We start from the raw sequence: 50,360 nt of genomic DNA on the forward strand, positions 1-50,360 counted from the left end.
CCGTTTCGGCGTCACCGCCGTCCCCGTCGAGCAGGTCCGCGAGACATTCGACAACGCGCACACCGTTGACTTTCGCATTGAGCGTGATCGCGGCGACGGCGTACGGGTCCACGTCATTTGCGGTCACCGCGGCCGCACCGGCCTTTCCTGCCGCAATGGCGACCAACCCCGAACCGGCGGCCAGATCCAGGACCCGCCGGCCGGCCACTACCGCCGGATGGTCCAGGACATATCGGGCGACCGCCTTGCCCCCGGCCCACGCCGAAGACCAGAACGGAGGCGGTAGCTTCACGCCGGCCTGCGCTTCCATCCTGGCCCACCACACGATGGCGTCCTCGGCCAGATAGAGCCGCACTTCGGGCACCAGGGGCACCTCGACAAGGTGGAGCCGGTCCAGGCCGACGCCCGGCGTCGTCACCTCATGGCGTAGCTCGGCCAACGCCTGCCCAACCCGACTCATCACTGATGAAGCATGACGGATGAACCGGCCGGCTCCCGGTCATCCGCCCATTGTTGACCAGCCACGTCACCCTGCGGGTTTCTGTCGTTGCCAACTGGGTACGTGTTGCCACACCAACGTTGGGTCGGGTCGACCACTGTTCAGGAGGAAAGCGTGACAAGCGGTACCGTGAAATGGTTCAACTCGGAAAAGGGCTTCGGCTTCATCCAGCAGGACAACGGAGGCCCTGACGTCTTCGTGCACTACTCGGCCATCGCGAGCGGTGGCTACCGCGAGCTCAACGAGGGCCAGAAAGTTGAGTTCGATGTGACGCAGGGCCAGAAGGGGCCCCAAGCGGAGAACGTTCGAGCCGTTTGACCCCATCGCCCCGCCGACGCAGTTGCTGATATCGCCGCGCGGGCGGCTCGCAGGGTGCGACCGTGGACGCTGTGATGACGCGTGAGGTGCAGTTCGGTGACGGGACGTCGGGGGTCGTTTCGCTCAACACGCCTGTCCTGCGGTACCCGAAAAATCCGGTTCTGACTGCTCACCAGGTGAACTCCGTGTGGCAGGAGCCGCACCTGCAGGTGATGACGGTGCACAACGCCGGCGCGGTGGCGTTGGCGGACCGGACCGTGCTGCTGTTCCGGTCGCATCTGCGGTGCGGGGTCAGCGTCCTCGGCCTGGCCACGAGCGCCGACGGCGTCTCCGGGTGGGAGGTCCGTCCGCGGCCGGTGCTGTCCCCCGCGACCAAGGGTGACCAGTACGCGGCCGGCCTCGACTGGCAGGACATCGCGGAGATCGAGTCCGGCGGCGTCGAGGACGCCCGGATCAACCCCGTCGGGGACACGTTCGCCGTCACCTACAGCGCCTACCACGCCGGCATCCGCAACCGGGTGCGCGTGTCCCTCGCACTCACCGACGACCTCATCGCGTTCACCCGGCACGGGCCGATGCTCGACCGCGACATGCGCAACGTGGTGCTGTTCCCGGAGCGGATCGACGGGAGGTACGTCGGGCTGTTCCGGCCCAACGACATCACCGCCGGCGACACGGGCGGCGCGTACACCCAGATCCGCATCGGATACGCGGAGGACTTCCGGACCGGCCCGTGGGAGATCGCCGACGAGCCGATCATGCGGACCGGTGCGGGCCCGAGCGCCTTCTCCGACAAGATCGGGCCGGGCGCGCCGCCGGTGCGCACCCGGCACGGCTGGCTCAACGTGTTCCACGGTGTGCGCACGACGATGGACGGCAACCCGTACGTGCTCGGCGTGGCCCTGCACGACCTCGACGATCCCCGCATCGTGCGCATGTCCAGCATCCCGCTGCTGTTCCCGTCGCGGGCCGACTGCCGCGTCGCCGACACCGACTACGTGCACGTGCCGAACGTCGTCTTCTCCTGCGGCCTCGCGCGCCGCCCGGACGGCACGATCGTGATCTACTACGCCGGCAACGACACGGTCATGAACGTCGGGCTCGCACACGAGGACGTGCTCGCGGAGCTGTGCCAGCGGTACGGGCAGGATCCGCTGACCGGCAGGCTTCTGTACGACCTGTAGCCGGGCCCGCTCGTCGGCCGGGTCGAGGCGGACGGTGTGGAGCCGTGGGCCTTGGCTAAGACGAGGACCCTCGTCCAGAATCGGTCTCGTTCAGGGCGTCGTCCAGCGGCACCAGGCGTTGTTGGAGGCCGAAGATGGCGGCCTGGGTTCGGTCGGCCAGCTGCAGTTTGGCCAGAATGCTCGACACGTGTGCCTTCACGGTCTCTTCGCTGATGGCGAGCGTGCGGGCGATCTCCCGGTTGGACCGGCCGCGGGCGAGCACGCCGAGCACCTCCACCTCGCGGGGCGAGAGCTGGTCGAGCGGGCCGTGCCGCGTGGCACCCTCGCGTATCTCGCGGACCAGCCGGACGGCGATCCTTGGTTCGAGGAGGCTCTCGCCGCGGGCGGCCGCGCGGACCGAGGCGACGACCTGATCGACGCCTGCGGTCTTGGGCAGGTACGCGAGCGCGCCCGCCCGTATCGCGGCCAGAATGTGCTCGTCGGCGTTCGACGAGGTGAGCATGAGCACCTCGGTCGCCGGCCGGTCGCGCTTGATCTGCGTGAGCACGCTGAGCCCGTTCTCGCCCGGAGCAGGGCCGGGCATGAACAGGTCGAGCAGGACAACGGTCGGCTCGAGGCTGCGCACGGCCCGCAGTGCGGTGGCACCGTCGGCGCACTCGCCGACCACCTCGATGTCGTCCTCCTGTTCGAGCAGGTAGCGCAGTCCCTGCCGTACCACTTTATGATCATCGACGATCAGCACCCGGATCATGTCGGCCATCCTCGCGGGAGCAGGACCCGGATCGTGGTGCCGGTGCCTGGCGTGGACTCGAGGTAGAGGATTCCGCCGAGCTCGGCGACCCGCTCGCGCATGAGGTCGAGGCCCATGCCGTGCCGGCTCGCCGCGTGGACGGGGTCGAAGCCGCTGCCGTCATCGCTGACGGACACCTCGACCTGCAGGTCGTCGGTGCGTACGCGCAGCGCGATGCGGTTGGGGTGGGCGTGCTTGACCGCGTTTGCCAGGGCCTCCTGGATCACCCGTAGGACGGCGTGCTCGACCGCGGGCTGCAGGTCGACCGGCTCCAGGTCGGCGTCGACGGCGACGCCGATCCGGTCCCGGTACGCCTGGCACAACTCCTCCAGGGCCGGGATGAGCCCGGCGTCCCGCAGGGCGATCGGGCGCAGCTCCAGCAGCAGGGCCTGCATCTCGTGCATCGTGCTGGTCGCGGTGTGCTCCATCGCCTCGACGCGCGGGTACAGCGGCGAGTCCGCGGGCAGGGTCCGGCGCAGCCCGCCGGCGAGCAGCCGCAGCGAGAACAGGTCCTGCGAGATCGAGTCGTGCAGCTCGCGGGCGATGCGGGCGCGCTCGCCGGCGCTGGCCAGCTGCCGCTCGGCGGCAATCGCCTCGGCGAGCCGGGCCGCCATCCGGTTGAAGTTGGTCTCCAGCTGGGCCACCTCGTCGGAGCCGGACACCAGGACGCGGTGCTGGTAGTCGCCGTCGGCGACGGCCACGGTGCTGGCCGCGAGCCGCCGGAGCCGGCCGATGAGCCGCCGGGTCGAGTACAGGCCGAAGACCGCGCCGACCGGCAGCGCGCCGAGCAGGACCAGCAGCCCGACGCCGAACTGCGCAGCGACGCTGTTCCAGACGCCGGAGCGCCCGTCGGGAGACTTGATGAGCGTCGGCAGCGTAGGGCCGTCCGGCACCTGCACGTACAGCAGGCCGATCGCGTCGGTCGACGGAGGCTTGTCACCGATCTTGACGGTCGACGGCTTCGCCGCGCTGGTGATCGGTATGGCGGCCCAGAGGATGGTGCCGCCGGCGGTCTTGGCCTCGTCAGAGCCGCTCTTGCCGAGGGTCAGGAGCTTGGCGATCGTGTCAGCCGGCAGCTCGGCGCCGCCGGCGCTGCCGTAGGATTGGCCGACCGGGTAGCGCGCGGGGTAGGAGCTGCCCACGATCCGCCGGTCGGTGTCGAGCAGCAGCGCGAGCGACATCGGGTGCGCGTCGTCCTGGGCATTCGGCGTGTACGGGATCCGCACGCCACTGCGGTCGGGGGTGACCATCGCCTCGCCGGGTGCCAGCCGCAGCCCCTCCTCGCCGAGTTGCAGCTCGTCGGGCGCGGGCAGGCGGCCCAGCCGTTGCACCGCCTCGCCGACCCGGCTGGCGTAGTCCTTCGCGGTGACGAACACGATCACCGACCGGTCGCCGGCCGAGTCGCCGGCCAGCAGCCCGGGCATCACGAGAACAAGCACGACGATCTCCACGACCGCGACGGCGGCGGCGGTCACCAGCACGTACGACGCGGCCATCTTGGCCCGGAGCCCGAGGTGTGTCATCGCAGGTCCACGTTACGTGCTGCGCAGCGCGTCGGTCGGTGCGAGGCGGGCGGCGCGCAGGGCCGGGTAGAGTCCGGCGAGCGCGCCGATGACGACCGCGCCGGCGAGCCCGAGGCCCATCGCTTCCGGCGGGATCAACGGTTGCCAGCCCCGCTGGTACGCGAGGCCGCGCGTGATCGCCGCGCCGGCGAGCAGGCCGAGCAGCCCACCGGCGGCGCCGAGCAGCACCGACTCGATGAGGAACTGCACGGCGACGTGCGTCCGGGTCGCCCCCAGGGCTCGGCGCAGGCCGATCTCGCCGCGCCGTTCGAGCACCGAGATCACCATGACGTTGGCGATGCCGATGCCGCCGACGAACAGCGCGACCGCTCCGAGGCCGAGGAACAGCGCGGTACCGGCGTCGGCCGCGGCCAGCCGGGCGGTGAGCGTCTCCGACGGGCGGCTGACATTCACCTGTTCCGGCGCCGTCGGGCTGGTCGCTCGTGCGAGCAGGCCACGTACCTCGAGGGTCCGGTCGGTCTGCGCCCGTACGTAGATCCGCGTCGGGTGCCCGTCGTAGTCGAACTGGGCCGCGGCCACCGGGAAGCCGATCAGGACGGAGCCGTCGATCTCCGGCGCCAGCTCGAAGTGCTCGAGGATGCCGACGACGGTGTACATGTGCCCATTGATCGCGATGCGCGGGTCGCCGGCGAGGTCGGCGATGCCGAGCGTCTCCGCGGCCTTGTAGCCGAGCACGGCGGTCGGGTACTGCATCGTCGCCTCGTTGAGGAAGACACCGCCGGCCAGGTGACCGTCGAGCGTGGGCAGCAGCGTCGGGTCGGTGGCGCGGACCGCCGCACTGCCGCCGCGTTGCGGCTGGATCAGGTCCGAGCGGGTGGCGGTGACGCCCGGCAGGGCCGCGGTGGGCGCGGTGCCGAGGACCCCGTCGACCCGCGCGATGGTGGCCGCCGCGGTCTGCGGCAGCGGTACCTCCTGCCCGCCGCCGAAGCTGCGGCCGTTGGCGACGGTGAGCAGGTTGGTGCCGAGCCGGTCGATCCGGGCGAGCAGGTCGGCCTGGCTCGACCGGGTGATGCCGAGCACCGCTACGACCGCGGAGATGCCGATGGCGACGCCGAGCATCGACAGTGCGGCGCGGACCCGCCGGCTGCGCAGCCCGACGGTGCCGACCGGGAGCAGGTCGCCGGCGCGCAGGCGGGACCGTTGCGCCACGTCAGTCATGAGTCGCCTCCGGTGTCGTGGACGACCACGCCGTCGCGCAGCTCGATGCGCCGGTGGGTGGCCGCGGCCACCTCGGGGTCGTGGGTGATGACGACGATCGTGGTGCCGTCGGCGTTCAGCTCGCGCAGCAGCGCGAGGATGCCGGCGCCGGTCGCGCTGTCGAGGTTCCCGGTCGGCTCGTCGGCGAGTACCACCGCCGGGCGGCCGACCAGGGCCCGGGCGATCGCCACCCGTTGACGCTCCCCACCGGACAGCTGCCGGGCGCGGTGCCCGGCTCGGTGGCTCAGCCCGACGCGTTCCAGCGCCGTGCCGGCCGCCCGGCGTCGCTCGGCGGCCGGCACCCCCCGATAGAGCAGCCCGGCGGCCACGTTGTCCAGTGCGGTGAAGTGTTCCAGCAGGAAGAACTGCTGGAACACCACGCCCAGGCGGTGCGCCCGCAGCCCTGACACCTGACGGTCCGACAGGCCCTCGATGGCCTGCCCGGCGATGCGTACCGAGCCGGAGCTGGGCCGGTCGAGGCCCGCCGCGAGGTTCAGCAGGGTCGTCTTGCCCGACCCGGACGGGCCGACCACGGACACCAGCTCTCCACTGTGGACGGTGAGCGTGATGCCGGCGACGGACGCGACCGGCGGGGTACCCGGGTACAGCTTGTGCACCGCGTCGAGCTCCAGCGCGGCGGTCACGAGACCGGCACCTGCACGAGCTGGCCGACGGTGAGATTGCCGGTGACCTCGATCTTGCCGGTGACCTCGTCGAACAGTCCCGGCTTCACCTCCACGAACGTGCCGTCCGGCAGCCGCACCTGGTACCCGCCGCCGGTGCGGGGCAGCAGGGCCACCACCGGCACCTGCAGCACGTTCGGCTTGCTGGCGGCGGTGATCAGCACCGCGACCGGGGCCTGGTCGAGGTCCGCTGTGGTGGCGGGCAGGCTGACCTGGATAGTGATCGTCACGGTCGGCGGGCCGTTCTGGCCGCCCTGCTGCTGTTGCTGGTTGGGCTGCTGGTCGGTGGCGGTGCGGCCGATCCGCACGACGGTCCCGGTCGTCGGCCCGGTGAGCCCGGTCACGGTGACCTGCACCTGGTCACCGACGTGCACCTGCGACTGCCGCACGATCGGGATTTCCGAGGTGACCACCCGGTTGGTGGACGTCGCGGAGAGCACCGGCTGGCCCGGTGCCGCCGCGGCACCCACCGGCGCCTGGACCTGCGCGATGCGCAGCAGACCCGACGCGAACACTACCGACCCCTGCGGCAGCCGGCCGGTACGCTGCGCCGCCGGCAGCCCCCAGCTCGCCTGCCACCGCCGGATCGCCGCCGCGGTCGCCGCCGTGAACTTCTCGTCGACCACGATCTGCTTGCCCGGGTCCATGCCGAGCGCGACGAGGTTCTCCTCCAGCTGCTTGACGTCGGGGCCGTTGGTCACCCCGGCGGCCAGGTCGCGGTACGCCGGCACCACCCCGTAGAGCAGCCGGACCGGGTGATTCGCGACCGCGTACACGACGCCACCGCGGGCGACCGTCGTGCCGGCCTCGGTCATCGCCGTCACAATCCCGGGCTCGCCCTGGTGCGCCACCTGGTACGTGCCGTCGAAGCCGAGCATGCCGCTGAACCGCGTGCGCTCGGCCACCGGACCGCGCGTCACGGCCTCGGTGTTCGTGCTCACCTGCGCCACCGGTGCCGCCGGATGCGGCCGGCCGAGCACCGCCGTGCCGGCGCCAGCGGCCGCCACGCCGAACGCGGTCACCGCCACGGCCATCCCCACCCGCCGAACTCTCCTGCGCCCGCTCATGACGACGTCCGGAAGCTGCCGCTGTAGTACTCCTGGCAGGCCTGGAAGCCGGCGATGATGCGCGGCGACTTGCCCTCGGTCGCCAGGACGCTCCCGGACGGGAACGAGCCGTCGGCATTCGGGTCAGGCCACTCCGGCACCCCGTTCTCGCGCATGCACTCGCTGAATTTGCGCAGCGCCGGCACGTCCTGCGGCCCGGGCCCGCCGACGGCCGGCTCGCTCTGCGAGCCGCCCTCTTCGAACACCGACGGTGGCAGCCGGTCGCGGATGGAGGCGCACGCGTCGATCGCCGACTCGGCGTTCTGCTTGGTCGTCTCGTCCACCGAGTTCTCGTCCGGCTGGACGATCTTGCCGTTCTCAACCCGCACGTCCGGCATACCCGGAGCACCGTTGTCGCGTATGCACTGAACCAGTTCGTTGACGACGGCCTGGATCTGCGCGTCGGTCAGGGACGGCGTCGGCGACGCCCCCGCGTTCGCCCCGCCGTTGCCGGAGCACCCGGCGAGCGCGATGACGCCGGTACACAGCACGGCCGCGAGCTGATGCTTTCGCCTCCTGGAAATCACGGTGCCGACGCTCCCAGCGCGCCCCCATGACCACATCACCGTCGAGTGGCAGCGTCGATTCCCCTTTTGGGGTACTGCCGCTACCGTCGGCGGGGCGGACGCGGCATTGGGGCAAGGTCCGACAAGGTAAGCAAGTTGCAGGGCCCGCCCCGTCGAGACGCACGGAGCGGGCCCTGTCGGACAGTCGCCGGATCGATCGTTACGCCGGCGGGTGGAACAGTACGCCGTTGCCGTTGCGCAGCACCGGCTGGTTGAGCGAGTACTGCAGCGCGACCGTGCCGGCCTGGTTCTCGATGCCGACCGTCGCCGCGCCGCCCTGCTCAAAGGTGGTCCCGTCGATGTCGGCCCAGGCGACCGCGATGTCGCCGTTCTCCGAGAACACGATCTCGAACGATGCGCGGGCGCTCGCGGCCTCGAAGAACTGCACGTTGCGCCACTCGATCACGAACTGCCGGTTGGGCGCCGTGCCGGTGAGGGCGGTGCGGACGCTCGCCGACGCGTCGACGTTCAGGTCCTCCCAGAACGGGTAGACCGCGCCGTTGGCCTTGCCGCTCGCCGCCGCCGACGGGATCGCCGTGTGGTTCCACGACGAGCCGCTGGGCTGCACGAAGCTCGCCACGCCGTTGGTGTCGACCCAGACGCTGGTGTACGTCGTGCCGTAGAACTTCACCGGGAACGGCAGCGTGACCTGCTGGTAGTTGTCGTCGCCGGTGAGGGTGAGCACGGTCTGGTCGGCCCGCACAAAGGTGCGCGCGCCGGGCGTTGCCGTGTAGCCGAACGAGTCGGTCAGGGCGATCGACAGGTTCAGCGTGGCGCCGGTCGTGCCGATCGTGGCGCTACCGCTGGCGGTCTGGCCGCCGGGCGCGGTCGCGGCGACCGTGTAGGTGCCCGCCGTCAGGCCGTCGATACGGTACGTCCCGTCGGCCGCGGTCGTCGCCGTCGCGCCGCCCGGGGTCAGCGCGATCCGCGCGCCGGCCAGGTTGGCCCCCGAGCCCGTCACCGTCACCGTGCCGGTCAGCGAGTTGCCGGTGGGCGGCGGCGGTGCGGTCGGCGGGTGGAACAGCACGCCGTTGCCGGAGCGCAGGTTCGGCTGGTTCAGCGAGTACTGCAGCGCCACGGTGCCGGCCGCGTTCTCGATGCCGACCGTGGAGTTGGCGCCCTGCTCGATCGCCAGCGCGTCAATGTTGTTCCAGGCGACCGCGATGTCGCTGTTCTCCGACAGCACGGTCTCGAAGGACACGCGCGCGGAGGCGTTGTCGAAGAACTGCACGTTGCGCCACTCGACGATGAACTGCCGGTTGGGCGCGGTGCCGGTCACCGCGGTGCGCACGCTCGCCGAGGCGTCGACGTTGAGGTCGGACCACATCGGGTACACGGCCCCGTTGGCCTTGCCGCTCGCGGCGGCCGACGGGATCGCGCCGTGGTTCCAGGCCGAGCCGCCGGGCTGGACGAAGCTCAGCACGCCGTTGGTGTCGGCCCAGGCACTGGTGTACTGCTGGCCGTAGAACGTGACCGGGAACGGCAGCGCCACCTGCTGGTAGTTGTCGTCACCGCTGAGCGAGAGCACCGTCTGGTCGGCCGGAATCCAGGTGCGGGCCCCGGCGGTGCAGGTGTAGCCGAAGGAGTCGCTGCACGTCGGCGCGCTGCCGGTGTAGGTGGCCGTGTACGTCGTCGCGGTCGCCGGCGCGGTGATGACGTGCGTCTGAGCCCCGCCGTCGGACCAGGTCGAGAACGAGTACTGGGTCGAGCCCTGCATCTGCGGCGTCGGTGCCGAGACGGAGTTCGTCGAGCCCTGGATGACGGTCAGCGTGAACGGCGTCGTCTTCGTGGTGGAACCGACGGTCAGCTGCAGCCCGGCCGGGCTGGAGTTGAACGCCAGATTCACCGTCTTGGGCTGCACCGACACGCTCGCGGTGCTGGTGAGCCCGCCCGAGTCGGTCGCGGTGAGGCGGAACTCGACGTAGGACGGATAGTCGTGGTCGGGCGCGATGATCGAGCCGCCGGCCACCCCGTTGAAGGTGTTCATCGGGTGCTCGTGGCAGTTGTCCGGCGTGATGCAGTGGTGCAGGATCACCTGCCAGCTCAGCGCCGAGGCCGGCAGGTTGCCCTGCTGCGGGTCGGTCGCGTGCCCGGTGAAGTTGATCGTGTTGCCCACCGCCCACGTCGCCGTGGCCGCCGGTGCGTCGATGATCGCGGTCGGCGCGTCATTGCCGACGGTGATCGTCGTCGTCTTCGTCCCGGTCGCGCCCGCCGTGTCCGTCACGGTGAGCTTGGCCGTATATGTGCCGGCGGCGGTGTAGGTGAAGTTCGCCGTCGGCGTCGTGGCGTCGGTGGTGCCGTCGTTGGTGAAGTCCCAGGCGTACTGCAGCAGCCCTTGGTCGGCCGGGTCGGCGTCCGAGGAGGTGCTGCCGTTGAACGAGACCGCGAGCGGCGCGGCGCCCGACGTCGGCGTGGCCGTGAACGCGGCGACCGGCGGCTGGTTGTTCGGGTAGTACCGGATGCGGCGGATCGTGCCGTTGAGGCTCGCGTAGTACAGCTCGCCACCGGGGCCCATGGCCAGGTCGACCGGGCCGCTCGCGCCGCCGTCGAACGTCTGGATGTTCGCTGGGTCGGGCAGGCCGTTGGTGCCGGGCATCATCGCCCAGATGCAGTTGCGGCTGTAGTCGGAGAAGAACAGCGCGCCGTTGTACGCCGACGGGTAGGACCCGCCGCTGGTGGGCGCGAACGCCAGGCCCGACACCGACGAGCCGCCGGACGGGCAGGACTCGTTGGCGACGACCTTCGCGCTGTGGTTGTACGTGTAGTAGGGCGCGCTCTGCCCGGAGCCCGCGTAGAGGGCCTCGCAGAGCGAGAGGTTCGCGCTGTCGTAACCGCCCTGGGGACTCGCGCCCTCGTAGCACGGCCAGCCGAAGTTGGTCAGCGCCGCGGTCGGGCTGACCACCCGGTCGATCTCCTCCCACGTGTTCCAGCCGACGTCGCCGGCCCAGACCTCGTTGGTGCCCGGGCGGATCGTCATGCGGAACGGGTTGCGCAGGCCGGTCGCGACGACGCGCCGCGCGTTGGCGTCCGATGCGGACGACAGGGGGTTGCCCGTCATGGCCGCGCCCGTGGCAGGGTCGAGGCGCAGGATCGAGCCGTTGAGGCCGGCCGGGTCGGTGCCGGTGCGCACGTCCTGCGAGCGCAGCGCGCCGCCCTCGGCGGTCGGCGGGGTCATGGCGTCGTTCGGCGGGTCGGCGCATGGGTTCTTCGGCGTGCCGAGCTGGCCGTAGTCCACGACGTTGAAGCTCGCGCCGTCGCCGCCGGAGACGTAGAGGGCACCGTCGGCGCCGAACTTCAGGTCGCCGATGGAGTGGCTGGGGAACTGCTGGCACCAGTCGGTGATGAGCACCTGCTCGGTGCCGGTCATGACGTTGCCCGACGCGGTCAGCTTGGACAGCCGCGCCGAGACCACGCACGCGCCGCCGTTGGCATCCGCGCACACGTCGTTGTAGACGGGTGCGGTACCGCCGAGGGGCGCGTCGTAGGTGTACAAGACATACACGGACGGGTCGGTCGGGAAGTTCGGCGCCAGCGCAAGGCCGAGCAGGCCGCGGTCCCACTGGTTGTGCACCGCCACGGAAAGGTCGGCGAACACGTCCGGGGTCGGGTCGGCGAGGCTGTCAAAGACCTTGATCTTGCCGCCCTTCTCGGCGACGAAGATGCGCCCGTCGGGCGAGAACTCGATGTTGGTCGGCTGGGTTAGCCCGCTGAAGACGACCTGTTCCTGGAAACCGGTCGGCAGCGCCGCGGTGGCGGCCTCGCTGCCGGCGATCGGCGTGATGACCGCGGCGACCAGGCTCGCGACCAATGCCGACCGTAACGCGCGTCGCGTCCGCGACATGCGGCCCTCCACTGTGGAGTGAGGAGTGGCGGCCAGCTCCGCCGAATGCAGGGAACGAGGACGTGGCCGCAAGGGGTGGTTGAGTAAGACTAGCCAGTAACGAGGGATGCAGATGTGTCGCATTCCTGACGCCCAATGGCCCCGCATTCTCGCCGCGATGCGAGAATGCGGGGCCTTTATCAAGTGATCAGGGTTTACGCGACGAGGATCTCCGCCGTCACTCCCAGGTCCAATGCCGCTTAACGTAAGTTGATCATGCCGCTCCGGGGGCCGGCGGGAACCCGACCGGCCACCGTCGTCGTCAGGGCAGCGAGACGAACTGCGCGAGGAAGGTGCGAGCGCTCGCGGTGTCTGTGCGGTACACCACGTTGGTGGCGTAGCAGGGCGTGTCACCGGTGATGGTCGTGCCGGCGAGGATGAACTTGCCGTTGAGCGTGACGAAGTTCGGCCCGCCCGAGTCGCCGTAGCAGGCGCCGCCGAGGCCTCGACTCTCGTTCATCCCGAGGCGTTCCCAGGTCGGGTTGATGGCGTTGAAGTCGAGCGGCGCCTTCATGCGCACGCCGCCACCGGGGTGGGTCTGACCGCCAGGGCCGTTCACGGCTTCCTCGGTGCCGTACCCCGTGACCTGCCACGGCGCGGCGTCGAGCGGACACTGTCGACATATCCTCGTAATTCAAGGGGCAGATCAGACCATTCTTCCGTTACCGGCGAAGCGCCAATGGCACCGGCACGGACCGGCATTCACATTCCCCGGGGTGCGAATACGTGGCGGGCCGACATCAACGGGTATCAGCTTTCCTGCGCCCAGGCCCGTCGTCGCGACCCGCCGTGGGCCGCCATGTACCGGCCGACCAAGGTCTCATCGATGACCTCACGGGCCGCCGGCCTGGCGCTCGCCGACGGCCTGGGCCGCCGCCCCTGCGCGGCCCAGGAACAACGCCGCCCCCACCCCAGCCAGGTACTGGGCCGGGCTGAGATCGGCCGGCAACGGCTGCGAGCCCGCACAGCCCGACATCGACATGAGCAGTTCGGCTACCCGCACCAGAAGACGGCAGGCACCGTGTTCGGGCCCCAATCCACCCGGCCGACCAGCAGGATCGACGTCGACTCCCCGGGGCGCAGACGCGAGTGCCCCGGGGTCACCTCGACCGACGCCGCCGTCTGCCGCACCGTGCCGTCCACCACCCGGTCGACCTTCTGCGTGCCGGTATAGGCGTACCGGAGCTTCCAGTCATGCAGCGTCCGCCCGCTCGTGTTGCGAACCGTGGCGGTTGCGAGGAAACCGCGTCCGAAGTCGACCACATTGCGGTACGACACCGAGCACGCCGGCGCCGGCACCGGGCCGCCGTCGCCCTGGTCGGCCAGGAACGAGGACACCCACGACAGGGTCGCGTTCCAGTTGATCGCGATCTCGTTCGTCGACCAGCCCTCGATGTCGTCGATGTAGCAGAACTGCGGTGGGCAGCCCGGCGGGATCCTCGTCGCCGCCGGGTCCTGGGCCGAGGAGTTCGGCCCGCCGGCGAGCGAGCCGGCCGGCGGGCTGGGCAGGGCCGGGTTGAGCTGGTGGGCGTACATGCGGGAGTGCTGGTTGTGTGCAGCCTGCTTGCCGAACCCGGTGACGTACGACTGGTTCAGCGCGTTGCGGCCGAGCAGGTAGTCCATGCCGCTCGCCACGCCGTCACGGAAGGCGACAGAGCCCGTCAGGTCGAACGCCGTCGCCAGCACCACCAGGTTGTTGAGCACCAGGTTGTTGGAGCCCCAATCGAACCGCCCGCTGGCGGGAGCGTACGCAAGGCCGTAGGGGTTGGCGCGCAGCGTGGCCAGGTACCTCTGCGCGCCGTCTACCACGGACTGCCGCACGCGGGCCCGGTCCGGCAGCCCGCTGGGGACGGTCGCCAGGTCGAGCCGGCCGGCGGTGGCGGTGAACTTCCAGTCGAAGCCCTGCGGCCGGAACACGTCCGCGGTATGCCACGGCGACGCCATGACTGCGTCCTGATAGGCCCTTTCGCCGGTACTGAGGTACAGCTCGGCGGCCGCCCAGTAGAACTCGTCGGACACGTCGGCGTCGTCGTACGCGCCGCCGCCGATGTGGTCGGACGACGGGGCGTAGATCGCCGGGTGGGCGGCGGCCGCGGTCCAGGCGGTACGCGCGGCGTCGAGGAGCTTGGCCGCGAACGCCTTGTCGTACGGCTGGAAGATCCGTGCGCCCTGCGCGGCGACCGCCGCGAAGTTGAGCGTCGCCGCCGTCGACGGCGGGTGCAGCTCGCGCGGCTGCGGGTCGGCCGCCGGGTCGAGCGGCAGGCCGGTCCAGTTCTGGTCGTGGACCTTGTGGTGCACCATGCCGGCGAGCGGCCGGCCGGCCGGGACCTGCATGCGGAGCATGAACTCCAGCTCCCAGCGGGCCTCGTCGAGGACGTCCGGCACCTGGTTGCCGTGCTCGGGGATCCGCAGCGAGCCGTCACCCAACCTGCCGGGTTCCACAAGAGCCAGCTTGGTCCGCTCGAACGTGCTCATGAGCTGGTAGACCGCGATGCCACCGTTGACGACGTACTTGCCGTGATCGCCCGCGTCGTACCAGCCGCCGCGCACGTCGAGCCGGTAGTCGCAGACGCCCACCTGGCAGGGCGTGTCGGTGTCGCCCCGGTTGGGCGGGACGCCGAGGTGACCGGCGGCCCGGCCGTAGCCAGGCGCGATGCTCCCAAGGATCGCGATGCCGCTGCGCTGGGTGTAGTAGAACGACAGCGCGTCGACGCGCAGCTTCTCGTAGGCGGCGTTGACCCCGATGTCGAACGGCACGCTCGTCTCGCCGTCGGCCATCAGGGTCAGGCCGGTGCCCGCCACGCGGTACCGGCCGAAGTCGACGGTGTGCACGTTCTGCCCCGACGTCGGGTCGACGCCGCGGGGCGTGGTGTTGCCCTGAGCGACCACGACGCCCGCGGCGTTGCGCAGCTGCCAGGGCAGCGACGCGGTCGCCTTGGTGACGACGGTCGCCTCCTTCGGGCCTTCGGTGAGGTAGCCGACCTGGTTGACCTGCACGCGGGGGTGGATGTCCGGGACGTTCACCGGTCGCGGCGTCCCTCCCTGCAGCGAGACGTCGTCCAGGCACACGGTCCAGACGGTGGTGCCGCCTCCGAGCTGGAAGGCGACCTGACCGGCGGTGGTGCTGGCAGCCGCCTTGAACGTGTAGCTGAACGCCTTCGGGGTCGTCGTCAGCGCTGTGGGGGCCGACAGCTCCGGGGTGTACGGAGGGTCGGCCAGCTGGACGTTTGCGCGCATCGTCGCCGGGGTTGTGGCGCTGGCGGTGAACGCGAGCCGGTAGGACTCGCCGGCCTGCAGTGTGATGGCGTTCTGCCCGATGATGGCGTTCCACGCGTTGGGTGTGCCGGCCGGGACGGTGGCGCAGAGCCGGCCGCCGACCGCGCTCGCCGGCGTGTTGCCGGTCCACCACCACGGGTCCGTGCCGCTGTCGAACGTGCCGTTGACGACCTGTTCCGGCGGATCGGCTCCGGCGGGTGTGGCGGGAGTGGCCAGCGGGACGACCAGCAATGCCCCTGCGGCACCGACGAGAAGAGAGTGTTTCACGGGACTTACTTTTGGTAGAAAACTTAGGAGCGCTCCCACTGTGACCCGGCACACGTCCGGGTGCCAACTTTTTTTGACAGCCGCGGTCACAGCTAGCGGATCGGGTAGGACGCGCAGGGCCTTCAAGGAGGTCCGATGCACACCAGGAAATCGAAGGCGCGAGTACTGCTGGCGCTGTGCTGCTTGGCGTTCAGTTTTGTGGCCGCCGGATGCGGCTTTACCGAATCGGGCAAGAACCAGCTCGTGATCAACACGTTCGGCGACTTCGGATATCGCGAGCTGTACGCCAGGTACCAGCAGAGCCACCCCCGACTCAAGATCGTCGAGCGTGTCGTCTCCTTCGACGACCATCACAAGAACCTGCAGGCGCACCTGCTCGGGGGATCAGGGACCGGCGACATCGAGGCGGTCGAAGGCGGCTACATGGCGCAGTTCAAGGCCATGGCGGACAAGTTCGTCGATTTCAGGGACTACGGCGCCGACCCGCACCAGTGGCTGCCGTGGAAGGCGCAGCAGGCGACCAGTGCCGACGGGAAGTTGATCGGTCTGGGTACCGACGTCGGAGGCCTGGCGATGTGCTACCGCAGGGATCTGTTCGCACAGGCCGGCCTGCCCACCGACCGCGATGAGGTCGCCGCGCTGTGGCCGGACTGGCGGTCCTACATCGCGACCGGCAAGCGGTTCAAGGCCAACGCGCCCAAGGACGTTGCCTGGTTCGACTCCGGTTCCAACGTCTTCAACGCCATCATCGGTCAGGCAACCGTCGGCTATACCGACTCGGACAACAAGGTGGTCGTGGCGAGCAATCCCGCCGTCAAGCAGGCGTTCGACCTCGCGGTCGAGGCAGTGCGGGCCGGCGAGTCGGCGAAGCTGACCACCTTCAGCCAGCAGTGGAACGCCGGGTTCCAGCAGGGATCGTTCGCGACCGTGGCATGCCCGGCGTGGATGACCGACACCATCAAGCAGAACGCGCCGCAGACCAGCGGCAAGTGGGACATCGCCACAATCCCCGGTGGCAGCGGCAACTGGGGGGGTTCCTTTCTGACCGTACCGAAAAAGAGCAAGCATCAGAAGGAAGCCGTTGAGCTCGCCAAGTGGCTCACCGCGCCGGAGCAGGCGAGCTGGATCTTCCGAACCCAGGGGCACCTGCCCAGCCAACCGGCGCTCTATGACGACCCGGCAATCGTCGGATACACCAACCCGTTCTTCAACAATGCGCCGACCGGCCGGATCTTCACCACGGCGGCCAAGAGGCTGCGCCCGCAGTACCAAGGTCCCAAGGATGGCGACATCGGTCCGCTGATCGGCCAGGGGATCAATCGGGTCGACAAGGGTAAGCAGCGACCCGAGCAGGCCTGGCGACAGGTTCTGAAAGACGTGGCAAACGCCACCGCGCCGTAGCCGACGAGATTGTCGCTCCCGGCCGGCGAAAGAGATTCCGAAAGGAGCCACCAGCTGATGACAGCTTCAGCACGTTCAGCGGTGGTACGTCCGCGGCGAGGTCCCCCGTGGGCCACGGCCGACCGGTGGGCCCGCCTGCATTACAAGCTCGACGTGAAGGGAATGCCGTATCTCTACATCGCGCCGTTCTTCCTGATCTTCTTCGTGTTCGGGCTGTTCCCGATCCTCTATACCGGCTGGATGGCCCTTACCCAGTGGAACCGCGTCGTGCCGGGCAGCAGCGACACCTTCGTAGGGTTCGGCAACTTCGCTCGGCTCATCCACGACGACTACTTCTGGAACGCACTGCGCAACACTTTCGCCATCGGCGTGCTGGGCACCGTGCCCCAGCTGTTGCTCGCCATGTGGATCGCCCACCTGCTGCATCGCCAGTTGCGTGCCCGCACGCTGCTCCGCGTGGGTGTCCTGGTGCCCAACGTCACCTCGGTCGCCGCCGTCGGACTGATCTTCGCCGCGCTGTTCGGGCGGGACTTCGGCCTGATCAACTGGCTGCTCAGCCTGGTCGGCCTGGGCAAGATCGACTGGCAGGCGGGCACCTGGCAATCATGGTCGGCGCTGGCCATCATGATCACCTGGCGGTGGACCGGCTACAACACCCTGATCTATCTCGCCGCGCTGCAAGCGGTGCCGGAAGACCTCTACGAGGCGGCGGAGGTCGACGGCGCCGGCGAGTTCCAGAAGTTTCGCAGCATCACCATCCCGGCGCTGCGGCCGACGATCATCTTCACCGTCATCATGTCAACGATCGGCAGTATCCAGCTGTTCACCGAGCCGCTCATGTTCAACCCGGGGCTGAGCCCGACCGGCGGCGACTCCCGCGAGTTCCAGACCTTGGCCATGTACGTCTACGAACAGTTCTGGAGCCACGGCAAGTACGGCTACGCGTCCGCGGTGTCCTGGGCCATGTTCATGATCATCATTGTCGCGGTCGGCGTGAACTACCTGCTGGTTCGACGTATTCGGAGCGCCACATGAGCGTCATACGGCTTTTCCCTGCCCACCGCAGGTCTGCAGCGCCGGGCCGCCGCCGGGCCGGAGCGTCGACCTATCTGCTGCTGGGCGCCATCGTCGCGGTGTCCGTGTTCCCGCTGTACTGGTCATTGGTCGCGTCTTCGCAGGACAACTCCGCAGTGGGGAGCTGGCCGCCCAAGCTGCTGCCCGGAACCCACCTGTTGGCCAACCTGCAGCAGGCATTCTCCCAGGGCGTCTTCGGCCTGGCGCTGCTCAACTCGACGATTGTCGCGAGCACGGTCACCGTCTCAGTGGTGCTCACCAGCACACTGGCCGGATTCGCGTTCGCGAAGCTGCGGTTCCGCGGCAGCAACGCGATGCTCACGTTCGTTGTCATGACGATGATGGTTCCGGCTCAGCTGGGCATCATCCCGCTGTACATCATGATGTCCCAATGGCTGGGCTGGACCGGCCAGCTGCAGGCGGTGATCGTCCCGGCGGCCACGTCCGCCTTCGGGGTGTTCCTGATGCGCCAGTACCTGGCCGAAGCGCTGCCCAATGAGCTGCTCGAAGCCGGCCGGGTCGACGGATGCTCGACGACCCAGCTGTACTGGCATGTCGTGCTGCCCGCGGCGCGGCCCGCTGCCGCGGTGTTGGCGCTGTTCACCTTCATGGGCGCCTGGAACGACTTCTTCTGGCCCCTTTTGGCCCTGGGCCAGAGCAACCCGACCGTCCAGGTTGCCCTGTCGACGCTGGCCGGCGGCTACTACATGAACTACTCGCTCGTGCTCGCCGGAACCCTGATCAGCACGGCGCCGATCCTGCTGGTGTTCGCCGTTCTCGGCAAGCAGATCATCGGCGGAATCATGCAGGGGGCGGTCAAGGCATGACCGGCTGCCTGCGGTCGCAGGCCTCGGGTGGCGGATCGGCCGGTTACCGTTGCCGGTGTGCGGACGGAGGCGGGCGAGACGATCAGGTTCTCGGTGCTCGGCTCGATCACGGTGGTCCGCGCCGGCGCTGAGCTGCATCTCGGCGCCCGTCAGCAGCGCCTGGTGCTCGCGTTGCTGCTGGCCCGGGCCGGTGCACCGGTCTCCTCGGCGGAGCTGGTCGACCTGCTCTGGGACGAGGAGGCTCCGGCCAGCGCCGCGAACGTCGTGCACCGGCACGTCGGGATGCTCCGGCGGCTGCTCGAGCCCGGCCTGCCCAAACGGTCGGCGGGCCGGCACATCCTGCGGGAGCCCTCGGGCTATCGGCTGTACGCCGACGAGGACTCCCTTGACCTGCTGAAGTTCCGGTCGTTGAGCCGGCTGGCGGGCCGGCATCTGCAGGATGGCGACCCGGAGTCGGCGCTGCGGCATTTTCTCGACGGGCTGCGGCTGTGGCGCGGCCGGTGTGCCGCGGGCCTGGAACCGGCCTCCCGCCAGCATCCCGCCTTCCTCGCCGTAGAGGCCGAACGCGCCAACGCCGTGCGTGAGGCCGCCGACGCCGCCGAGCGCTGCGGCCGGCTGAGCGCGGTGCTGGCGCCGTTGCGGCAGGCCGCCGAGCAGCACCCGCTCGACGAGTCGCTGCAGAGCCGGCTGCTGCTGGCGCTCGCCGCCGACGGCCGCCAAGCGGAGGCCGTCGAGCTGTACCGGGTGGTGCGCCGCCGGCTCGCCGACGACCTGGGCATCGATCCGGGTGAGGAGCTGCGGGAGGCGTACGACCGGCTGCTGCACCAGCGCACCCGGTCGGCGCGTACCACGTCGCCGCCGCCACCGCCCCGGCCCGCGCAACTGCCGCCTGACCTGCCCTTCTTCAGCGGCCGGGACGACCTCATCGCCGAGGCCCGCGCGGCGGTCGCGCGCCCGGGCGGGCCGGCTGTGCTCGCGATCGACGGCATGCCCGGGATCGGCAAGACCGCCCTCGCCGTGCATCTCGCTCACGAGTTCACCGCGGAGTACCCGGACGGGCAGTTGTATGTCGACCTGCGCGGATACGACGGGCAGGAGCCGTGGATGAGCCCGGGCGAGGCGCTGCGCGGCTTCCTCGGGTCGCTCGGGGTGCCTCAGGAGGGCATCCCCGCCGAGCTGCACGCCCAGGCGGGCATGTACCGCAGCCGCCTTGCCGGCCGGCGCCTGCTGATCGTGCTCGACAACTGCCGGGACGCCGAGCAGATCCGGCACCTGCTGCCGGGCAGCCCCGGCTGTCTGGTGATCGTCACCAGCCGCAGCCGGCTCAGCACCCTGCTGACCACGGCCGGCGCGTACCCGTTGCCGATCGGCCTGCCGAGCGTCGACGAGGCCCGAGCGGCGCTGCTGGGGCCGCTCGGCCCCGGGCGCTTCGCGGCGGACCCGGCCGCGATCGACGCCATCATCGCCGGCTGCGGGCGGCTGCCGCTCGCGCTGGCGGTGGTGGCCGCCCGCGCGGCGAGCCTGCCGCGGACGCCGACGGCGCAGATCGCCGCCGAGCTGGCCCAGGCGCCCGGGAGCCTGGACGGCTTCGACGGCAACGACCCGCAGACCGGCCTGCGGGCCGCCTTCTCCTGGTCCTACCAGGCACTCTCCGCGCCGGCCGCCCGGCTCTTCCGGCTGCTGCCGCTCCATCCGGGCCCGGACATCTCGATCGCCGCGGCGGCGGGGCTGGCCGGCGACCCACTGCGCAGCACCCGGGCAGTGCTGGGCGAGCTGAGCCGCGCGCACCTGATCAACGAGGACCTGCCGGGCCGCTACCGGACCCATGACCTGCTGCTGGCCTATGCCATGGAGCTCGGCGAGGAGAACGACAGCCCGGCCGAACGTGCCGCCGCGGAGCTTCGCTGCCTGCAGTTCTACCGGGCCACCAGCTATCACGCGCACCGGCGGCTCCTGACCTCCGAGGACCACCCGATGATCGAGCCGGGGCCGGGCGACACGCCGCTGCGCTTCGCCGATCACGGCGACGCCATGCGCTGGTTCACCGCCGAGCGGCAGGTCCTGATCGCGCTGGTCGGCCGGGCCGCCCGGCAGGGCCGGCACACCGATGCCTGGCAGCTCGCCCTGGGTATGCAGTACTTCCTCGAACGCAGCGGCCGGTGGTCGGACTGGACGGCGACCGGCGAGGTGGCCCTCGAGGCCGCCCGGGCCGGCGGCGACCTGGTCGGGCAGGCCCGGATGCACCGCAGCCTGGCCGGGGCGGCCTACTTCCGGCACGAGCACGAGACCGCGGTCGGGCATCTCGACCGGGCGGTCGAGCTGCTCGCCCGGCTCGGCCTGCACGGCGAGATGACTCGGGCAGGGATCAACCGGGCGATGATTCTGCGCGCCCAAGGCCGACACGAGGAGGTCGTCCGGACGCTGTCCGCGGCGCTCGAGCCATGGGTGGCCGGGCACGACAAACTGCTCGCGGACGTCCTGGTGATCATGGCCGCGAGCGAGGCCGAACTGGGCCGGGCGGACGAGGCCGGGCGGCACGCGGAGCAGGCGATGGCGCTGTCGCGCGGTGCGCAGTACAAGCTGGGCATCGCCGAGGCGTGGGAGGTGCTCGGCCAGGTGCATTTCGCCCGCCGGGAGCTCGGCCAGGCGGTTGACTGCTGGCGCGAGGCGGCCGTGGCCTACCGGGAGGCCTCGGCGCCGGCGCCGGCCGCGGAGGTGCTGGCGCTGCTCGGCGACGCCCTCGCCGCCGCCGGCGACCAGGACGCCGCGGTGCGGGCGTGGCAGGAGGCGCTGGACCTGCTCCCCCACGGGCAGACCCGGATGAGCCAGCGGCTGGCCGACCTGCTCGCGGCGGTCACGTCGCGTCCGTGACCGACTGCCGTCTGCGACGGCACTCGATTCGCACTTCGGCGTCAGGCCATTCGCATCCGTCGTCCCTAGGCTCGGGCCTCATTCACCGTTGCTGCTGCGTACGGGGGAGATCGTGCTGCGGGTACCCGATGGATCACCGGCCGGCAGGGCCGAGCGCATGACCGCGCTGCATGCCGACCACGCCCACGCCGTGCTGCGTCTGCTGCTCGTGCTGACCCGCGGCCAGTCGCCGACCGCCGAGGATCTGCTCCAGGAAACGATGCTGCGGGCCTGGCGGCACCTCGACGCAGTACCTGCCGAGCCCGATGCCGCCCGTCGGTGGCTCTGCACCGTCGCCCGGCGGCTCGTCATCGACAGCGTCCGGCTGCGGCGGGGCCGCCCGACCGAGGTCCATCTCGTCGACATGAGCTGGATTCCCGCTGGTGATGACACCACCGGTACTGCGCTGGCGTCGTACGCCATCCGGCATGCACTCGGCCGGCTGAGCCCGGCGCAGCGCAGTCTGCTCTCCGACGTCTACCTGGCCGGGCGGTCACCGGAAGAGGTCGCCGGCCGGTTGGGAGTGCCGATAGGAACGGTGAAGTCCCGGACCCACCATGCGCTGCGCGCCCTGCGCACCGGCCTGCGGGCGGCCTGAGCAGGTACGACGACGCCGGCCACCGAGTCGAAGCTCACATTGCCGCGGCGGCGCACCCGTTTCGCAGTGCGGGCCCTGCCATGCTGTCATCACGATGACCGGCCAGCTCTCGTTCGCCGTGCTCGGCCCGGTGCGGGCCTGGCGCGGCCGGTCCGAAATCGACCTGGGTCCTCGGCAGCAGCGGCTGATCCTGGCGTTGCTGCTCGCCCGGGCCGGCGGCGCGGTCAGCGTCGCCGAACTCGTCGACCTGCTCTGGCCGTCCGGCCCTCCACCGAGCGCGGTCAATGTGGTGCACCGGCACGTCGGGATGCTGCGGCGACGGTTCGAGCCGGGCCTGCCGACGCGGGCAGCGGGCTCGGTGCTGATCCGCGACGGCGCCGAATATCGGCTGCGGATCGACGGGGAGTCGCTCGACCTGCTGCATTTCCGGCGCCTGGTCGCCGAGGCCGGTGGCAGCAGCGACGAGCCGGCCGTCGAGCTCTACCGGGAGGCGCTGGCGCTGTGGCACGGCCGGTGCGCCGCCGGCCTGCAGGCCGGCGGCCGGGCGCATCCGGACTTCGCCGCGGTCGACGGTGAGCGGTTTGCGGCCGTGCGGGCGGCGGCCGACGCCGCGGTGCGGGCCGGGCGCGTCCACGCGGTGCTGCCCGCGATCCGGCTGGCCGCCGAGTGCGAGCCGCTGGACGAGGCATTGCAGGCGCGGCTGCTGCTCGCGCTCGCCGCGGACGGCCGGCGGGCCGAGGCGCTCGCGGCGTATGCCGACGTCGAGCAGCGGCTCGCCGATGAGCTCGGCATCCATCCGGGCGACGAACTGCGCGCGGCCCGGGACCGCCTGGTCGAGCCGCCGATGCAGTTGCCGGCCGACCACCCGTACTTCACCGGCCGTCGCGGCGTCTTGGACGCCGCGGAGGAGCTGCTGGCCACAGACCGGGGGATCACCGCGCTGCTCATCGACGGCATGCCCGGCGTCGGGAAGACCACCCTCGCGGTACACCTGGCCCACCGGCTGGCCGGCCGCTACCCCGACGGGCAGTTGCACGCAGACCTGCGTGGATTCGACGCCGGCGGCTCGGTGATGACACCGGCGGAGGCGCTGCGCGGCTTCCTGTCGTCCCTCGGGGTCGCGCCGGGCGCCATCCCGGCGGACGTGCACGCCCAGGCCGACCTCTTCCGCAGCATCCTGGCCGAGCGGCGGGTACTGATCCTGCTGGACAACTGCGGCGACTGGGACCAGATCCGGCACCTGCAGCCCGGCACCGGCGGCAGTCTCGTCATCGCCACCAGCCGCCGCCGGATCACTGGCGTGCCCGGTCCGGCGGGCGCCCACCCGCTGCACCTGCACCCGCTGACCGACGCCGAGGCCCGCGGGCTGCTCACGCGCTGGCTCGGCGACGCGGCGGCCGCCGACCCGGCCGCCTTCGATGAGATCATCGCGCGGTGCGGTGGGCTGCCGCTGGCCCTGGCGCTGGTCGCCACCCGTATCGTCGGCCGGCCCGGGCTCGGCCTGCCCGCAATCGCCGGTGAGCTGGCCGAGGCCGATGGCCGGCTGGCCGGCTTCGGGGACGCGAAGGCCGATCTGGAGGCGATCTTCTCCTGGTCGTACCGGGCCCTGACTCCCGAGGCGGCCCGGCTCTTCCGGCTGCTGCCGCTGCACCCGGCCGGGCCGCTGAGCACGGAGGCGGTGGCCGCGCTGGGTGGCTTGTCCCTGCGCGCTGCCCGCGGCCTGCTCGCCGAGCTCGAGGCGCAGCTGCTGGTCCAACCGGGCAACGGCCGGTGGCACATGCATGATCTGCTGCGCGCCTATGCCGCCGAACTCGGGGAGGAACACGATGACGGGCACCGGTGACCCGGACGCGGCGCCGGTGGGCGCCGCGTCCGGAGCCCAACCTCAGTACCGGTAGGCGCGGATGATGGTCTGCTTGACCGTGTTCCCGCCGCTGTCCGTCGCGGCGGCCCGCAGCGAGACGAAGCCGGTGCCGGCCGGGTTGCGCACCCAGGCGACCGCCTTCTCGCCGGAGCGTTGCACGGTCAGCTGTTGCCAGGTCTTGCCGTCGTCGAAGGACGCCTCGATGCGCAACGCCGTGGTCCGGCCCCGCTCCGCCCCGACCTGGCGGTCGAGGGAGACCGGGATCGCGAACAGCCGGCCGGCCGGCGCCCGGTTGTCGATGTCGAGATCCGGGGTGAACCGGATCGCCGTCATCGGGAGCTTCACCAGTCCACCGTCGCTCACGTGCGCGGACTTGAACGTCCACTCCGCGTCGACCACCGTCGACAGGGTGAACGCCGGGTCGCTGCGGAACGTCGCGGCCAACCGGTAGTCGCCCGCCTGCGCCGGTACGTCCCATGACCACGGCGCCTGGTTCGCGTCGCCGATCTTGACCCCGTTGCGGTAGAGGTTCACCTCGACGCTGCCGCCGCGAGCGAACCGGAAGCCCATGTGCCCGGTGCCGTCGCCGTGCAGGGGCCCCGGCCCGCCCATCGTGTCGCCGAAGTAGCGGGTGGCGAACTGCTGGCCGAAGTTCGGCTCCGGGAAGACCGGCCCGGCCACCGCGTTGGCCCACTTCACCGTGTACGTGCGCCCGGGCTCGAAGCTGGTCCACGCCGACTCGTAGTACGTGTACCCCCGCTGGGCCGAGGTCGACTGCCACACCGCCTGCTTGTCCTTGGTGTAGTACTCGGTGACGGTGCTCGGCACGTCGTAGGTGAAGGTCGGCGGCACGTTGCGCTCGTCGCGGTAGACCGGCGAGTTGCCGGGCGCGTGCGCGACCGCGGACCGCGAGACCGGCACGCCGGCCACGTCCGCGCTGATCTGGGAGCGGACCGTGGCGAAGTCGTCCGGGCGCAGCTTGCGGGTCAGCCCGGTCATCATCCTCTCCGGTTCGTAGAGATAGACCCGGTAGACGTACGGGCTGTTGTGCAGGCCGCCGTCCTGGTCGACCTGGCCCCACATCCCGTGGACGTAGGAGACGAAGCCGGGCGTCTTGCCGTTCCCGATCTGCGCGGTCCGCACGTGATCGAGGGGAACGTTCATGAGGACGCCGTACGGGTCGTTGCTGCCCCAGATCTGCGGCTGCTCGGTCCGGATCGTCCAGCCCGACTCCTGCCAGACCGCGGTCGCCTTCGGGTTCGGCACCGATACGGCGATCGGCTTGGCCAGGCGGGCGTCCATGGTCAGCGCCTGGTCCCTGGTCAGGTCGAGGCTCGGGCGCACCAGCGACGTGATGTCCGGGAAGAACGGATCGCCGGTCAGCAGGTAGGTCTGCACCAGGTAGCGGCCCGCCCGGAGCCGGTACTCGGTGGTTGCCGGGTCGCCGAGCACCAGTTGGGTCTGCCGGTCCAGGTCGGTCAGGATCGTCACCCAGCCCTGATCGGCTTTGGGCGCTCCGCCGTCCGGCCCGACGAGCTTCAGGTTCAGCTCGTGGCGGGCGACGTCGAGCGCGACCGGGGTCTGCACCTGCGCGCCGCCGCCGGTGGCGGTCACCTCACCGCCGAAGTAGCGGTCGGGCAGGCCGGCGCCGGCCTGCACGGTGACGGTCACGCTGGCCGTGCCGCCGGCCGGGACCGTCACCGAAGAGGCGCTGAGGCTGAACAGGCCGCTCGGCGCCGGGGCGCCGTCGGCGTCCTTGGCGTCGAGGGAGAGCGCCAGGGTGAGCGCGGAAGAGCCGCTGTTCGAGTACGTCACCGTGCTCTTCTGTGCAGTGGTGGTCCGGTCGAAGGCGACGCTGACCGGGCTGGCCGTGACGGTCTGCTGGATCGCCCGGGCGACGTTGAGGAAGCCCGCGCCCTGCTCGTAGACGCCGATGGCGGCGTTCGGCTGCGCGGCCGCCATCAGCGTGGACTTGATGCGCTCAGGCGCCCAGTCCGGGTGCTGCTGGGCCAGGATCGCCGCCGCGCCGGCCACGTGCGGCGTCGCCATCGAGGTGCCGGAGAGGCTGGCGTACTGCGGGTTCTCGCTGTCCGGCCACAGGTCGGAGGTCGAGCTGCGGGCGGCGACGATGCCGACGCCGGGCGCGGTGATGTCCGGCTTGATGCCGGCGTCGCTCGTGCGCGGACCCCGGCTCGAGAACTCGGCCAGCTCGCCCGTCTTGGTCACAGCGCCGACGGTCAACGCCTCGGCCACGTCGCCGGGCGAGTTGATCGTGGATTCGCCGCCGAGGCCGTCATTGCCCGCGGCGACGACGAAGAGCACGCCGTAGCGGTGGGTGAGGTCTTGCAGGGCCGCCTCGATCGGGTCGGTCTCCGGGCTGTCGGGGCCGCCGAGGCTCATGTTGGCGACCTTGACGCCCTGCTGCGCCGCCCAGGTCATGCCGGCCACGATCGCCGACTCCGGGCAGCCGATTTCGGTACAGACCTTGGCGCTGTAGAGGGTCGCGCCCGGCGCCATGCCCTTGTACCGGCCCTGCGACGCGGCCGCGCTGCCGGCGATGGTGGATGCGACGTGGGTACCGTGGCCGACCCGGTCGAGGGTGTCGGGGTCGGTGGTGAAGTTCTCCGCGGCGGCGACGCGGCCGGCGAGATCGGGGTGGGTCTGGTCGATGCCGGTGTCGATCACACCGACCTTCACGCCCGCTCCCGTCCAGCCGGCCTGCCAGGCCTGCGGCGCGCCGGTCATGGGGACGCTGACGTCGAGGGTGGGGTGGCGCAACCCGTCGAGCCAGATCTTGTCGAACCCGGCCCGCAGTTGCCGCTCGGTGCCACTCGCGGCGGACGTGATGGTGTTCCAGAACGACACCGCGTCCGCGCGGCTCTCCGCGACGGCGCTCGCTCCGGAGAGCTCCCGGGTGGTCCTGGCGCCGGCGAGGCCGCCGGGGGCGGCGCTGCCGTGCTGGACGATGAGCGGCAGGGTGGCCCGGGTGTCGTCGTAGCCGAAGCCGACCAGCATCGAGATGTTGAAGAGCCGCTCGTCGAGCTTGCCCCGGTTGAGCAGCCCGACGGCGTCGGCGGGGATGACCTCCACGTCCTGGCCGGCGCTGTGTTTGATGAACGGAATCCGTTCCCGTCCCTTGCCCGGCACGACGTCGACGGTCGTCTCGCCGTCCTTGGTGCTGACGTGGACGGTGTCGCCGGTGAGCAGAGTGACCGTCCGGGGCTTGGCCGCGACCGTGGGTGTGGTCGACGGCCGGGTCTGGGTCTGGGGCTGCGCCGACGCCGGCGAACCGCCCGCAGTCACCGCCGAGACGCCCAGCACCAGCAATGCCAGCGCCGATATCCTGCGAACTGATCTCATCTTTCTCCCTGGATGAACGCGAGAGCTATCCAGGCGCACCGGACGTGACCAGCGGGTGAAAGTTCATCCAGAGTGACGTAGATCACTACCCAGGGCGTGGGTGGTGCGGATGGCGGTCGTGGCCCAGGCCGCGACGAGTACCACGTAGAGCACGACCGCCAGCGCGGCGATGACGTGAGCGTGGCTGCGCGCGGCGAGGCCGGTGGCGCCGGTGACGAGGGTGCCGACCGGGAACACGAAGCTCCACCAGGCCAACGTGAAGGGCACGCCGCCGCCCGACGAGCGATGCGTCCGCAGGGTGATGGTGGCGGCCAGCGCGAGCCACAGCATGGCGAACCCGAACGCGGGCAGGCCATAGAACAGAGCGAAAACCTGCGCGCCGGTACCGTACGGGGCGGGAAGCACGCCGGCGGCGGCGCTGCCGAGCAGATGGGCCGCGGTGATCGACTGGCCGAGCGGGCCGAGGACGATCCACAGCGTCGGCACCATTCGGGCCGGGCCGACCCGGTGCCGGACGAGCCGGGCCCAGAGCTGGGTCACGATGACGACCGTCGCGAAGAGGCTGATCCCGAACAGGGCGTAGCCGGCCAGGACCAGGTCGAGGCGAAGCTGGCCGGGCGGCAGGTAGGGCACCAGCAGGGCACCGTTGGCGGCCGACACCATCGGCGGCACGACCGGCATCAGCCATCCGCCGAACGCGGCGTCCGGACCGATCTCGTGCCGGGTCATCATGAGGTACGGAATGGCGACGGCGGTGACGAGGCCGCCGACGGTACCGGCAAGCCAGAGCACGCTGGCGACGGCGACCGCCAGGTCCGTCCCGAGCCAGTCCCGGCCCAGCAGCAGCGCGCCGCCGCCGACCGTCATGGCCGCCATCGGCGGTGCGCCCCAGAACTGGGCCATGACCGGATCCGCGGCGTACCCGAGCGCCGTGGCCCGGTGCCGGCGCAGGTGCACCGCCCAGGCCGTGCTCAACGCAAGGAGCAGGGCGGCCGCCAACGCCCACACGAAGGTCGCGGCGAGCCGCAGGCCGGGCAGGTGCAGCGGCACCGTCGCGGCGGCGTTGGCAACGATGCCGGTACCCATCACCGCGGCGAACCAGTTCGGCCCGAAGTACGCGCGCACGGCCGGCGCCTCTAACACGGCGTTCATGTGACTCACTGTCCGGCGACGATCGGCCGGTCGGTAGGCGGGAACAGCCGGTGACCTCATAAGCTGCGGTTATGCCTCTGCCGCCGGTGGTGTCCGACCTGACCGGCTTCGACCTGCTGCTTTCGGTCGTCCGGCTCGGCAGCGTCGGCCGGGCAGCCGAGGCACACCACATCTCACAGCCGGCGGCGAGCGCTCGCCTGCGGCAGCTGGAGCGCCGGCTCGGCATCACGCTGCTGCACCGGACCCCGAGCGGATCCACGCTGACCGAGGCCGGCGCACTGGTCGCCGACTGGGCCCGCGCGGCGGTGGACGCCGCCGCCACGCTCGCCGCCGGGGCCGAGGCGCTGCGCGGCACCATGGACAGCCGGCTCGTGGTCGCCGCCAGCCAGACCATCGCCGAGTACCTGCTGCCCGGCTGGTTGGTGACCCTGCGCCGCGCGCACCCGGACCTCAGCGTCGCGTTGCACGCCGGCAACTCCACGCAGGTCGCCGACCAGGTCCTGACCGGCGCCGCCGGGCTCGGCTTCGTCGAAGGGCCGGACGTCCCCGGCGGACTGCAGGGCGAGACCGTCGCCGAGGACCGGCTCGTCGTCCTCGCCGCCCCCGGGCACCCCTGGACCCGCCGACGGCGCGGCATTACCCCGGCCGAGCTGGCCGCCACCGCCCTGGTCGCCCGGGAGGTCGGCTCCGGCACGCGCCGCGCCCTGGAGTCGGCGTTGCACGATCACGGTCACGGCGCCATCGCGCCGCCGATGCTCGAGCTGTCCTCCACCACCGCCATCAAGCACGCCGTTGCGGCTGGCAGCGGACCGGCCGTGCTGAGCTCCATGGCCGTCACCACGGAACTCGCCACCGCCACGCTCGTCACGGTGCCCGTCGTGGGGTTGCCGCTGCGCCGCAGCCTGCGGGTCGTGTGGCAATCCGGTCGGCAGCTCACCGGCCCCGCGCGCGACCTGTACACCATCGCCCGGCGATCACCGTGGTGAGGTCCTCGACCGCGTCGACGGTCCTCGTGCAGAGGGCGACGGTTTGGCTCACCGCCGCGCTGTCGGAGTCGGCCGCCACCAGCGGCAGGCCTGAGCGAGCGGCGAAGCTGTCGTAGGCCGACCGCAATGCGCCCGGGGTGACGGTTTCGGCTCCGGCGGCGGCCCGGGCCAGGGCGGCGAGGTGCTCGTGCAGGGGGTCGGCCAGCTCGGTGAGCTCCGGGACGGTGTCGTTCGGAGTGCGCGGCAGGTGCTCGAGCAACAGGGTGGAGCACCCGGCGACGGTGGACACCTGGCTGCTGATCTCGTCGAGCTGCCGGGTCGACCAGGGACTGAGATGGTGTGCCGGCTCGGTGTGCGACTGCCGCACGGCGGCCTGGAGTTGCTCTCTGGCCTGCCGTGTCCGTGCGCGCAGCTCGTCGATGGCGGCGGGGTCGGCAGCGCCGACGCTGGCGTAGCCGGTCACCAGTTGAGGGAGCAGCCGGTCCTGCAGCCGTAGCCATTGTGCGAGCAGGTCCGGCAGACGCCGGTTGGACCAGGTGGGCCAGGCCAGGAAGATCAGCACCGCCAGTGCGGCGCCGACCACCGTGTCGGCGGCGCGTGCCCAGGCCGTGGGACCGGGCAGCGCACCGGCGCGGTGGAGCAGGAAGACGATCCATGCGGTCAGCCAGAGGTTGAGCATCAGCTGCCCGGTGCCCCGGGTGAGAAACGCCATCGAGGCCAGCACGACCGACGCGGCCGCGAGGCCGGTGGGCGACCAGTCCGGCAGGGAAAGTGCCCAGGCGAGGAGGCCGCCGAGCAGGGCCCCTGCCGCTCGGCCCAAGCCGCGGGCGACGGTCTGCCCATACTCGGGGAAGAGCACGAGCATGGTGGCGAGCGCCACCCAGAAGCCGTGTCCGGGAATGCCCAGCCCGCCCCATCTGCCGATCGCCTGGCCGATCAGCTCGGCGATCACCACGCCCACCGCCAGTCGCACCGCATGGCGGAAGATCGGCGCTTGGGGGTGCAGCTGCGCCCGCACCCGCCGGGCCGTGCGGGCCACCGTGGGGCAGCCGGCGTACAGGCCCGGGATCTCGGCGTGCGGTTCGAGGACCCCGCCGAGTCGGCCTTCGGTGGATCGCCGGGCCAGCTGCTCGGCCTCGCGCAGCCGGGCGACCAGGTCGCGCGGGCTCCGCTCGGGCGAGGCGGCCGCCCAGGGCTCCAGCCGTGTCCACTCCGCAGTGGCAGTGCGGTGCTCACGTCCGGACGCGACCGTACGGGAGACGGCGTCCAGTACCCGCGCGGCGGCCTGCAGTCCCGCTCGATCGGCGACGACATCCGTCGCCGGCGCGGTGGCCTGCACGGTGTGCAGTGTGCGGCGGATGCGCTCGGCCTCGCCGAGCAGCCCGAACAGGGCCGCCGCGGCCGGTCGGCTGAACTGCGGCAGGAGGTCCAGGGCCTGCCGCGCCGCGATGAACGGCGCGGTCGGCGCCGCCGGGGTGGAGCCGACCGCGCCCGCAGCGACCGTGCCGGCGACTGCGGAGAGCGATCGGTACGCCTCGGCCAGAGCGCGGCGCTGGGCCGCGAATCGAGGATCGTACGGAGGGAGCAACTGCACCGCGATCGCGAGGGCCGTCCCCACGGCAATCCACCCGGCCATCAGCAGGCCGGCGTGCACGCTGGGGGACATGGAACCGGTGATCATGAGCCCCATGACCGCGAAACATGCGCGTGTGCTGGGCGCGACGCCGAGCGTTCGCAACATTCCGGCGGTGAATGCCGCCACGGCGAGTAGCGGCAGGAACAGCCAGGTGACGCCATGCACCAAGGCCCCCAGCACGGCCATGCCGCTGTAGGCGGCGGCCATGGCCAGGGCGTTGACGACGCGGTGGCGTAGCGAGCTCAGCAGCGTTGCCATCGCGCAGATGTAGGCGCCGATGCTGGCCATCGCCCCTGCGGACGGATCGTTCAGCATCAGTCCGAGGAGCGTGGCGAGCAGCACGGCCAGGACAGCCCGTGCAATCGCCCACGGAGCGGAGAAGGCGCGCTGCACGCGCAGCCCCTCCCGGGCGGCGGCGACAAGGGACCTCCACCAGTGCACGTCCCATGCTCCTTAGCCGGTACGGGCGCCACGGCGGTGACATCTGGGCGGCTACCCACGGAGCAGTTCCTCACGCCATTCCGCGAAATCTCGATCGCAGATCAGCAAGCGTGCCGGTCGGCCGCGCGCCAGCCCGCCTTCTGCCGCCTGCCGCGTACGTGTCGCCTGGTGGTCGTCAGATGCCGAGCGCCGTGAGGTACTCCTCAGCGATGACCGCGTGGCCCGGCAGGTTGGGGTGGAGGCGGTCGCCGGCCCACTCCTCGGGCGACGAGACGGCCAGCACCCGGTCGAACGCCTTCTGGGTGCGGATGTGCACGGCGTCGAACTCCTTGGCGAGCGCGCCCACGACTTCGCCGTACCGATCGCTCTCGGCGCGATGTGGGTCGGACAGGTCGGGCTCGATGAGGTACGGATCGGCAAGGATCAGCCGGCAGCCGGTGGCATCGACGGCGCGGTACAGCAGGCGGCGCAGCGTCTGCTCGTACTCGTCGATCGGCACCGCCTCGTCGAGACGGCCGGCGAAGGCGCGCCACACGTCATTGATGCCGATCATCACCGACAGCCAGTCGGGCCGCGTGGCCACGGCGTCGCGTTCCCATCGTTCGGCCAGGTTGCGTACGGTGTCGCCGGAGACACCGTGGTTGATCCACTGCAGGCGCAGCCCGGGGTTACGGGCGGTGACGAACGCACGGACCAGGCTCATGTAGCCGTCTCCGTACGGTGGGACGTTATCGCGCCTCCCCGAGTCGGTGATGCTGTCGCCGATGAACACGATCCGCTGTCCGGCCAGCAGGTGTTGGGGTACGTCTACGCTCATCTGCCCTGTCCGTCGTGATTGATGCCGGCCGGGGGTCCGCCGGCCTCGTCAACCTAACCTCCGCGAGTGCGGCGGTCGCGGCCTGGGGTGCCGAGCGCCGCCGGCTCAGCTGCCGGTCAGGGTCTCGGCGGCGACGCGGGCGGGCGCGGGGTCGGTGAGGATCGTGTAGTGGTTGCAGTCGGGGATCAGCCGGGCCGAGAGTTCCGTCGTGGCCGCCCAGTGCGCGACGACCGGCTCGGGCAGCAGGCCCGGCTCCTGGCCGAGCATGCCGCGCGGCGCGTAGAGGAGCGTGGCGGGCATCCGCAGCCCGGCGAGATCGGTACCGAACTGGCCGGCGCTGAGGATCATGTCGCGGGCGTCGGCGTAGACGGCCTCGGCGTTGACCCGCGAGCGGATCGTGCCCGGCTCTCCGGTCGCGTCGTACCGCACGTACGCGTCGAGGTCGTCGTTCCACGACTCGGCGAGTGCGGGATGGCTGCGGAAGAACGCGACGTACGCGTCCTGTGATTCGAAGGTCATCTTCAGCCGGGCGACGGCCGGGCCGACGGTCGCCTCGAGCAGCGTCTCGGGCGCGATCCCGGTCGGCACCGGCAGCGGCAGTCCGCCGTCGATGAGCACCAGCCGGCTGAACAGCTCGGGGAAGCGGGCGGCGGCGCGCAACGCCGCGTACGCGCCGAGGGACTGCCCGGTCAGCACCACCGGCGCGCCGAGGTGCTTGGCGGCGGCCGCCAGGTCATCGGCGTGCCGGTCCATGCCGAACGGCCCGGGCAGATGGTTGCTGCCACCCCGGCCGCGCAGGTCCAGGGCGACCAGGCTCCAGTCCGCCGGGAGCGCCCGGGCCACGGCGGCGAAGGACATGGCCGATGCGGTGATCCCATGTGCGGCGAGGATGAGCCGGTCGCCGTCGCCGAACCGCAGGGCGCGAAGCGCGCCGGTGCCGTCCGGTGCGGGGATGTCGATCGGGTTCATGTCAGCCTCTCTCGGTGGCGGCGGCGGGGACGCCGACGATTTGCAGGGCGAATTGGGCATACATCTGGGCGATCTGTTCCCGGCGGTAGGGTTGGTCAGGGCCGTACCAGCTGGCCACCCGCACACTCATGGCACTGATCGCCGCCCCCGCCAGCCACACGTCGGGCACGTGGAACACGCCCTTGTCGACGCCGAGCCGGATCACGCTCAGGCCCAGTTCCTGCGACTGCGCCCGCAGCGCCAGCGCCGGGGCGGCCAGTTCGGGTGACAACGCGTGCAGCTCGGCATTGGCGACGAGCGCCAACAGCGGAAAGTCGGTGTGCACATACACGTGGGCAGCCACCAGCGCACGCAGCTGGTCCGCCGGGCCCGCCGACGCTTCCAGCAGCGCCTGCTGCAGTCGCCGGTGCATGGCCTCGTGGCCGATCAGCACGAGCTCGGCGAGGACGTGCTCCTTGGACGGGTAATGCGCATACAGCGTCGCCGAGTTGATGCCGGCCGCCGCGCCCAGGTCGCGGATCGACGTGCCGTGAAACCCGACCTGTGCGAACAGCTTCAGCCCGGCGAGCAGGATGCGGCCGCGGGTACCGTCCGGCGTCACGCCTTCGGGCAGCTCCACCGCCACCGCGTTGAGCCGCCGGGGCTCCCACCGGGAATTCGTCGCCATGTGTCGCCTTCCGATGCGCGTCGGTACCGCGGGTGCCTATCCGGCCGGACGCCCAGGCTCCAACCGATCGATTGGTCAGCATAACGGCGAAGAGCCGCAGCGACCGGTGGTCCTGCCGCGCCGAGACTCAGCAGGACCGATCCGCGGCGACCTCGCCGGCCGCGTTCAGGGTTTCGGATGGGCGAGGAAGAAGTCCCACGTGATGCCGGTGGCGTCGGGGCCGGAAGGGTCGCCGTACAGGCTGCACCAGCAGCCTCCCGGATAGACGTGTCCCGCGCCGTCGATCATGTACTGCTCGATGAGTGACGCGCCGGTCGCCGACCGGTAGGTCAAATGGGTGTACGAGCGGCCGTTCGGCACCTGGCCGCGCGTGTTGTCGTCGGCGACCGCGTCGATGCCGTCGACGTACGCCCACTGCCCCGCGATCCGGTAGGCCGTGGACGGCGGCACGACGATGTCGGCGGTGCCTTGGAAGATGATCGCGGGCACGGCCCGGGCGCGGCTGCCCATCTCGGTGAGCGCGTCCCGGCCGGACTGCTGCGGTGTACGCAGCTGGAGTACGTCGCACTCGTACTCGCAGCCGGCCAGGATGCTCGTGGCGGCGAAGATGTCCGGGTACGTGACGGCCATGATGTTGGTCATGACGCCGCCCGCTGAGACCCCCGTGGTGTAAATACGCCTCGCGTCGACGGTGTACTGCGAGCGCACCTGGTTGGTGATGCCTGCGATCAGGGACGGCTCGCCCCAGCCCCGGTGCTGGTTGGTCGGCAGGAACCAGTTCCAGCATCCGGCCGGGTTGGCGAGGTTGCTCTGGTCGGGGAACACGACGATGAAGCCGCGGGCTTCCGCCTCGGCGCTCCAGCCCGACAGCACGTCGAACCCGACGTCGTTCTCCGTGCAGCCGTGCAGTGCGACCAGCAGCGGCATGGGTGTGCCGGGCCGGTAGGACGACGGGACGTAGCCGTGGTAGTCGCGAACGCCGGCGAGGTTCGCGTACACGCCGTAGAAGACCGTTCCTCCGGCGGCATGTGCGGGTGCGGGAACGGCGATCGATGCCAGCGCCGCGGAGACCGCGAGGACGAGGGCGAACATGCGCCGGCGGCGCGGGGGTCTGGCGGGACGGTCCGATGGCGGTTCGGACATTCCGCTACCTCCTCTCGACTGGGTCCAACCAATCAATTGGTTGGGACCTATGACAGGTTCTCAATATGACCTGGCATCGGTTCGATGTCAACCGATCGATTGGTCGGCTGGCGCCGAGGACGCGCCCGGCCACGGTCCGGGTTCTCCGAGACCCAGGATCCGGCGCACTGTTGTGTATCTCTCCGTGGCCTGGTTGTCTCTAAGAGTGTTGGCCGGCCGGACGGGCCGCGAGTCGACATGGCGCATCACGTGCTGACTCCGTCCGGGCCGAGGGAGGGGAGCACGGCGATGAATTCTGGCCCGTCGGTCCTGAGCACTGGCGCCGCGCCGTTCGGCAATCCGGACGGTGCGCGGGAGAATCTCGACTCGCTGCTCGAGCGTTTCGTTGATTTCGCCGGCAACGAGGCATTCGGTGCGCTGGCCACGCGCGCCGACGACATGCGCGCCCGAGTCATCGTCGGGCGGATGGGCGCCGGCAAGACGGTCTACCTGCGCAGGTTGCAGGCATCCGCAGACCACGAGGCCAGCGTGTACGCCGACACGTCCCAGGGCGACCTGCCGTCGACCGAGTCGATCGTTCGGACCTGCCAGTTCTTCGAACGACGGGACCTCGTTGAAATGTGGCAGCGGCTCTGGTCGTGCTCGATCACCCGGACCGTGGCCGCGCACATCCTGCGCCAGCGGGGACTGCGCGAACGGCTGGACGGTGAGCTGCGCGAGGAGTTGCAGCGCTACGCACACCTCATCGGGCAGGGGCGCGCCCCCGGCACCGTCTACAGCCATCTGGCGGACATCCTCTACGAGTACGACGCCAAGCACAAACTGGTGGCGTACCTGCAACGACGCGACTGGAACGACCTCACGCACTTTCTGCGCGAGGCCATCGTCGACCTGCCACCCATCGCCTTCTACATCGACGGGGTCGACGAATCCTTCGCGTACGCCCCGATGTACTGGCTGCCCTGCCAGGAGGGCCTCTTCCACGCGGTCATGCAGTGGCTGAAGGACCACCGCATCGGCGGACGGCTGCACGTCGTGGTGGCCATCCGGGACGTCGTGTTCTCCAGCGTGCTGCGCAGCGAGATGGCCAGCAAGTACCGCGGGGAGCCGCACGTGCGGGTGCTGGACTGGGACGCCGCGTCGCTGAAGTACCTGCTGTACAACAAGATCGAACGGCTGGACAAACGGTACCTGACCGAGCCGGCCGCGGAGGATCCGATGACCGCCTGGCTCGGGCACGCCGAGATCGAGAACCTGGCCCGGGGAAGCCGGGAGACCGCCATCGACTACGTACTGCGGCACACCCGCCTGATACCGCGGGATCTGGTGGAGATCGGCAACTCGCTGAGCAACGTCGCGCTGCGGGCGAAACGCGCGGGTAGCGGGCCGCCGTCGCAGCAGTCCATCCGAGATACCGTGTCGGCGGCGGCCGGAGCGTTCGGCAACGACCAGATTCAGCAGTGCGCCAACCAGATCTCCGCCGATCTGGCCCCGGCGAAATCGGGGCAGCATGGGTACGCGGACTTCTACGTCGGGCGCCACTCGTACATCCGCGACGACATCGTCGAGGCACTGCGCGAGTCCTTGCTCCTGCTCGGCACCGACCGGTTCGACGCACCGAGCCTGCTGTGTGCGCGGGATCTGCTCCGGCAGCATTTCGACGGCCAGACCGACCTCGCGACCGTGTTGTGGCAGAACGGCCTACTCGGCTTCGTCGGCAAACGCAACGGCGCGGACGGCACCTTCTTCTACTCGATGGGCGGCATGAGCGAGCTCCAGCCGCCGCTGTCCGAACGCGAATACGTCCTCCACCCGTGCCTGATCGACGCCGTCGGCATACGGTCGGTCGGCTCGCGCCCAGTACGACCGTTCGCCTGAGGTCACCGTGGCGCAGATTCGCGAGATCCGCCTGGACTCATGGTGGGAGTTCAAGCGTGACCTGGTCTCAGAGTTCATCGACGCCGGCTCGTACCGCAACGACGCGTACCTCTTCCGCGGCATGCGATCCCCCCGCTGGCAGCTCGAATCCCTCTTCGACCGGACGTTCCGGCACGTGGAGCCCGACCGCCGCACACAAGTGTTCGACGACCTGGTGGCCGCATTCCGCGAGGCCTGCCGTGACTACGGGCTTCCGGCAGAACTGTGCGACGACGACCGCCGGCTCATCGCGCTCGGGCAGCATCACGGACTGCCCACCAGGCTGCTCGACTGGACCAGCAGCCCGTACATCGCGGCATTCTTCGCGTACCAGAAGGCATTCGAAGAGGCCGACGCGGCGGACAGCCACGCCGTGCTGTGGGTGCTGCACCGGCGGTCCTCGATGTGGTCTGGCGTGCACGACGTGGAGATCGTGGCGGCGCCGTCGTACGAGAACGCGAGGGCCCGCAACCAGGCCGGCTACTACACGCTGTCCCGCAGCCCGTTCAACTGCCTGGAGGAGGTCGTCATCCGGTGCACGGACGTGACCGGCGTGGCGCTGACCCGGGTCCTGCTGCCCCTGGATGATGTCCGGACTGCGCTGGCCGACCTCGATCTGATGGGCATCAGCGCTTTTCGGCTGTTTCCGGACCTCACCGGGGCGGCGACCGCCTGCAAGATCCGCATGCTGCTGGAACAGGGGTGACGAACCTTGCAGGATCGTGATGCGGTGGACACCTCGAGCAGTTCCACAGACGCGCCGAGCGACAGCCGTCCGCTGACGCCGCTGCGACGGCGGTGGCAGGCCATCAAGCGCCGCACCGGGACCGTCGATCGCGAGGCCATCCAGTGGCTCTTCGCGACCTGCGGCGTTATCGCCTCGGGGCTCGGCGTCGCCCAGTTCGTGTGGCCGGACGGGTCGGCCGCCGTCGGCGGTTGGTGGCTGCTGGGCACGCTGGCCTTCGGTGTCATCGGCGGGCTGGTGCTGCGCGTGATGAAGCGATCGATCCGCGCGACGAGCAACACGCGTGCCTGGACGATCCAGGTCGTGCCGGGCAACGTCCTGGACCATCGCCCTTGCGTCATCACGACCGATCGCCGGCGGACGCTCTCGCCCGAGAAGGTCGCGCCGAGCAGCTTGATCGTGCAGTACCTGGACTCGCTGGACGGTGCCGGCCGGACCGAGGCCGAGCAGGCCATCGAACAGATGCAGTCGGGCCCGTTGAGCCGGCCGGGCAACGTGCAGTTCATCGAGTCGTCCAGCGCGCCCGGACCGATCCTGCTGCTCGCCTGCGGGCGCCCGACCCGCAACGGGACAGTGACCACGTGGTCGCATCTCACCCAGACGTACGACGGGCTGTGGGCCGCCATCCGGTCGCGGCACTTCGACGAGGTCTCCGTGCCGGTCATCGGCGCCGGCTACTCACGCGTGAGCCTCTCCCATTCCGCGGTCCTGCTCGCCCTCCTGCTCTCCTTCCACGCCGCCAGCACAGAACGGCCGGTCTGCCGCCTGCTGCGCGTCGTCGTGCCGCCCACCGATGCGGACCAGGAGGAGCTGGTGCTGGCCAGACGCTTCCTCAGCGCCCTCGGGTACTCGCTGGCGTAGGCTGCGTGACCGCCGGCGATTCTGCCCAGCTAACGTAGGCATCGGCACTCGCCCGCCCCCGGCCCTGCTCAGGCCGCAGGGCCGGGGCGTTACCAAGTCAGGCTTTCTTGGTGCAGGTCAGCACGATCAGTGCGTCCGTTGGCGCCTGCGTACCGGCTGGCGTCGACTGCTTGGCCACTGTCCAGTTCGCCGCGAGGATCACCACAGTGTCCCCCGGATCCTGAGACCCCAGCTGGATCTTCGTGAAGCCGAGCCGCTGGAGCTCGTCCATCGCTACCGCAGCGTTCTTCCCCACCACGTTTGGCATTGCCACCACGTTCGGCGAGGGCGAGGGAGATGTCGTCTTCGCCGGTGTTGGGCTCGCCGGTGCCGGGCTGCGCTCCGCGGCAGCAGTGGTCTGGGGCCTGGTGGCCGGCGCCGACGATACGGCCTGGGGATTCTGCTTGTTTGAAATCAGGCCGGCAACCGCGCACACGGCGCAGATGACCACGACGAGCCCACCGGCGATGAGACCAGCGATGAGACCAGGGTGGAGCTTTCGCTTCGGCTGCTGGGGTACGGGGAATGACTGCGTTGGAAATGCCACGGCCGTCAAGTGTCGATGATCAAGCTGTCATGACACATCGGCCGACGACGCCACGAAGATCAACCAATCGGCCACCTGATTCCGGCAGCCAATGACGGCGAGGTGGGCGAGGGTTACAACGAAGTCCTCTGAGTCGCAGGAGAGCCTCCGATAGAGGCCGACCGCGCACGTGAGCGCCACGCTGCCGCTGCCCGGCCACCCGTGTTGTGGCGGAGTCGGGGGGTTCGAAGGCACGACGCCAGCCCCGGTCGTGTGACAGGCAAGCCTGGTTGTGCGTGAGGCGGGGGCGGCGTTCGAAAGCGGCTGTGCGACGTGGTTGCTGTCGCCTCCGCCGCTCGGGCCCTGCCGAGTCCCGTCAGTTCGTTAACGATGCGGAGTCATCGCTGGCCGATAATCGATCTCAGCGTTCGGCCGGTCGCCGTCACGATCCAGAAGGTCCTGCCGTTCGTGCTGGGGTGCTCGCGGGTGGGGTTGAGATGCTCTACGACAGCGATTGCAGCGTTGCTGGGCGACGAGAAGGTCCGTCCGACGAGCGGCCCACTGGTGATGCGCAGCTCATGGTTGGCCTTGTTGAAGACTCCGTCAACACGTGTCTTCTTGTAGACCACATGAACTCGTACCTCGTCGTCCGCATCGAGGGATGGCGCGGTCGACGAGGGCGGCCGGACCCGGTCCTTCTCGGACACGTTCTGCAAGGTGCCCGCGTCGAGCTCGGACGAATCCACAGTGGACGGTGCGCCCTGCCATTCCGGGTGTTTACCGTCAGTCGTTCCTGGTCAGACTGCGACGCCACTCCGCGAACCGAGTACGCAGACTACCCAGCATCCGGCTGGTCGCCCCGTATTCGGCGAAGTCAGTGATCGACAACTGCTCGATCGCCCATGATGCAACGGCAGCTTTAGCACGTGCCCGTCAACCTGGCCCTCACCCTGCCGCCGCATCGGGACCGCACGGGGTCCGATCTTGGGACCGCAAAGTCGTCATCCAGGCGTTCTCAGTACTGCATGACGCAGTAGACGACCGTCGGGTGGAGGAACTGGTACCACCGGTTCCATTTGTAGTCCCGCGTGCAGTTGTTGCCGTTGGACGCGCCGGGCACGATGTCGATGACGTGCACGGTCCCTTTGGCCTTGCACGCCGGGGCGGCCACGACCCAGCCGGATCCGCTCGGGAACTTGTAGCAGTAGGTGCGTACCAGGTACAGCTCGAGGCAGAGCCGGTAGCCGTCCTCGGTGATGTAGGGCGACTCGGGGTCGGAGCAGGTGTCCCGCGAGTAGTCGACGGAGAGCACCTTGTACGTCCCCTTGGTGCCGTTGCAGCTCCCCGTCCCCAGATACGTTCCGGCCTCGTCGACGCCGATGCACTCCCCAACCCGCGCCGGCGCCGGCGGCGGCGCCTGTGTGGTAGGCACTTTGGCGGGCGGTGTGTAGGTGTCGACCGGATAGGGGTCGCGCGTCGCCGCCGAAACGGGCGCCCGGTCTTCCGCCTGCGACGTCGCCTTGTCCCGGAAGTAGGTAAGGCCCAACACGCCAGCCACGCAGACGCCGACAACCAACACGAGCACGCCACCGATCACGCCGATGATGAGCCCGGCATTGCTCTTCGGCGGCGGTGGCGGGCCCGGGGGGCCATACATCGGAGGGACAGCGCCCGGGTACATGGGATGGCCCGGGGTGCCCGGGTAGTTCGGCTGAGGGGGCAGCGTCACCCGGGGAGTCTGACATAGAACGTCGATGCGTGCGGGGACGGTTGGACCCAACAAGGCTTGCCGGGCCGTTCCCAGGTGGGCGCTTGTTGCATTGATCGCCGAGTACCGGCCCTTGGGTCACTGGCGCTGTAGGCGTGGCGCCAGGAGCGCGTAGACCCCGCCGAGCAGCAGGCCGTACATGAGATGGCCCGTCAGGCTTTGCCAGGCGGTGGCGTTGAGCATGAACATGTGCATGCCGAGCTTGGCCGGCATGAGCAGCAGTGTCCCGAGCACCCACCAGACGGCTCCGTAGCTCGTGGCGATGACGGCCGACATGACCGGGGTGGTTGCCCACCGGGCGAACAGGATCGCGTACGTGGTGCCGATGAACGCCGAGATGGCCAGGTGCACCAGCCACCCGAGGGCCACCGAGGTGCTGCCGACGAGCATGGCCACTGGCACGATCATGCCCATTTCCTGCATCAGAAGGCCGAACATGATTCCGCCGGCGAGACCGCCAGCCACCCCTGCCGCGATTCGGGCCGGCAGCGGGGCGGCCCTGGTGGGTGAACTGCCTACCGTCGTCACGGGTTCATCCCCCTTGTGCCTGGTATCTCGCCGACCGTAAAGCCGACCCGTGGGGTCAGACCCTTCGGTGACCGTGCACACGCTTCGCCAGTTCATCCCTCACGATCGGTGCCTCATCCGGTGACCGGCTCCCCCGAGCCGGGTGGAAAGCGCCCTTCGCGGCCGTCGCCGTCCGTGGGTGCCGGGGTTTGGGTGATCTCGTCCGGAGCAAACAACCGGCCCGGAGGGATGCCGAGTGGCCGGCATCCCTCCGGGCCGCTGTGCCAGCCTCAGGCGGGATTGTCGCCGTGGGTGAGCGTTTCCCAGGCCACGAAGAGGTTGTTGGTGCCGGCTGGACGCTGGTTCAGCGTCAACGTCTGGGTGTTCGTCATGCCGAAGCCGAGCCGGTTGTGCATCGCGTTGTAGGCGACCTCGGTGATCGGCCCGAGGCCGAGGGTGAGGTGGCCGCCGCACAGCCAGGACGGCACGGCCGCACCGAGTTGGTACGTGGACTGGAACCCGAGGGCCTGGCGAAGCCGCTCGCCGACCTGCGGGTAGAGGTCGTGGCCCTGGATGCGCGAGGTCTCCGCGACGTGGGAGATGGCCGAGATGCCGTACCCGGTGTGGACGAAGTCGCGGCAGGTTTCCTGGGTCAGCCCGGTGACGAAGGTGGACTGGCCCTGCCAGTACCCGATGATCTCGCTGCTGGTGTCCAGCCCGCTGCCTGGCACTGTGTAGGGCAGGGGGCCGTCAGTGCTGAGGTAGACGTAGGCCCGGACGCGGTTGAGGTAGCGCGCCACCGCCGAGTCGTAGCTGGTGCGGTCGTTGAGGAAGACGGCGATGCCCACGGCCGCCTCCATCATGCTCAGCTCCCAGTTGCCGTTGCTGTTCGAGCCGTTGATGACCACCGGCAGGTAGACCGTGCGCAGCATGGTGGCGAACCGGTTCACGTTCGGCCAGCTGCTGTAGGTGTACCGGAGGATTTCGGCGGCTCGGGGCCAGACGGACCCGGCCCAGCCGGTCTGCAGCGGCGCGTTGGAGTTGGTGTGCGAGGTGATCGCGGCCGACCAGGCGTCCATGAGGGCGATCGACTTCTGCGCGTACCGCGAGTCGCGGCCGATGTACCAGATCAGTGCGTCGGTGTACGCGGCGATGGCGTCCTCGCGCTCGTCGGTGCAGCCGTTGTTGGGGTTCGAGTACGGTCCGCATTCGACCACCGCGCGTGGGGCCGGCGTGCGCGACAGCGAGGCGTACTTGCTGGCTAGCATCTGGTTGTACGCGTTGGTCCAGGGCTGCGCGCCCGCCTGCACCTGGCGGCGGACGAAGTCGAGCTGCGCCTGGCTGACCAGGACCCCGGGGTGCACGAAGCCGGTCGGCGAGGAGGTGGTGGGCGTCGGGCTCGGGCTCGGCGCGCCGCCGCCCGGGAGTGTCCACAGCTGGTTGGCCGCTGCGGTGCACGACCAGATCTGCAGCGGCGTGCCGTCGGCGGAGCTCGGCCCGGTGGCGTCCAGGCACTTGCCCGAGTTCGAGTTGACCAGCGTGCCGTTGCTGGGCTGCCATTGCTGGGCGCCCGTGCCGTTGCAGTCGTAGATCTGCACCTTCGAGCCGTTCGTGGTCCCGGCCGCGGCGACGTCCAGGCACTTGCCCAGGGCCCGGATGGTTCCGTCGGTGTCCACGGTCCACTGTTGCGCGCTGGTGCCGTTGCAGGTGTAGAGCTGCACTTGGGTGCCGTTCGCGCTGCTGGCCGCGGCCACGTCGACGCATTTGCCGCCGTAGCCGGTGATTGCGCCGGTCGCGGCGGTGGCGGCCACGGCGTCGGCGGTGGCGGCGATGACGGTCGCGGCGATGAGGAGCGTGCCGCCGGTCAGCACCGACACCACCAGCCGGTGTGGTCGCAGCGAACGCTGCTGCGGTCTGGACATGCTGATCCTCCTCTTTGCGGTGTTGGCCGAGCCGAGGTGGGCCGCCGCTCCGCGCCCGGATCGCTCCGCTGGGGCGATGGGCTGCTGGGAGGCGAGCACGCAATTGTTAGGAAGCCTTACTGTTCCGTTTTGGCAACCGGTTGTCAAGACTTGAATCAAGATAAATATTGAGTACTGTCTCCGCATGATCGGGCTGGAATCACCCTTGAGCTGGGAGGCTCTGATGCGTCGCAGAACACTGTTGGGCGCCACGGCGGCGCTCGGTGCCGCGTCCGTGTCCGTCGGACTCGAGGCCGGCCCCGCCGCGGCGGCGCCGGCGGACCAACTGCCGAGCCGAGCCGACGTCCTGGCGGTCATGCAGCGGGTGAACGACCACTGGATCGGCGCCAACGCGAACCCGGGCGACAACCTGTGGGCTCGCGCCACGTACTTCTGCGGCAACATGGCGCACTATCGGCTCACCCGCACCAGCCGGTACCTGAACTACGCCGTGGCCTGGGCCGAGCAGAACAACTACGCGTTGGCCGGCGGCGCCGCGACGCGAAGCGCGGACAACCACTGCGCAGGGCAGACCTACCTCGACCTGTACGAGGAACTGGGCGGCCCGGCGAAGATCGCCATGCTTGAGGACAGCCTGACCCGGATGGTCAACTCGACCAAACGCGACGACTGGTGGTGGGTGGACGCGCTGCACATGGCGATGCCACCGTTCGCGCGCCTGGGCGCCCTGCGCAACGACACGTCGTACTGGCTGGCGATGTACCAGCTCTACCACTCCACCAAGCGCCTGCAACTGGACCAGCAAAATCGCGTCACCGGCCTCTACAGCGAGTCGACGCCACTGTGGTACCGCGACAACGCCTACGCCATCGATGGCCCGCAGCAGTTCAGTCCCTCAGGCAGGCCGGTGTTCTGGTCACGCGGCAACGGCTGGGCGCTGGCCGCCCACGCCAAGGTTCTCAAGGCCGTCCCGCTGAGCAACAAGCGCGGCCCGGAGTACGCCTCCACGTTGCAATCGGTTGCCAACGCCCTGCTGCCCGTCCAGCGCGCGGACGGCTTCTGGAACGTCAACCTCGCCGATCCGGCACACTTCGGCGGCCCGGAAACCACCGGAACCGCGTTCTTCGCGTTCGGCATCGCCTACGGCATCACAGCGGGCCTGCTCGACCGCACCACCTATCTCCCGGTCGTAGCGCGGGCGTGGAACGGCATGGTGGCCACGGCGGTGCAGAACGACGGCTTTCTCGGCTACTGCCAGGGAGTCGGCGCGGGCCCCGCGGCGGTCAACCCGAACCAGACCGCCGACTACGGTGTCGGTGCATTCCTCATGGCCGGCGCCGAGATAGCCAACCTCACCACGTAAGTGCTGCCCGCACGGTGCTGCACTTCATTCCCAACTCCGAGCAGGCCCGCAACGTCGAGCCGCTTGCGGAGCGGCCACATTCCTGTTGCTGGAGCGGCTGCGCGGGCGTGTTCCGGCTGGACCGCCGGCAGCCGCGACTTCCCTGCCAGGCGACCGGTCGTCGGGGCCGCCACGAAGGTCTCGAACAGGCTGTCGTCATCGGTCTTGGCGGCGCCGGCTGCTGATCCCGACAGCCCGACCAACGACTCCCCGACGATCTTCGACAATGAAGACGCCAACGTCGCACAGCAGGCAACACCACAGTCTGCGGTGCACCGACTCGGCACTTGAGGGCAAGCATTGCCTCGATCAAGATCGATCGTTACTCCATCCGTGGGGGAACCGAAGCACGCCGACCAGCTATTGACCATCGCGGAGGTCGCCGCGCGGCTTGCGACCTCCCGCAGTTCGGTTTACGACCTGTTCGCCACGGGCCGCCTTGAACGGGTCAACATCGGCACCGCCAGGAAGCCACGCCTGCGGGTCAAGGAGTCCGCGCTGATGAGGTACATCGAGCGGTCCACCCTTCTCCCGGTGCCCGCTCGCACGATGAACCGTCCCCCGGCCCTGAGGCACCATCGGCAGTACGTCAACCGGGGGACGGTCCACCAGCCCCGCGCGCCGCGCCGCGAAGGCGACGGTGCACCGGGTCGTCCTCCAGGAGTACCGGACTCGTACGAGATCCGGGAAGGTCGAGGCCAGGACCTATCTGCCCAGTAGGCGCGCTTTCACCGCCTCGGACTCGTCCGAGGAGCACCGGGGTAGCGCGGCGCTCTCCATCCGGCGCCCCTCATCGCAGTACGCGTCTCGGCGGCAAACGTTGAAGTCGCATTGGCGGCCGTTTCGAGACTCGTCGTCAAGGTCCGTATTCGGCGAAGTCAGTGATCGACAGTGCTCGATCACCCCCGCTTCAAGGGCAGCTTTAGCACGTGCCCGTCAACCCGGCCCTCACCCTGCCGCCGCATCGGGACCGCACGGGGCCCCGATCTTGGACCGCAAGGTCGTCATCCAGGCGTTCTCAGTACTGCATGACGCAGTACACGACCGTCGGGTGGAGGAACTGGTACCACCGGTTCCATTTGTAGTCCCGCGTGCAGTTGTTGCCGTTGGACGCACCGGGCACGATGTCGATGACGTGCACGGTCCCTTTGGCCTTGCACGCGGGGGCGGCCACGACCCAGCCGGGCCCGCTCGGGAACTTGTAGCAGTAGGTGCGTACCAGATACAGCTCGAGGCAGAGCCGGTAGCCGCCGACATATACCAGTGTCGACTCCCCAGTAATCGGAGCTTTGCAGCGGGTCGGTGCAGTGCCGGTACGTACCACCGCGTCGGCCCTGGTTGCGCTGGCCAGCGCCGGCTGGGCGAGCCGAAGGACGTCTGGAAGAACCTCGGTCGGGCTGCCAGACTCAGCACACGGCGAGTGGTTGGGGGCCCGGATGGACGCTTCGATCGACCGGTATCTGCATCGCGTCGACGGGGTGGCCGCGGAGATATGGGTGCCACCGAGCCGCGGTCAGTTGTTCTGGCTCCGTCACGCACCCGCGCTGTTCGCGCCGGCCGTGGAGGGTGGCAGCCGGCTGGCGCGCTGGTGGGCCATCGCCACCGTCACGCCCAGCACGAACATCACGGTGCTGAACCTGCGGTACCAGGCGTATCTCAACCTGATCTTCCACCGGACCCGGCTGGCCAAGGTCGGGCACGCGGTTTGCATGCCGCTCATCGTGGCCTCGATGCTCGCGGCGTGCTGCGCGCTGCCGCTCGGGTCGCTGCCGGTCAACGCGTCGCTGCCGGCCGCGGCCGGGCTGTCGATCTGGTGGCTGTGGTGGGCGGTCAAGGAGCGCGACCCGCTGTGGGGCGCCAGCGGCGTGCTGCTGGTCGCGGCCCTGTACGCCCTCGCCAACGCCGCCTACGAGCTACGGCCGCACGCGATCGCCGGGTCTGCGCTCCTGGCGCAGCCGCTGGCGTGGGTGGTGCTCGGTTCGCTGCTGCAGGCCGCCTCGCACGCGCTCGAGCCGCTGCCGCCGCGGGTGACCCGGTCGCCCCGCTGGGTCCCAATGAGGGAGTACCTGTTCGGCGCCGAGGGTAGGCGCAATTCGCGGACGACCGTGGCACGCCGGGTCGGCCACCTCGCCGCACAGACGGTCTTCGGTACCGTCGACGAGCTGGTCGCCTCGCCGCGGCTGCTGCCGGTACTGCTGCTGGACCTGCTCTGGCGGCTCGGGCACGACCCCGCCCGCCGGGCCGCATGGCGGGCGCAGGCGGCGCGGGCGTTCGCCAGCGGCAACCCGGGCCTCGACTTCATCGGCGTCGGCGGAGCCACGCCGCTGCGGATCCCGGCCTGAAGCACCTGATCCGGCGCCGGGCGGCCGGGTGGGCAGGTGGCCGCGACCCTACATCTGCCCCAGGATCTTCGCCTTCGCCTCGTCGTACTCGGCGGGCGTCAGCGCGTTGGCGTCGCGCAGCACCCGCAGCCGTTCGAGCCGGACTAACGGGTCCTGATCGGCCGTCGAGGTGCCGGGCGTCTGTGGCGCCTCCGGCCCGCCCCAGACCCCCGACCCGTCGTCCGACATCTGCACGACGGTGGCGTTTTGCCAGTTGACCCCCGCAGGTGGCCACGGAAGAGACGACGGCCAGGCGGCCGGGCGGTCGCCGCCGGCCGTGAACATCTGCGCGTTGAGAGTCGACGCACCTCGGGGGTTGGTCATTGTCGGTGTCGGCTCCGCCCTACCGAACCTGACGTAGCCCACGCCCAGGAAAAGCAGGCCGCCGACGATGCCGACCGGGAGCTCGAAGGCCCACCAGCCGGTCCCGGGCGGGCACTGGCGGGCTGAGACGTAGTTACCACCGGACGCGCAGCTCCCGCCCTGGATCAACCGGAACAAGGCGTACAGGGCCAGGCCGAAACAGGCAATCGCGAGAAGGGTGCCAAGCACCTTGCGGACCAGGTGCACTATGCGCATCGTGTGATCACCAGCGGACCGTACCTGCCGCTGGCCACCACCCTCCGCCACCGTCAGCTATCCGCCAGTAGGAGCGCGGCGACGAACCCGCGGTGCTCAGCCCGTACCACCTTCCGTCGTCCGTGACCGGGCAGGCGGGAAGACCGTCCGGGTCCGGGTCCGGCGGCGAACCGTTGGTTTGAGTCGGGCGGTCGTCAGCATGAACACACCGGCTGTCATAAAGAGGAAACAGGACGGTGAGCCACGCGGCGCTGGCCCGTCAGTACCTGACGCTGACGCGGCTGTAACCCACCTGGGAAATTTCTAGGTAGATTACATCGGCTCACCGGAGCCGATCTCGGCCCACCATCGTTGGTCATCCGGCGTCGCGCAGTGTTGCGTCGACCTCGGCCACGTCAGTGCCCAGGCGACGCAGTTCTCCCGCGGTGAGAGCCAACTCGTAGCCGTGGTGATGGCCGGCCCGCGAGAGCGCCCACCACAGGTACCCCACCCGGCGAGCGGTCGCCGCGTCGGCGTACCGATGGAGCAGCAACACCTGAGCCCGCCGGCTCTGGCACTCGGCGACCTCCGGCGCAACCGCCTTCCAGAACCGGTCGAGCTCCGCCTCAAGAGCGAGCCGCAGCAGCCAGGCACACGCTCGCGGCCACACCCCGCGGGCCACCCCGTGCGGTCTGGGTCAGCAGCTGCTCAGCGCTGGCGAGGTACGTCTCGGCGGTGTCATCGGAGAGCCTCGGTGAGTCGTGCGGTGTCCCCGACCAGGCGTTCGAGGTTGCCGCCATAGACCCCGTGTGCACCCTGCTGCACGCCTTGAAGGCGTCGGCAGCCCAGCGGCCGTTGCGCTGGTCGAGGTGTGGCAGTACCTTGCCGCCTTGATCGGCGCCGCCGAACAGTGCCAGCGCCGCCGTCTGGGTCGTGGTCAATGCTCTTCCTGAGTGTCGGGGATACCCTCGTCGCCGTCGCGGGTGTGGCTGATGGCGTCCATCAGGTAGCCCATGCTGATGATGCCGGCACCGTGCATGAGTCGAGACTTCCTGGGCGGCTTGTTCCAGGCTTGGGGAAAGGTCGGCTCAACCGCCGACCAGAGGTTGTACAGCAGGGTGAGCATCTCACCGGTGTTGGGCAGGGCCTGGTCGTTGCGGAACGGTACAACGCACCGTCAGACAGGCTGTTCTCGAGCATCCGCAGCATCGAGTTGTCTTTTGATGAGACCAGCGGGGTTCGTGGGTGTCTGGACAATCCGGTGCAGCGGCGAGCGCGCGGCGTCGAAATCGGTCACCGTTCGCGGGCCGGTTTGCCGAGCCGCAGTTGCGCCGGATGCGGTCACGCTGCGGCGCGCACTCGGCACTGTCACCGCGATGGCGGCACCGATGGTGTTGCGGGTCGGCCCGCGACTGCACCTGAACCGGCTCGACCGGGTGTGGGTGGATGCGCTACGACTGGCATTGGCGTTGCTGGCCGACACCGAGTACGCGGCGGAGGAGTCGGGTCGGCCGTTCGCCGATGCGGTGGAGCTTTCGATTCCAACAGATAAATTGTGGAAGTCCATCGTACATCGGGTGCTGATGCGTAGCCGGTCACGCAAGTGCTGGCTCAGGCAACTCTGCCAACTGACCTGGTCTCGGACCCGTGGGTCCGGGACCCGCCGCAGCCCAACCAGAGCCGGCCGGACATCGTGGCGTGGCAGGACCGGGCGATCTGGATCGCCGACGCGAAGGACAAATCCGTCCCGTCGCACACGCCACCGGACCGCGGCGACCAGTACCAGATGTTCGCCTACACGCACCTGCTGGCTGACCCGAACGGCACCGTCGAATGCGCCGTGCTGATCTATCCCGGCATCGGTGCGATTCGCAGTTGGCATCGCGGGCGTGATGGCGCCCGCACTCCGGTGCGCCTGGCCACGGTGCGAATCCCATTCCCGCAGCCAATCGATGCCCGCACGGCGAGTGCCTGGGACGCCTACCTCGACCAGACAGCCGCCCAGTTCCGGGACGCGGTGAAGCCGCTGCATCCGACCCCATAACGACGATCACCGGACGGTGCTGGCGGGGCCGGTCGTCGAGCCGCTCGCTGTGCAGGCGTGCTGCGTGGCTGCGGCCAACGGTCACCGCGCGCACCAGTCTCCAACGTCGGCGGCGGCCTCGTGCGTGTTCCCCCGATCGGAAGGGATATCCCCCAGGGATATTTCGGGCCTGGTTGGGGAGCCAGGACCGCCTCTTGAGCTGCTAAGACTTGCCGGCTTGGGACATTTCGCCGTCAGGGGGTGCACCTGGGGGTCTACCTGAAAGTCCGCCCGGGCTCACGCCTGCCCAACTGTCGGCCGGGACGCCAGCCGCGCGCTACAACCCGCTGGTCCAGGATCCCGGCACCGGTGGACGCACGGCAACCCACATCGCACCGGTCGCGTTTCGGTGTCGCATGGCGGTGACCGGACCCGGCGAGGGCCGCAATGCCGAACCGGGTGACCGGTCGACCGTGGTGGCCGTGCAGTCACTCCCCCGCTCACCGCCGATCGGGCA

The 50,360-nt window shown here is 70.2% G+C and carries 44 protein-coding genes (1 of these 44 only partly in view); 16 read left to right on the forward strand and 28 right to left on the reverse strand.

The annotated features are described in order from the left end of the window. Positions 1-460, reverse strand: partial view of a class I SAM-dependent methyltransferase gene (locus ABD901_RS00280; RefSeq protein WP_345121066.1) — the 5' portion only. It extends 224 nt beyond the left edge of the window; 460 of the gene's 684 nt are visible here — the first part of the coding sequence; its start codon is at positions 458-460; the stop codon falls past the left edge of the window. A gap of 153 nt (positions 461-613) precedes the next feature. Between ABD901_RS00280 and ABD901_RS00285 the strand changes: the two genes are divergently transcribed. Then, positions 614-817 carry a cold-shock protein gene (locus ABD901_RS00285; RefSeq protein ID WP_345119883.1) on the forward strand — a complete coding sequence of 68 codons (204 nt, stop codon included), beginning with the start codon at positions 614-616 and terminating at the stop codon, positions 815-817. A 62-nt stretch (positions 818-879) separates the two neighbouring features. Further along, on the forward strand, positions 880-2,001 hold the full coding sequence (locus ABD901_RS00290; protein WP_345119884.1) for a glycoside hydrolase family 130 protein: 1,122 nt from the start codon (positions 880-882) through the stop codon (positions 1,999-2,001). 55 nt (positions 2,002-2,056) lie between these two features. Here ABD901_RS00290 and ABD901_RS00295 read toward each other — a convergent pair whose 3' ends face one another. From ABD901_RS00295 to ABD901_RS00340, 10 genes are all read right to left on the reverse strand, one after another. Beyond that, complete coding sequence (locus ABD901_RS00295) at positions 2,057-2,752, reverse strand: response regulator (RefSeq protein ID WP_345119886.1); 696 nt, start codon at positions 2,750-2,752, stop codon at positions 2,057-2,059. Further along, on the reverse strand, positions 2,749-4,314 hold the full coding sequence (locus ABD901_RS00300; RefSeq protein ID WP_345119888.1) for a HAMP domain-containing sensor histidine kinase: 1,566 nt from the start codon (positions 4,312-4,314) through the stop codon (positions 2,749-2,751). The genes ABD901_RS00295 and ABD901_RS00300 overlap by 4 nt, the downstream gene beginning before the upstream one ends. A 12-nt stretch (positions 4,315-4,326) precedes the next feature. Next, complete coding sequence (locus tag ABD901_RS00305; protein WP_345119891.1) at positions 4,327-5,532, reverse strand: ABC transporter permease; 1,206 nt, start codon at positions 5,530-5,532, stop codon at positions 4,327-4,329. After that, positions 5,529-6,215: an ABC transporter ATP-binding protein gene (locus ABD901_RS00310; protein ID WP_345119893.1), complete on the reverse strand. Its 687-nt coding sequence runs from the start codon at positions 6,213-6,215 to the stop codon at positions 5,529-5,531. Before ABD901_RS00310 ends, ABD901_RS00305 begins: the two co-directional genes overlap by 4 nt. After that, the gene (locus ABD901_RS00315; protein WP_345121068.1) at positions 6,212-7,288 is read right to left on the reverse strand and encodes a peptidoglycan-binding protein; all 1,077 of its coding nucleotides are present in this window, start codon (positions 7,286-7,288) and stop codon (positions 6,212-6,214) included. The genes ABD901_RS00310 and ABD901_RS00315 overlap by 4 nt, the downstream gene beginning before the upstream one ends. A gap of 29 nt (positions 7,289-7,317) precedes the next feature. Further along, positions 7,318-7,887, reverse strand: a complete 570-nt coding sequence (locus tag ABD901_RS00320) for a hypothetical protein (protein WP_345119896.1) — start codon at positions 7,885-7,887, stop codon at positions 7,318-7,320. A 199-nt stretch (positions 7,888-8,086) separates the two neighbouring features. Continuing rightward, a complete protein-coding gene (locus ABD901_RS00325) occupies positions 8,087-11,767 on the reverse strand; it encodes a PQQ-dependent sugar dehydrogenase (protein WP_345119898.1) in 3,681 nt (1,226 codons plus the stop codon). 301 nt (positions 11,768-12,068) lie between these two features. Next, entirely contained in the window at positions 12,069-12,365 is a 297-nt protein-coding gene (locus ABD901_RS00330; RefSeq protein WP_345119900.1) for a hypothetical protein, read from the reverse strand. Positions 12,366-12,638: 273 nt separating this feature from the next. Then, positions 12,639-12,809 carry a hypothetical protein gene (locus tag ABD901_RS00335; protein WP_345119903.1) on the reverse strand — a complete coding sequence of 57 codons (171 nt, stop codon included), beginning with the start codon at positions 12,807-12,809 and terminating at the stop codon, positions 12,639-12,641. Beyond that, positions 12,800-15,349, reverse strand: a complete 2,550-nt coding sequence (locus ABD901_RS00340; RefSeq protein ID WP_425556641.1) for a glycoside hydrolase family 9 protein — start codon at positions 15,347-15,349, stop codon at positions 12,800-12,802. Before ABD901_RS00340 ends, ABD901_RS00335 begins: the two co-directional genes overlap by 10 nt. 135 nt (positions 15,350-15,484) lie before the next feature. Here ABD901_RS00340 and ABD901_RS00345 point away from each other — a divergent pair, with 135 nt between their 5' ends. The 6 genes from ABD901_RS00345 to ABD901_RS00370 all read left to right on the forward strand — a co-directional run bounded on the left by ABD901_RS00345 (position 15,485) and on the right by ABD901_RS00370 (position 24,002). Then, positions 15,485-16,750 (forward strand): ABC transporter substrate-binding protein, encoded by a 1,266-nt coding sequence (locus ABD901_RS00345; RefSeq protein WP_345119905.1) that lies wholly within the window; start codon positions 15,485-15,487, stop codon positions 16,748-16,750. Positions 16,751-16,807: 57 nt separating this feature from the next. Beyond that, entirely contained in the window at positions 16,808-17,785 is a 978-nt protein-coding gene (locus ABD901_RS00350) for a carbohydrate ABC transporter permease (RefSeq protein WP_380137237.1), read from the forward strand. Further along, positions 17,782-18,651 carry a carbohydrate ABC transporter permease gene (locus ABD901_RS00355; RefSeq protein WP_345119909.1) on the forward strand — a complete coding sequence of 290 codons (870 nt, stop codon included), beginning with the start codon at positions 17,782-17,784 and terminating at the stop codon, positions 18,649-18,651. The genes ABD901_RS00350 and ABD901_RS00355 overlap by 4 nt, the downstream gene beginning before the upstream one ends. A 57-nt stretch (positions 18,652-18,708) precedes the next feature. After that, the gene (locus tag ABD901_RS00360) at positions 18,709-21,522 is read left to right on the forward strand and encodes an AfsR/SARP family transcriptional regulator (protein WP_345119911.1); all 2,814 of its coding nucleotides are present in this window, start codon (positions 18,709-18,711) and stop codon (positions 21,520-21,522) included. A gap of 88 nt (positions 21,523-21,610) precedes the next feature. Continuing rightward, positions 21,611-22,159 (forward strand): sigma-70 family RNA polymerase sigma factor, encoded by a 549-nt coding sequence (locus ABD901_RS00365; RefSeq protein ID WP_345119913.1) that lies wholly within the window; start codon positions 21,611-21,613, stop codon positions 22,157-22,159. A 94-nt stretch (positions 22,160-22,253) separates the two neighbouring features. After that, entirely contained in the window at positions 22,254-24,002 is a 1,749-nt protein-coding gene (locus tag ABD901_RS00370) for an AfsR/SARP family transcriptional regulator (protein ID WP_345119915.1), read from the forward strand. Positions 24,003-24,044: 42 nt separating this feature from the next. Here ABD901_RS00370 and ABD901_RS00375 read toward each other — a convergent pair whose 3' ends face one another. Together ABD901_RS00375 and ABD901_RS00380 are read right to left on the reverse strand one after the other, a co-directional pair. Next, the gene (locus ABD901_RS00375) at positions 24,045-27,383 is read right to left on the reverse strand and encodes a S8 family peptidase (RefSeq protein ID WP_345119917.1); all 3,339 of its coding nucleotides are present in this window, start codon (positions 27,381-27,383) and stop codon (positions 24,045-24,047) included. 63 nt (positions 27,384-27,446) lie between these two features. Further along, on the reverse strand, positions 27,447-28,535 hold the full coding sequence (locus ABD901_RS00380; RefSeq protein ID WP_345119919.1) for a TDT family transporter: 1,089 nt from the start codon (positions 28,533-28,535) through the stop codon (positions 27,447-27,449). Between the two features lie 71 nt (positions 28,536-28,606). Here ABD901_RS00380 and ABD901_RS00385 point away from each other — a divergent pair, with 71 nt between their 5' ends. Further along, positions 28,607-29,521, forward strand: coding sequence for a LysR family transcriptional regulator (locus ABD901_RS00385; RefSeq protein WP_345119921.1), 915 nt, complete (start codon positions 28,607-28,609; stop codon positions 29,519-29,521). On the opposite strand, the gene ABD901_RS00390 is transcribed toward ABD901_RS00385, so the two are convergent. From ABD901_RS00390 to ABD901_RS00410, 5 genes are all read right to left on the reverse strand, one after another. Beyond that, positions 29,469-31,598, reverse strand: a complete 2,130-nt coding sequence (locus ABD901_RS00390) for an FUSC family protein (protein ID WP_345119923.1) — start codon at positions 31,596-31,598, stop codon at positions 29,469-29,471. The genes ABD901_RS00385 and ABD901_RS00390 overlap by 53 nt on opposite strands. Positions 31,599-31,773: 175 nt before the next feature. Further along, complete coding sequence (locus ABD901_RS00395) at positions 31,774-32,415, reverse strand: SGNH/GDSL hydrolase family protein (protein WP_345119925.1); 642 nt, start codon at positions 32,413-32,415, stop codon at positions 31,774-31,776. 105 nt (positions 32,416-32,520) lie between these two features. Further along, positions 32,521-33,384 (reverse strand): alpha/beta hydrolase, encoded by an 864-nt coding sequence (locus tag ABD901_RS00400; RefSeq protein ID WP_345119927.1) that lies wholly within the window; start codon positions 33,382-33,384, stop codon positions 32,521-32,523. Between the two features lies 1 nt (position 33,385). Further along, the gene (locus ABD901_RS00405; protein WP_345119929.1) at positions 33,386-34,051 is read right to left on the reverse strand and encodes a TetR/AcrR family transcriptional regulator; all 666 of its coding nucleotides are present in this window, start codon (positions 34,049-34,051) and stop codon (positions 33,386-33,388) included. A 165-nt stretch (positions 34,052-34,216) separates the two neighbouring features. After that, entirely contained in the window at positions 34,217-35,194 is a 978-nt protein-coding gene (locus ABD901_RS00410; protein WP_345119931.1) for an extracellular catalytic domain type 1 short-chain-length polyhydroxyalkanoate depolymerase, read from the reverse strand. A gap of 288 nt (positions 35,195-35,482) precedes the next feature. Here ABD901_RS00410 and ABD901_RS00415 point away from each other — a divergent pair, with 288 nt between their 5' ends. From ABD901_RS00415 to ABD901_RS00425, 3 genes are read left to right on the forward strand one after another with little or no spacing between them, the layout of a single operon-like run. Then, positions 35,483-37,072, forward strand: a complete 1,590-nt coding sequence (locus tag ABD901_RS00415) for a P-loop ATPase, Sll1717 family (protein ID WP_345119933.1) — start codon at positions 35,483-35,485, stop codon at positions 37,070-37,072. Positions 37,073-37,079: 7 nt separating this feature from the next. Continuing rightward, positions 37,080-37,817 carry an FRG domain-containing protein gene (locus ABD901_RS00420; RefSeq protein ID WP_345119935.1) on the forward strand — a complete coding sequence of 246 codons (738 nt, stop codon included), beginning with the start codon at positions 37,080-37,082 and terminating at the stop codon, positions 37,815-37,817. Positions 37,818-37,841: 24 nt separating this feature from the next. Continuing rightward, positions 37,842-38,717 (forward strand): macro domain-containing protein, encoded by an 876-nt coding sequence (locus tag ABD901_RS00425; RefSeq protein ID WP_345119937.1) that lies wholly within the window; start codon positions 37,842-37,844, stop codon positions 38,715-38,717. Between the two features lie 97 nt (positions 38,718-38,814). Here ABD901_RS00425 and ABD901_RS00430 read toward each other — a convergent pair whose 3' ends face one another. From ABD901_RS00430 to ABD901_RS00450, 5 genes are all read right to left on the reverse strand, one after another. Next, a complete protein-coding gene (locus tag ABD901_RS00430; protein WP_345121072.1) occupies positions 38,815-39,303 on the reverse strand; it encodes a PASTA domain-containing protein in 489 nt (162 codons plus the stop codon). 377 nt (positions 39,304-39,680) lie between these two features. Beyond that, a complete protein-coding gene (locus ABD901_RS00435; RefSeq protein ID WP_345119939.1) occupies positions 39,681-39,989 on the reverse strand; it encodes a hypothetical protein in 309 nt (102 codons plus the stop codon). 308 nt (positions 39,990-40,297) lie between these two features. Next, the gene (locus ABD901_RS00440) at positions 40,298-40,939 is read right to left on the reverse strand and encodes a hypothetical protein (protein ID WP_345119941.1); all 642 of its coding nucleotides are present in this window, start codon (positions 40,937-40,939) and stop codon (positions 40,298-40,300) included. 189 nt (positions 40,940-41,128) lie between these two features. After that, on the reverse strand, positions 41,129-41,458 hold the full coding sequence (locus ABD901_RS00445; RefSeq protein WP_345119943.1) for a hypothetical protein: 330 nt from the start codon (positions 41,456-41,458) through the stop codon (positions 41,129-41,131). 389 nt (positions 41,459-41,847) lie between these two features. Then, positions 41,848-43,479, reverse strand: coding sequence for a ricin-type beta-trefoil lectin domain protein (locus tag ABD901_RS00450; protein ID WP_345119945.1), 1,632 nt, complete (start codon positions 43,477-43,479; stop codon positions 41,848-41,850). 223 nt (positions 43,480-43,702) lie between these two features. Between ABD901_RS00450 and ABD901_RS00455 the strand changes: the two genes are divergently transcribed. Together ABD901_RS00455 and ABD901_RS00460 are read left to right on the forward strand one after the other, a co-directional pair. Further along, a complete protein-coding gene (locus ABD901_RS00455; protein ID WP_345119947.1) occupies positions 43,703-44,842 on the forward strand; it encodes a glycoside hydrolase family 88 protein in 1,140 nt (379 codons plus the stop codon). Positions 44,843-45,214: 372 nt separating this feature from the next. Further along, complete coding sequence (locus ABD901_RS00460) at positions 45,215-45,601, forward strand: helix-turn-helix domain-containing protein (protein ID WP_345119949.1); 387 nt, start codon at positions 45,215-45,217, stop codon at positions 45,599-45,601. Between the two features lie 298 nt (positions 45,602-45,899). Here ABD901_RS00460 and ABD901_RS00465 read toward each other — a convergent pair whose 3' ends face one another. Beyond that, complete coding sequence (locus ABD901_RS00465; RefSeq protein ID WP_345119951.1) at positions 45,900-46,205, reverse strand: hypothetical protein; 306 nt, start codon at positions 46,203-46,205, stop codon at positions 45,900-45,902. 112 nt (positions 46,206-46,317) lie between these two features. Here ABD901_RS00465 and ABD901_RS00470 point away from each other — a divergent pair, with 112 nt between their 5' ends. Beyond that, positions 46,318-47,223: a hypothetical protein gene (locus ABD901_RS00470; protein WP_345119953.1), complete on the forward strand. Its 906-nt coding sequence runs from the start codon at positions 46,318-46,320 to the stop codon at positions 47,221-47,223. 48 nt (positions 47,224-47,271) lie between these two features. On the opposite strand, the gene ABD901_RS00475 is transcribed toward ABD901_RS00470, so the two are convergent. The 4 genes from ABD901_RS00475 to ABD901_RS00490 all read right to left on the reverse strand — a co-directional run bounded on the left by ABD901_RS00475 (position 47,272) and on the right by ABD901_RS00490 (position 49,387). Next, positions 47,272-47,832: an SHOCT domain-containing protein gene (locus ABD901_RS00475; RefSeq protein ID WP_345119955.1), complete on the reverse strand. Its 561-nt coding sequence runs from the start codon at positions 47,830-47,832 to the stop codon at positions 47,272-47,274. Positions 47,833-48,196: 364 nt separating this feature from the next. Then, positions 48,197-48,490: a hypothetical protein gene (locus ABD901_RS00480; RefSeq protein ID WP_345119957.1), complete on the reverse strand. Its 294-nt coding sequence runs from the start codon at positions 48,488-48,490 to the stop codon at positions 48,197-48,199. A 267-nt stretch (positions 48,491-48,757) separates the two neighbouring features. After that, entirely contained in the window at positions 48,758-48,946 is a 189-nt protein-coding gene (locus ABD901_RS00485; protein ID WP_345119959.1) for a hypothetical protein, read from the reverse strand. A 51-nt stretch (positions 48,947-48,997) separates the two neighbouring features. Next, positions 48,998-49,387, reverse strand: coding sequence for a hypothetical protein (locus ABD901_RS00490; RefSeq protein WP_345119961.1), 390 nt, complete (start codon positions 49,385-49,387; stop codon positions 48,998-49,000). A 36-nt stretch (positions 49,388-49,423) separates the two neighbouring features. Here ABD901_RS00490 and ABD901_RS00495 point away from each other — a divergent pair, with 36 nt between their 5' ends. After that, entirely contained in the window at positions 49,424-49,864 is a 441-nt protein-coding gene (locus ABD901_RS00495) for a 5-methylcytosine restriction system specificity protein McrC (RefSeq protein ID WP_345119963.1), read from the forward strand. Positions 49,865-50,360 lie beyond the last annotated feature (496 nt).

This window comes from Dactylosporangium darangshiense (assembly GCF_039537565.1).
In the GTDB taxonomy this organism is placed as follows: Bacteria; Actinomycetota; Actinomycetes; order Mycobacteriales; family Micromonosporaceae; genus Dactylosporangium; species Dactylosporangium darangshiense.

Excerpts from the sequence above, each read along its gene's own strand:
- ABD901_RS00380 (WP_345119919.1), bottom strand. The coding sequence starts at position 28,535 with ATGAACGCCGTGTTAGAGGCGCCGGCCGTGCGCGCGTACTTCGGGCCG.
- ABD901_RS00355 (WP_345119909.1), top strand. The coding sequence starts at position 17,782 with ATGAGCGTCATACGGCTTTTCCCTGCCCACCGCAGGTCTGCAGCGCCG.
- ABD901_RS00485 (WP_345119959.1), bottom strand. The coding sequence starts at position 48,946 with ATGCTCACCCTGCTGTACAACCTCTGGTCGGCGGTTGAGCCGACCTTT.
- ABD901_RS00410 (WP_345119931.1), bottom strand. The coding sequence starts at position 35,194 with ATGTCCGAACCGCCATCGGACCGTCCCGCCAGACCCCCGCGCCGCCGG.
- ABD901_RS00325 (WP_345119898.1), bottom strand. The coding sequence starts at position 11,767 with ATGTCGCGGACGCGACGCGCGTTACGGTCGGCATTGGTCGCGAGCCTG.
- ABD901_RS00300 (WP_345119888.1), bottom strand. The coding sequence starts at position 4,314 with ATGACACACCTCGGGCTCCGGGCCAAGATGGCCGCGTCGTACGTGCTG.
- ABD901_RS00470 (WP_345119953.1), top strand. The coding sequence starts at position 46,318 with ATGGACGCTTCGATCGACCGGTATCTGCATCGCGTCGACGGGGTGGCC.
- ABD901_RS00415 (WP_345119933.1), top strand. The coding sequence starts at position 35,483 with ATGAATTCTGGCCCGTCGGTCCTGAGCACTGGCGCCGCGCCGTTCGGC.
- ABD901_RS00490 (WP_345119961.1), bottom strand. The coding sequence starts at position 49,387 with ATGGACTTCCACAATTTATCTGTTGGAATCGAAAGCTCCACCGCATCG.
- ABD901_RS00395 (WP_345119925.1), bottom strand. The coding sequence starts at position 32,415 with ATGAGCGTAGACGTACCCCAACACCTGCTGGCCGGACAGCGGATCGTG.
- ABD901_RS00370 (WP_345119915.1), top strand. The coding sequence starts at position 22,254 with ATGACCGGCCAGCTCTCGTTCGCCGTGCTCGGCCCGGTGCGGGCCTGG.
- ABD901_RS00400 (WP_345119927.1), bottom strand. The coding sequence starts at position 33,384 with ATGAACCCGATCGACATCCCCGCACCGGACGGCACCGGCGCGCTTCGC.
- ABD901_RS00440 (WP_345119941.1), bottom strand. The coding sequence starts at position 40,939 with ATGTATGGCCCCCCGGGCCCGCCACCGCCGCCGAAGAGCAATGCCGGG.
- ABD901_RS00350 (WP_380137237.1), top strand. The coding sequence starts at position 16,808 with ATGACAGCTTCAGCACGTTCAGCGGTGGTACGTCCGCGGCGAGGTCCC.
- ABD901_RS00385 (WP_345119921.1), top strand. The coding sequence starts at position 28,607 with ATGCCTCTGCCGCCGGTGGTGTCCGACCTGACCGGCTTCGACCTGCTG.
- ABD901_RS00345 (WP_345119905.1), top strand. The coding sequence starts at position 15,485 with ATGCACACCAGGAAATCGAAGGCGCGAGTACTGCTGGCGCTGTGCTGC.
- ABD901_RS00455 (WP_345119947.1), top strand. The coding sequence starts at position 43,703 with ATGCGTCGCAGAACACTGTTGGGCGCCACGGCGGCGCTCGGTGCCGCG.
- ABD901_RS00405 (WP_345119929.1), bottom strand. The coding sequence starts at position 34,051 with ATGGCGACGAATTCCCGGTGGGAGCCCCGGCGGCTCAACGCGGTGGCG.
- ABD901_RS00445 (WP_345119943.1), bottom strand. The coding sequence starts at position 41,458 with ATGATCGTGCCAGTGGCCATGCTCGTCGGCAGCACCTCGGTGGCCCTC.
- ABD901_RS00305 (WP_345119891.1), bottom strand. The coding sequence starts at position 5,532 with ATGACTGACGTGGCGCAACGGTCCCGCCTGCGCGCCGGCGACCTGCTC.
- ABD901_RS00315 (WP_345121068.1), bottom strand. The coding sequence starts at position 7,288 with ATGGCCGTGGCGGTGACCGCGTTCGGCGTGGCGGCCGCTGGCGCCGGC.
- ABD901_RS00375 (WP_345119917.1), bottom strand. The coding sequence starts at position 27,383 with ATGAGATCAGTTCGCAGGATATCGGCGCTGGCATTGCTGGTGCTGGGC.
- ABD901_RS00450 (WP_345119945.1), bottom strand. The coding sequence starts at position 43,479 with ATGTCCAGACCGCAGCAGCGTTCGCTGCGACCACACCGGCTGGTGGTG.
- ABD901_RS00295 (WP_345119886.1), bottom strand. The coding sequence starts at position 2,752 with ATGATCCGGGTGCTGATCGTCGATGATCATAAAGTGGTACGGCAGGGA.